The sequence below is a fragment of the Streptomyces sp. NPDC058671 genome (genome assembly GCF_042716475.1).
Taxonomy (GTDB): Bacteria; Actinomycetota; Actinomycetes; order Streptomycetales; family Streptomycetaceae; genus Streptomyces.
In genome coordinates, this window is record NZ_JBHXSA010000005.1 from 56,423 (window position 1) to 114,093 (window position 57,671).

General features: G+C 70.3%; 43 protein-coding genes (1 of these 43 cut by a window edge). 21 read left to right on the plus strand and 22 right to left on the minus strand.

Annotation, left to right across the window (positions count from 1 at the left end):
* The first annotated feature begins 206 nt into the window (after nucleotides 1-206).
* Both ACFWV2_RS08085 and ACFWV2_RS08090 read left to right on the plus strand, forming a co-directional pair.
* Nucleotides 207-1,466 carry a globin domain-containing protein gene (locus tag ACFWV2_RS08085; RefSeq protein WP_384403456.1) on the plus strand — a complete coding sequence of 420 codons (1,260 nt, stop codon included), beginning with the start codon at nucleotides 207-209 and terminating at the stop codon, nucleotides 1,464-1,466.
* Nucleotides 1,467-1,529: 63 nt separating this feature from the next.
* Entirely contained in the window at nucleotides 1,530-2,174 is a 645-nt protein-coding gene (locus ACFWV2_RS08090) for a pyridoxamine 5'-phosphate oxidase family protein (protein ID WP_384403459.1), read from the plus strand.
* Nucleotides 2,175-2,221: 47 nt separating this feature from the next.
* Here the strand turns inward: ACFWV2_RS08090 and ACFWV2_RS08095 are convergent, their stop codons facing one another.
* Complete coding sequence (locus ACFWV2_RS08095) at nucleotides 2,222-3,604, minus strand: GH1 family beta-glucosidase (protein ID WP_384403462.1); 1,383 nt, start codon at nucleotides 3,602-3,604, stop codon at nucleotides 2,222-2,224.
* Between the two features lie 250 nt (nucleotides 3,605-3,854).
* Here ACFWV2_RS08095 and ACFWV2_RS08100 point away from each other — a divergent pair, with 250 nt between their 5' ends.
* The 3 genes from ACFWV2_RS08100 to ACFWV2_RS08110 all read left to right on the plus strand — a co-directional run bounded on the left by ACFWV2_RS08100 (nucleotide 3,855) and on the right by ACFWV2_RS08110 (nucleotide 7,597).
* Entirely contained in the window at nucleotides 3,855-4,874 is a 1,020-nt protein-coding gene (locus tag ACFWV2_RS08100) for an ROK family protein (protein ID WP_384403465.1), read from the plus strand.
* Nucleotides 4,875-5,099: 225 nt separating this feature from the next.
* Nucleotides 5,100-6,479: a mannose-6-phosphate isomerase, class I gene (manA, locus tag ACFWV2_RS08105; RefSeq protein WP_384403468.1), complete on the plus strand. Its 1,380-nt coding sequence runs from the start codon at nucleotides 5,100-5,102 to the stop codon at nucleotides 6,477-6,479.
* Between the two features lie 137 nt (nucleotides 6,480-6,616).
* Entirely contained in the window at nucleotides 6,617-7,597 is a 981-nt protein-coding gene (locus ACFWV2_RS08110) for an acetylxylan esterase (protein ID WP_384403471.1), read from the plus strand.
* 118 nt (nucleotides 7,598-7,715) lie between these two features.
* On the opposite strand, the gene ACFWV2_RS08115 is transcribed toward ACFWV2_RS08110, so the two are convergent.
* Nucleotides 7,716-8,747 (minus strand): LacI family DNA-binding transcriptional regulator, encoded by a 1,032-nt coding sequence (locus ACFWV2_RS08115; RefSeq protein WP_384403474.1) that lies wholly within the window; start codon nucleotides 8,745-8,747, stop codon nucleotides 7,716-7,718.
* Nucleotides 8,744-11,161: a glycoside hydrolase family 2 protein gene (locus ACFWV2_RS08120; RefSeq protein ID WP_384403999.1), complete on the minus strand. Its 2,418-nt coding sequence runs from the start codon at nucleotides 11,159-11,161 to the stop codon at nucleotides 8,744-8,746. The genes ACFWV2_RS08115 and ACFWV2_RS08120 overlap by 4 nt, the downstream gene beginning before the upstream one ends.
* A 292-nt stretch (nucleotides 11,162-11,453) precedes the next feature.
* Here ACFWV2_RS08120 and ACFWV2_RS08125 point away from each other — a divergent pair, with 292 nt between their 5' ends.
* The 3 genes from ACFWV2_RS08125 to ACFWV2_RS08135 all read left to right on the plus strand — a co-directional run bounded on the left by ACFWV2_RS08125 (nucleotide 11,454) and on the right by ACFWV2_RS08135 (nucleotide 14,805).
* The gene (locus tag ACFWV2_RS08125) at nucleotides 11,454-12,779 is read left to right on the plus strand and encodes an ABC transporter substrate-binding protein (protein ID WP_384403477.1); all 1,326 of its coding nucleotides are present in this window, start codon (nucleotides 11,454-11,456) and stop codon (nucleotides 12,777-12,779) included.
* A gap of 83 nt (nucleotides 12,780-12,862) precedes the next feature.
* The gene (locus ACFWV2_RS08130; RefSeq protein ID WP_384403480.1) at nucleotides 12,863-13,894 is read left to right on the plus strand and encodes a carbohydrate ABC transporter permease; all 1,032 of its coding nucleotides are present in this window, start codon (nucleotides 12,863-12,865) and stop codon (nucleotides 13,892-13,894) included.
* On the plus strand, nucleotides 13,891-14,805 hold the full coding sequence (locus tag ACFWV2_RS08135) for a carbohydrate ABC transporter permease (RefSeq protein ID WP_384403483.1): 915 nt from the start codon (nucleotides 13,891-13,893) through the stop codon (nucleotides 14,803-14,805). The genes ACFWV2_RS08130 and ACFWV2_RS08135 overlap by 4 nt, the downstream gene beginning before the upstream one ends.
* Before the next feature lie 98 nt (nucleotides 14,806-14,903).
* On the opposite strand, the gene ACFWV2_RS08140 is transcribed toward ACFWV2_RS08135, so the two are convergent.
* Complete coding sequence (locus ACFWV2_RS08140; protein ID WP_384403486.1) at nucleotides 14,904-15,938, minus strand: LacI family DNA-binding transcriptional regulator; 1,035 nt, start codon at nucleotides 15,936-15,938, stop codon at nucleotides 14,904-14,906.
* A gap of 608 nt (nucleotides 15,939-16,546) precedes the next feature.
* On the opposite strand from ACFWV2_RS08140, the gene ACFWV2_RS08145 reads away from it, so the two are divergent.
* Entirely contained in the window at nucleotides 16,547-17,809 is a 1,263-nt protein-coding gene (locus ACFWV2_RS08145) for a cellulase family glycosylhydrolase (protein WP_384403489.1), read from the plus strand.
* A gap of 105 nt (nucleotides 17,810-17,914) precedes the next feature.
* Here the strand turns inward: ACFWV2_RS08145 and ACFWV2_RS08150 are convergent, their stop codons facing one another.
* Nucleotides 17,915-19,273 carry an FAD-dependent oxidoreductase gene (locus ACFWV2_RS08150; protein WP_384404001.1) on the minus strand — a complete coding sequence of 453 codons (1,359 nt, stop codon included), beginning with the start codon at nucleotides 19,271-19,273 and terminating at the stop codon, nucleotides 17,915-17,917.
* Between the two features lie 187 nt (nucleotides 19,274-19,460).
* Between ACFWV2_RS08150 and ACFWV2_RS08155 the strand changes: the two genes are divergently transcribed.
* Nucleotides 19,461-19,994, plus strand: coding sequence for a GNAT family N-acetyltransferase (locus ACFWV2_RS08155; RefSeq protein WP_384404004.1), 534 nt, complete (start codon nucleotides 19,461-19,463; stop codon nucleotides 19,992-19,994).
* A 78-nt stretch (nucleotides 19,995-20,072) separates the two neighbouring features.
* On the opposite strand, the gene ACFWV2_RS08160 is transcribed toward ACFWV2_RS08155, so the two are convergent.
* From ACFWV2_RS08160 to ACFWV2_RS08170, 3 genes are all read right to left on the minus strand, one after another.
* The gene (locus tag ACFWV2_RS08160) at nucleotides 20,073-21,134 is read right to left on the minus strand and encodes an ArsO family NAD(P)H-dependent flavin-containing monooxygenase (RefSeq protein WP_384403492.1); all 1,062 of its coding nucleotides are present in this window, start codon (nucleotides 21,132-21,134) and stop codon (nucleotides 20,073-20,075) included.
* Nucleotides 21,135-21,213: 79 nt separating this feature from the next.
* A complete protein-coding gene (gene arsB, locus ACFWV2_RS08165; protein ID WP_384403495.1) occupies nucleotides 21,214-22,299 on the minus strand; it encodes an ACR3 family arsenite efflux transporter in 1,086 nt (361 codons plus the stop codon).
* Nucleotides 22,296-22,604: an ArsR/SmtB family transcription factor gene (locus ACFWV2_RS08170; protein WP_384403498.1), complete on the minus strand. Its 309-nt coding sequence runs from the start codon at nucleotides 22,602-22,604 to the stop codon at nucleotides 22,296-22,298. Before ACFWV2_RS08170 ends, arsB begins: the two co-directional genes overlap by 4 nt.
* A gap of 91 nt (nucleotides 22,605-22,695) precedes the next feature.
* Here ACFWV2_RS08170 and ACFWV2_RS08175 point away from each other — a divergent pair, with 91 nt between their 5' ends.
* The gene (locus ACFWV2_RS08175) at nucleotides 22,696-23,109 is read left to right on the plus strand and encodes an arsenate reductase ArsC (RefSeq protein ID WP_384403501.1); all 414 of its coding nucleotides are present in this window, start codon (nucleotides 22,696-22,698) and stop codon (nucleotides 23,107-23,109) included.
* A gap of 408 nt (nucleotides 23,110-23,517) precedes the next feature.
* Here the strand turns inward: ACFWV2_RS08175 and ACFWV2_RS08180 are convergent, their stop codons facing one another.
* Nucleotides 23,518-24,345 carry a hemolysin III family protein gene (locus ACFWV2_RS08180; protein WP_384404007.1) on the minus strand — a complete coding sequence of 276 codons (828 nt, stop codon included), beginning with the start codon at nucleotides 24,343-24,345 and terminating at the stop codon, nucleotides 23,518-23,520.
* Between the two features lie 225 nt (nucleotides 24,346-24,570).
* On the opposite strand from ACFWV2_RS08180, the gene ACFWV2_RS08185 reads away from it, so the two are divergent.
* Complete coding sequence (locus ACFWV2_RS08185; protein ID WP_384403504.1) at nucleotides 24,571-25,131, plus strand: hypothetical protein; 561 nt, start codon at nucleotides 24,571-24,573, stop codon at nucleotides 25,129-25,131.
* Nucleotides 25,132-25,137: 6 nt separating this feature from the next.
* On the plus strand, nucleotides 25,138-25,356 hold the full coding sequence (locus ACFWV2_RS08190) for a hypothetical protein (RefSeq protein WP_384403507.1): 219 nt from the start codon (nucleotides 25,138-25,140) through the stop codon (nucleotides 25,354-25,356).
* Nucleotides 25,357-25,557: 201 nt separating this feature from the next.
* On the opposite strand, the gene ACFWV2_RS08195 is transcribed toward ACFWV2_RS08190, so the two are convergent.
* Nucleotides 25,558-25,761 carry a cold-shock protein gene (locus tag ACFWV2_RS08195; protein ID WP_004986771.1) on the minus strand — a complete coding sequence of 68 codons (204 nt, stop codon included), beginning with the start codon at nucleotides 25,759-25,761 and terminating at the stop codon, nucleotides 25,558-25,560.
* 489 nt (nucleotides 25,762-26,250) lie between these two features.
* On the opposite strand from ACFWV2_RS08195, the gene ACFWV2_RS08200 reads away from it, so the two are divergent.
* A complete protein-coding gene (locus ACFWV2_RS08200) occupies nucleotides 26,251-26,799 on the plus strand; it encodes a tellurite resistance TerB family protein (protein ID WP_384403510.1) in 549 nt (182 codons plus the stop codon).
* A gap of 381 nt (nucleotides 26,800-27,180) precedes the next feature.
* On the opposite strand, the gene ACFWV2_RS08205 is transcribed toward ACFWV2_RS08200, so the two are convergent.
* Nucleotides 27,181-28,416, minus strand: coding sequence for an amidohydrolase family protein (locus ACFWV2_RS08205; RefSeq protein ID WP_384404010.1), 1,236 nt, complete (start codon nucleotides 28,414-28,416; stop codon nucleotides 27,181-27,183).
* 93 nt (nucleotides 28,417-28,509) lie between these two features.
* Here ACFWV2_RS08205 and ACFWV2_RS08210 point away from each other — a divergent pair, with 93 nt between their 5' ends.
* Nucleotides 28,510-28,974, plus strand: coding sequence for a MarR family winged helix-turn-helix transcriptional regulator (locus ACFWV2_RS08210; RefSeq protein ID WP_384403513.1), 465 nt, complete (start codon nucleotides 28,510-28,512; stop codon nucleotides 28,972-28,974).
* Nucleotides 28,975-29,126: 152 nt separating this feature from the next.
* On the opposite strand, the gene ACFWV2_RS08215 is transcribed toward ACFWV2_RS08210, so the two are convergent.
* Nucleotides 29,127-29,468 (minus strand): beta/gamma crystallin domain-containing protein, encoded by a 342-nt coding sequence (locus tag ACFWV2_RS08215; RefSeq protein ID WP_384403516.1) that lies wholly within the window; start codon nucleotides 29,466-29,468, stop codon nucleotides 29,127-29,129.
* 310 nt (nucleotides 29,469-29,778) lie between these two features.
* Complete coding sequence (locus tag ACFWV2_RS08220) at nucleotides 29,779-30,930, minus strand: serine hydrolase domain-containing protein (RefSeq protein ID WP_384403519.1); 1,152 nt, start codon at nucleotides 30,928-30,930, stop codon at nucleotides 29,779-29,781.
* A 509-nt stretch (nucleotides 30,931-31,439) separates the two neighbouring features.
* On the opposite strand from ACFWV2_RS08220, the gene ACFWV2_RS08225 reads away from it, so the two are divergent.
* The gene (locus tag ACFWV2_RS08225; protein WP_384403522.1) at nucleotides 31,440-34,553 is read left to right on the plus strand and encodes a BTAD domain-containing putative transcriptional regulator; all 3,114 of its coding nucleotides are present in this window, start codon (nucleotides 31,440-31,442) and stop codon (nucleotides 34,551-34,553) included.
* A gap of 363 nt (nucleotides 34,554-34,916) precedes the next feature.
* Here ACFWV2_RS08225 and ACFWV2_RS08230 read toward each other — a convergent pair whose 3' ends face one another.
* From ACFWV2_RS08230 to ACFWV2_RS08240, 3 genes are all read right to left on the minus strand, one after another.
* Complete coding sequence (locus tag ACFWV2_RS08230) at nucleotides 34,917-35,750, minus strand: alpha/beta fold hydrolase (protein ID WP_384403525.1); 834 nt, start codon at nucleotides 35,748-35,750, stop codon at nucleotides 34,917-34,919.
* A 309-nt stretch (nucleotides 35,751-36,059) separates the two neighbouring features.
* Entirely contained in the window at nucleotides 36,060-36,896 is an 837-nt protein-coding gene (locus tag ACFWV2_RS08235; RefSeq protein ID WP_384403528.1) for an alpha/beta fold hydrolase, read from the minus strand.
* A gap of 587 nt (nucleotides 36,897-37,483) precedes the next feature.
* A complete protein-coding gene (locus ACFWV2_RS08240) occupies nucleotides 37,484-38,359 on the minus strand; it encodes an SGNH/GDSL hydrolase family protein (RefSeq protein ID WP_384403531.1) in 876 nt (291 codons plus the stop codon).
* Nucleotides 38,360-38,911: 552 nt separating this feature from the next.
* Between ACFWV2_RS08240 and ACFWV2_RS08245 the strand changes: the two genes are divergently transcribed.
* The gene (locus tag ACFWV2_RS08245) at nucleotides 38,912-42,064 is read left to right on the plus strand and encodes a BTAD domain-containing putative transcriptional regulator (protein ID WP_384403535.1); all 3,153 of its coding nucleotides are present in this window, start codon (nucleotides 38,912-38,914) and stop codon (nucleotides 42,062-42,064) included.
* A 422-nt stretch (nucleotides 42,065-42,486) separates the two neighbouring features.
* Nucleotides 42,487-43,056, plus strand: a complete 570-nt coding sequence (locus ACFWV2_RS08250; protein WP_384403538.1) for a sigma-70 family RNA polymerase sigma factor — start codon at nucleotides 42,487-42,489, stop codon at nucleotides 43,054-43,056.
* A 577-nt stretch (nucleotides 43,057-43,633) separates the two neighbouring features.
* Here ACFWV2_RS08250 and ACFWV2_RS08255 read toward each other — a convergent pair.
* From ACFWV2_RS08255 to ACFWV2_RS08270, 4 genes are all read right to left on the minus strand, one after another.
* Nucleotides 43,634-44,107, minus strand: a complete 474-nt coding sequence (locus ACFWV2_RS08255) for a Dps family protein (protein WP_384403542.1) — start codon at nucleotides 44,105-44,107, stop codon at nucleotides 43,634-43,636.
* A 1,098-nt stretch (nucleotides 44,108-45,205) separates the two neighbouring features.
* Nucleotides 45,206-45,580 (minus strand): hypothetical protein, encoded by a 375-nt coding sequence (locus ACFWV2_RS08260; RefSeq protein WP_384403545.1) that lies wholly within the window; start codon nucleotides 45,578-45,580, stop codon nucleotides 45,206-45,208.
* Nucleotides 45,529-46,818: a CHAT domain-containing protein gene (locus tag ACFWV2_RS08265; RefSeq protein WP_384403547.1), complete on the minus strand. Its 1,290-nt coding sequence runs from the start codon at nucleotides 46,816-46,818 to the stop codon at nucleotides 45,529-45,531. Before ACFWV2_RS08265 ends, ACFWV2_RS08260 begins: the two co-directional genes overlap by 52 nt.
* Nucleotides 46,815-49,448 carry a hypothetical protein gene (locus tag ACFWV2_RS08270; RefSeq protein ID WP_384403550.1) on the minus strand — a complete coding sequence of 878 codons (2,634 nt, stop codon included), beginning with the start codon at nucleotides 49,446-49,448 and terminating at the stop codon, nucleotides 46,815-46,817. Before ACFWV2_RS08270 ends, ACFWV2_RS08265 begins: the two co-directional genes overlap by 4 nt.
* A gap of 379 nt (nucleotides 49,449-49,827) precedes the next feature.
* Here ACFWV2_RS08270 and ACFWV2_RS08275 point away from each other — a divergent pair, with 379 nt between their 5' ends.
* The 3 genes from ACFWV2_RS08275 to ACFWV2_RS08285 all read left to right on the plus strand — a co-directional run bounded on the left by ACFWV2_RS08275 (nucleotide 49,828) and on the right by ACFWV2_RS08285 (nucleotide 53,919).
* Entirely contained in the window at nucleotides 49,828-50,319 is a 492-nt protein-coding gene (locus ACFWV2_RS08275) for a transposase family protein (RefSeq protein WP_384403553.1), read from the plus strand.
* A gap of 1,640 nt (nucleotides 50,320-51,959) precedes the next feature.
* On the plus strand, nucleotides 51,960-53,522 hold the full coding sequence (locus ACFWV2_RS08280; RefSeq protein ID WP_384403556.1) for a CBS domain-containing protein: 1,563 nt from the start codon (nucleotides 51,960-51,962) through the stop codon (nucleotides 53,520-53,522).
* A 199-nt stretch (nucleotides 53,523-53,721) separates the two neighbouring features.
* Nucleotides 53,722-53,919: a hypothetical protein gene (locus tag ACFWV2_RS08285; RefSeq protein WP_384403560.1), complete on the plus strand. Its 198-nt coding sequence runs from the start codon at nucleotides 53,722-53,724 to the stop codon at nucleotides 53,917-53,919.
* Nucleotides 53,920-53,979: 60 nt separating this feature from the next.
* On the opposite strand, the gene ACFWV2_RS08290 is transcribed toward ACFWV2_RS08285, so the two are convergent.
* On the minus strand, nucleotides 53,980-56,274 hold the full coding sequence (locus tag ACFWV2_RS08290) for a UvrD-helicase domain-containing protein (RefSeq protein ID WP_384403563.1): 2,295 nt from the start codon (nucleotides 56,272-56,274) through the stop codon (nucleotides 53,980-53,982).
* On the minus strand, nucleotides 56,271-57,671 hold the end of the coding sequence (locus ACFWV2_RS08295) for a DEAD/DEAH box helicase (RefSeq protein WP_384403566.1). Its footprint extends 5,391 nt past the window's final position; only the last 1,401 of its 6,792 coding nucleotides appear in the window; its start codon lies beyond the right edge, outside the window; its stop codon occupies nucleotides 56,271-56,273. The genes ACFWV2_RS08290 and ACFWV2_RS08295 overlap by 4 nt, the downstream gene beginning before the upstream one ends.

The window sequence follows — 57,671 nt, forward strand, 5'->3', positions numbered from 1 at the left end:
GCTACTTCTGAGTCACCCGGATGATCGGGTAGCGTCCGGAGCTGCTTAGTCCGCTTCGATGCTCCCGCCCGCCTTGAGGACCCCATGCCCGCCAGTGAGATCCCCGCCCGCAGTGCCCACCGGGGGCGCAGACCCATGAGCGCGTCCGGCTCGCGTCCCGCCCGGCTCGCGCCGTCTCGAATACCGACGGGCGGAGCTCTGGTCTCTTGAGGTTCCGGATCAGACGCCCCGGCAACACGCCCGTTCCGCCCTCCCCGGAGGACCAGGACCGGGAGCAGGAGCACGCACCCGCACCGGCCGAGTACCTCCTTGAGCCGGAGCCGGCCGAACCACCCCTCTCCCCCCACGAGATCGCGCTCATACGCGCCTCCGTGGCGGTGGTGGAGCCGCTGGCCGCCGACATGACCGTCTACTTCTACGCGATCCTCTTCGCCCGCCACCCCGAGGTGCGCCCCCTGTTCCCACCGGGGATGGACGCCCAGCGCGGCCGCCTCCTGCGCGCCCTGCTGCGGATCGTCGACCTCGTCGACGATCCGGAGAGCCTCGTCCGCTTCTGCGGCCACCTCGGACGTGACCACCGCAAGTTCGGCACGCTCCGGGACCACTTCCCCGCCGTCGGCGAATGCCTCCTCGCCTCGCTGGCCCGCTACGCAGGTCCCGCCTGGACCCAGGACATCGCCGACGCGTGGACCAAGGCGTACGGAGTGGTCGCCGACGTCATGATCGGCGCGGCCGAGGAGGACGCGAGGACCCGGCCCGCCGTCTGGCCCGCCACGGTCGTGCACCGCGTCCCCTGCGGGCCCGGCATCGCCGAGGTCACCGTGCGCCCCCACACGCCCTACGAGTACGCCGCCGGGCAGTACGTCAGCGTCGAGACCCCCTGGCACCCCAAGCAGTGGCGCTCCTACTCCCCCGCCAACGCGCCCCGCGAGGACGGCACCCTCACCTTCCACGTACGGGCCGTTCCCGGCGGCACGGTCAGCACCGCGCTGGTGCACCGGGCCGTCCCGGGCGACGTGGTCCGGCTGGGCGCGCCCATGGGCGACATGGTGCTGGACGCCGCCGTCCACAACGACCTGCTGTGCGTGGCGGGCGGCACCGGCCTCGCCCCGATCCGCGCGCTCGTCGAGGAGGTCGCCCGGCGCGGCGGCCGGCACCAGGTGAACCTCTTCCTCGGCGCCCGCACCGGCGCCGAGCTGTACGGGGTCGATGACATGCTGCGCATGGCCCAGCGCCACCACTGGCTGACGGTCAGGGGCGCGGTCTCCGACGAGTACATCCCCGGCATCCGGGGGTCCCTGCCGCAGGTCCTCGCCGAGTACGGGCCGTGGTACCAGCACGACGTCTTCCTCAGCGGTCCGGTCCCGATGGTGACGTCCGCGAGGCAGACGCTCACCCTCACCGGTACGTCACCGGACCGCATCCACCACGACCCGTTCGACGTCTCCGCCCTGGCCACCACCTGAGGCCCCCGTCCCCGTCCGTCCCTCCCCTCCCCTCCCCCCACCATCCCTGCCAGGAGCAACCCCGTGTCTTCGCACCCGACGCCCTTCGGTTCAGCAGGTGAACACCTCCTGCAGCAGCAGCTGGGCACCGCCGACCGCGCCCAGAGGTTCTACGACCAGCAGGTGCGTCCCTGCCTCACACCCCAGATGCGGGAGTTCATCGGCCGCCAGACGATGGTCTTCCTCGCGACGTCCGACGCACGGGGGGAATGCGACGCCAGCTTCCGGGCGGGCCCTCCGGGCTTCGTCCACGTCATCGACGACCACACCCTGGCGTACCCGGAGTTCCGGGGGAACGGGGTGCTCGCCAGCGCGGGCAACATGAGCGAGAACCCTCACCTCGGCATGCTCTTCGTGGACTTCACCCACGACCGCATCGGCCTCCACGTCAACGGGGTGTCCCGGCTGTACACCGACACGACCCTGCGCGCGCTCCACCCCGAACTGCCGTCGGACGTCGCACCCGGCCGGGGTCCCGAACTGTGGGTCCACCTCAGCATCGAGGAGGCCTACATCCACTGCTCCAAGTACATCCCCCAGCTCGCCCAGGTCCCCCAGCCCGCCCTCCACGACCCCGCCCGCCCCAAGGACGCCCACTACTTCACGGGCCCCCGCCACGCCGCGGACCCGGCCCCCCTCGAACCGGCCCCCTGGGTCCGGGCCCGCTAGGGGTCCAGGCCCACTAGGGGTCCAGGCCCGCTAGGGGTCCGGGCCTCCTAGCGGGCGGCGGCCGCCGCGATGACCGCGCGGTACCAGTGGTATGAGGCCTTGGGGGTGCGCGTCCCGGTCGGGAAGTCCACGTGCACGAGCCCGAAGCGCCTACTGTGGCCGAACGCCCACTCGAAGTTGTCCATGAGCGACCAGGCGGTGTAGCCGCGCAGGTCGACGCCGTCCGCGACGGCCTCGGAGGCCGCCCGGAGGTGGCTCTCCAGATAGGCGATCCGGTCGGCGTCGTGCACTGTGCCGTCCACGGCCGGGGGGTCGTGCTCTGCGGAACCGTTCTCCGTGATGTGGAGCGGCGGGAGGAGGGTGCCGTAGCGGTCGCGGAGGGACACGAGGAGGTCCCGAAGGGCCTCGGGGACGACGGCCCAGCCCATGGCGGTGCGGCGGACGCCGGGAAGGTCCACGCCTTCGAAGCGGTTGTCCATGGCGGTGCGCAGGGCCGGATCGGGCTCGCGCCAGGGCGCCGCCCGGACGGTGGACGGCGTGTAGTAGTTGAGGCCGAGGAAGTCCATCGGGGCGGAGACGAGGGCGAGGTCGCCCTCGCGGCGGAAGTCCTGACGCTCGATCAGTTCCCCGAAGGTGTCCGCTTCCGCGAGGGCGTAGCGGCCCGTGAGGAGCGGGTCGGTCCACATCAGGTTGCGCTGGGTCTCGGCGCGCAGGGCGGCCGCGACGTCGGCGGGGTCCTGCGTGGCCGGCGTGACGTGGTCGAGGTTGAGCGAGATCCCGGCCTCCTGGACCCCGGCGGCGCGCAGAGCGCCCAGGGCCAGGCCGTGGCCGACCAGGAGGTGGTGGGCCGCGGCGAGCGCGGGCGTCCCCTCGGAGGCTCCGGGGGCGTGCTCACCGTTGGCGTACCCCAGGAAGGCGCTGCACCAGGGCTCGTTCAGGGTGATCCACCGGGGGACGCGGTCCCCGAACCTCGCCGCGACCAGGGCCGTGTACGCCGCGAAGCGCTCGGCCGTGTCCCGGGACCGCCAGCCGCCCGCGTCCTCAAGGGGCTGGGGCAGGTCCCAGTGGTAGAGGGTGAGGACCGGTGCGATGCCGGCCTCCAGCAGGTCGTCGACCAGGCGGGCGTAGAAGTCGAGCCCCCGCGTGTTCGCCGGGCCCGAGCCCGACGGCTGGATCCGCGGCCAGGCGACGGAGAAGCGGTAGTGGGACACCCCGAGGTCCGCGAGCAGCGCCACGTCCTCCCGGTGCCGGTGGTAGTGGTCGCAGGCCGTCTCGCCGCTGCTGCCGTCCGATACGGCGCCGGCGCGCCGGGAGAAGGTGTCCCAGATCGACGGCCCTCGTCCGTCCTCCTGCGTGGCGCCCTCGATCTGGTAGGCCGACGTGGCGGCGCCGAACTCGAATCCGGGCGGAAAGGCCGGGAAATCGCTCACGGAAAGGAGAACCCTTCGTGCGGAATGGGAGAAGAGCCGGGACAAGGAGTGGGGGAGGGTGGGGAGAGAAGCGCGGTGAGCAGGTCGAGCATGAAGGAATTAAGCGGCCCGGTCCAGGGAGTTCGGATCACCGACGGGCGGTTTTACTAAACCCGGGCTTAACTGAACCCGTTTACTGGACAACGTTGTCAACCACTGGGCAGAGTGGCCCCAGCAGCCGCTACCGGGCTGGCACGAAAGGTGGAACGCGATGGTGTACGGAGCACTCGACATCGGGGGCACGAAGATCGCCGGGGCCCTCGTCGACGCCGACGGGCACCTCCTGGTGCGGGCGCAGCGGCCCACTCCGGCGCGGGGCAGCTCGGAGGAGCTGATGGGCGCCGTCTCCGCCGTCCTCGACGACCTGGCGGCACATCCGGAGTGGGCCGCGCTGTCGTGCGTCGGCATCGGCAGCGCGGGTCCCGTCGACACGGTCGCGGGCACGGTCAGCCCGGTCAACATCCCGGCCTGGCGCGCCTTCCCGCTGGTGGACCGGGTGCGCGCGCACGCGGCGGTGCCCGGAGGGATGCGGCCCGTCCTCGTCGGCGACGCGGTCGCGATGACCGCGGCCGAGCACTGGCTGGGCGCGGCCAGAGGCGTCGACAACGCGCTGTGCATGGTGGTCTCCACCGGCGTGGGCGGCGGACTGGTCCTGGGCGGGGCACTCCGCACGGGGACCTCGGGGAACGCCGGCCACATCGGTCACATCACCGTCGACCAGAACGGCCCCCTCTGCCCCTGCGGGGCACGCGGCTGCGTGGAGCGCTTCGCCAGCGGCACGGCCATCGCCGCCCACGCGCTGGAGTCCGGCTGGACCCCGGCCGCCGGGGCATCCGCGACGGCCAAGGAGGTCGAGGCGTCCGCCCGCGCGGGCGATCCCCGCGCCCTCGCCGCGTTCGACCGCGCCGGGCGCGCCCTGGCCGCGGCGATCGCGGCCACGGCGGCGCTCGTCGAACTGGACCTCGTGGTCGTCGGAGGCGGGGTCGCCCAGTCCGGGGAGACGCTCTTCGGCCCCCTCCGGCACCACCTGGCCTCGTACGCGGTACTGGACTTCACGCGCGGCGTACGCGTGGTGCCCGCCGCCCTCCGCCTCGACGCGGGCCTGATCGGAGCCGCCGCGGCGGGCGCCGCCACGGTGGGCGCAGGGCCTGCGGGCGCCGCCACGGTGGGCCCGACCCCGGCCGGCCCGTCGCGGGCGAGCACCGGGGCCGGGAGCCGGCCCACGGGCTGAGCGCTTCGGCCGGGCCGACTGGACCGGCTGGACCGGACCGACCAGGCCGACAGGACGGCTGGAGCGACCGGACCGACGAACACGCCGCACGCGTCCTACCCACCGCACGCGGCCCACCCGTCGCACGCGCCGACCCACCGCACACACCCCACCCACTGCACGCACCGCCCTCGCCCCTCCCCCCGGCCCCGTCGTCGCACCTCCTCCCGCCCTCAGGAAGAACCCGTGGACCTCCTCCTCAACACCGTCCAGTCCTACGACTGGGGCTCCGTCACCGCCCTGCCGCGCCTCCTGGGCACCGAGCCCAGCGGTGCTCCCCAGGCCGAGCTGTGGATGGGAGCCCATCCCGCCGCGCCGTCCCGGGTCCGGCGCGACCACCGCACGCTCCCCCTGGACCAGGTCATCGCGGCGGACCCGCTCGCGGAGCTGGGGGCGGCCACCCTGCGCCGGTTCGGCCCCCGGCTTCCGTTCCTGCTCAAACTGCTGGCCGCCGACGCCCCGCTCTCCGTCCAGGTGCACCCCGACCTCGCGCAGGCGCGGGCCGGTTTCGCGCGCGAAAACGCCCTCGGCATACCGACGGACGCCCCGCACCGCACCTACCGGGACGCCCACCACAAGCCCGAGATGATCGTCGCCCTCAGCCGCTTCCGGGGCCTGTGCGGCTTCCGGGCCCCCCGCGAGTGCGCCGACCTGCTCGACGCCCTCGCCGTCCCCGCCCTGCGCCCGTACGCCGAGTCGCTGCGCGCCCTCCCGGAGGAAAAGACGCTCGCGGAGGCGGGGCCCCTCCGCGAAACCGGGGCGCCCAGCGAGGCAGAGCCGCCCACCAGGACAGGAGCCCTCCCCGACACCGGAGCCCTCCCCGAGCCAAGGGCGCTCGCCGGGACCGGGGCGCTCCCCGAGACCGGAGCCCTCGCCGAGGTCTTCACCGCCTTCCTCCGACCGCCCGCGGGCCTCGTCACATCCGTCGCGGAGGCCGTCGAGGCGGCGGCCGTCCTGGCGGGCCCCCACCGGGAGGACTTCGCCGCCTACGCGACGGTCGCCCGCGCGCATCCGGGGGATCCGGGGCTGCTCGCCGCCCTGATGCTGCGCCGTGTCGAACTGGCGCCGGGTGAAGGGCTCTTCCTCGCGGCGGGGGTCCCGCACGCGTACCTCTCCGGTCTCGGGGTGGAGATCATGGCGAGCTCCGACAACGTCCTGCGGTGCGGCCTGACGTCCAAGCACGTCGACGTGGCCGAACTCCTGAAGGTGGTCCGCTTCACGGCGGCGCCGACGCGCGTCCTGACCCCCCGGGGGGAGGAAGGGGAGGAGGTGTATGCCGCTCCCGTCGACGACTTCCGGCTCTCGCGGTTCCGGCTGCGAGCGGACGGGCCGGCGAGACGCCTCGCACCCGGCCCTCCCCAGATCCTCCTGTGCGTCGACGGCGAGGCCGCCGTGACCTCGACGGCCGGCGCCGTACGCATCGGGCCCGGCCGTTCCGTGTACGTCCCCGCCGCCGCCGAGGTCGCGCTCACCGGCACGGGCACGGTCTTCCGGGGCACCGTGGGAACACCGGAAGTTCGTCGGCGGCAGCTCGACGCGGACACGAAGCCCCGGGCCCCTCACTGAACTTCACCGGTTCCGTCCGGCCTATCTCCTCGGCGCGTGGGAAAGAGTGCGCGCGACCGATGATGCCCGTGCCACCACGGCCCGCTGAGCCGGCCGTCGTACGACGGCCGGCCCCGTCCCCAGGAGAGACCCTTCCGATGCCGTACGCCGATCTGCCCCCCGACCACCCGGCCACGCGGGACGAGCCCCCGGTGGAGCCGGACGGCTTCGACGCCTTCTGGTCCGAGACCCTGCGGACGGCCCGCGCGGCCGGACGTGCCCCGGAACTCCAGCCCGTGCGGGACTCCCTCCTGACCACCGTCGACGCCTATGACGTGCGGCTCTCCGGCTGGGGCGGCCACCCGGTCGCCGCCTGGCTCGTCGTGCCGTCGGAGGCCGAGGAGCCGCTGCCGACGGTGATCACCTACCTCGGATACAGCGGCGGGCGCGGCCTGGTGACCGACCACCTCCTGTACGCGTCCGCCGGCTACGCCCACCTCGTCGTCGACAGCCGTGGCCAGGGCCATGACACCCCGGACCCCCACCCGGACACGGGCACCCACTGGGTGCACGGCTACATGACGCGGGGCATCGAGGACCCGCACGCCCACTACTACCGGCGCCTCGTCACCGACTGCGTCCTCGCCGTCGACGCCGCGCGCTCCGTCCCCCACGTGGACCCGGACCGGATCGTCGTCCAGGGCGCGAGCCAGGGCGGCGGTCTCGCCCTCGCCGTGGCAGGCCTGGCCGGTGACGACATCGCCGGCGCCCTCCCCGACGTGCCGTTCCTGTGCCACATCCGCCGGGGAGCCGAGACCGCGACCGAGGGGCCGTACACCGAGCTCGTCGACTATCTGCGCCGGCACGCCCCGCACGCGGCGGAGCGGGTCTTCACGACCCTCGCCCACTTCGACGGCGTGCACTTCGCGCGGCGGGCCACGGCTCCCGCCCTGTTCAGCGCCGGATTGATGGATCCCGTCTGCCCGCCGTCGACCGTCCTCGCCGCCTACCGGAACTACGCGGGCGAGAAGGACATCAGGGAATGGCACTTCGCCGATCACGCGGGCGGAAGGGGGGCGACGGCCGTCGAGCACCTGCGGTGGCTGCGCCGACGGGGACTCGCGCCCGCGGAGCGCTGAGAGGACCGGGACAGCGCCCGCCCGGCGGGCCGGTCGCGCATACTCCCCGTGGGCGGACGGACGAGGAGGGGCCGCACCTCCGTAGCGGTGCGGCCCCTCCTCGTCCGACCCACGGTGGCTACGTGCGCCGGGGCGGCCCGGTGGAACCGCGCGGCGTCAGCGCCGGCGTCGGGACCTGGTGGTCACCCCTGTACGTGCCCTCGATGACACCGAACAGGGAGCGCGCGACCTCCTCGCCGAACTGGTGCACGTCATGGCTCATGGCCGAGAGCGCCGGGTGGGTCAGTCGGCACAACTGGGAGTCGTCCCAGGCCAGCAGGGACACGTCGTCGGGCACGGAGAGCCCCATCTCGGCGGCCACGGCCGCCCCCGCCACGGCCATGATGTCGTTGTCGTACACGATCGCCGTCGGACGGTCGGGGCCGAGCAGCAGGCTCCTGGTCGCCCGCGCCCCCTCCTCCCCGACGAAGCCGGTCGACATCTGCAGGCGTCCGTCCAGGCCGAGTTCGGCCATCGTGGCCTCGAAGGCCGCGGCTCGGATCCCGCTGTGGCCGAGGCCCGCCGGGCCGCCGACGCGCGCGATGCGCCGGTGGCCGAGCGCGGCGAGGTAGCGCACGGCCTCCGCCGCCGCCGACGCGTCGTCCGTCCAGACCGAGGGGAACCCGCCGGTCAGCGACGGATGGCCGACGGCCACGGCGGGCATGCCCAGTGCCCGTAGCGGCCCCACCCGCGGGTCGTCGTGGTGGAAGTCGACCAGGATGGCCCCGCCGACGGTCCGGCTGCGCCACCACTCCTCGTACAGCGTGATCTCCTCCTCCAGGTCCCGCACCAGCCGCAGCAGCAGCGAGCACGAGCGTGCGGACAGGACGTCCTCGATGCCGGAGATGAACTCCATGTAGAACGGTTCGAGTCCGAGGACCCGCGCCGGGCGGCAGAGCGCGAGGCCCACGATGCCCGACCGCCGGCCGGAGAGGCTCCGCGCGGTCTGGTGCGGCGCCCAGCCGAGTTCCTCGGCGACCTCGAAGATCCGCTTGCGTGTCGCCTGGGACACTCCGGGACGGTTGTTGAAGGCCATGGAGACGGCGCCCTTGGACACCCCGGCCCGCGCGGCGACGTCGTTGATCGTGACGCGGGCGGCGGGGACGTTCACGCGGCTCCCACGCTGAACAGCGCGTCCCGTACGGCGGAGACGTCGACCTCGTCGACCTCACCGGCGACGGGCCATCCGGTGACCGTGATCCGTGCCTCCTCACCGGGGAGCAGCGTCAGCAGACCGCGGTCCGCGTGGGCCCGCGGCGAGAGCCGGTCGGGCTGCAGGAGCAGGTCCCGCACCAGGGTCCGGGCGGTGACCACCACCTGCGCCGCCCCGCCTCCGGCGTGCGCCTCGACGCGGACGTCGTACTCCGGGGACGGGTAGGCGAACTCCTTGTCGGGTACGGGGAAGTGGACCGCCCGCAGTCCGTCGGCGTCGGCGACGAGGAACTCCTTCACCGATCCGGGTGCGGGCAGGAGCCCGCCCGGCAGGACCGGCCGGGCGACCGAACGCGCGGCGGCCTCCACCTCGACGACGGCTTCGCGCAGGACGGTGCCGTCCGCGCCGATCCGGCGCAGCGTGACCGCCGTGCGCCACGGGGAGCCGGACTGGTTGTCGACCGCGAGCACCGGTCCGTCCTCGGTGGGCACGAGGGTGAGAAGCCGGTCCGCGTACACCCTCCGCAGCTCGTGGTAGAGCGGCTTCAGCCGGCCGTCACCGTCGATCGCGGCCCAGGAGCTGACCGGCCAGCAGTCGTTGATCTGCCACACCACCGTGCCCGCGCACACCGGCCAGTTGGCCCGCCAGTGCTCGATTCCGGCGGTCACGGCCCGTGCCTGCACGACCTGTGCCAGAAAGTGCCAGCGGTCGAAGTCCCCCTCCGGCAGGGCGAAGTGGCGTGCGATGCCCCGGTTCAGCTTGCCGTTGCCGTCCTCGGCCTTCTGGTGGTGCAGCATGCCGGGAGAGTCGGGGGCGAGTTCCTCGCCGGGCAGGGCGCGACGCAGGGTGGCGAGGGCGGGCGGGGCCTGCCAGCCGAACTCGGAGCAGAAGCGGGGCACGTCCGCCCGGTACTCGGCGTAGTCCTGGCGGTTCCACACCTCCCAGGAGTGGTGGGTGCCGTGGGCGGGGTCGTTGGGGTGGTGGTCCCAGGACCCGGACCAGGGGCTGCCCGCCGTGTACGGGCGGGTCGGGTCCAGTTCGGCGACGATCCGGGGCAGCACGCCGAGGTAGTACCCCTCGCCCCAGGAGTCTCCGGCCAGCGGCTGTTCCCACTCCCAGTCGCGGAATCCCCAGAGGTTCTCGTTGTTTCCGTTCCACAGCACCAGGCTCGGGTGGGGCATCAGGCGGACAACGTTGTCGCGCGCCTCGGCCTCCACCTCTCCGCGAAGGGGCTGCTCCTCGGGGTAGGCGGCGCAGGCGAAGAGGAAGTCCTGCCAGACCATGAGCCCGAGTTCGTCGCACACGTCGTAGAACGCGTCGTCCTCGTAGATCCCGCCGCCCCAGATCCGGACCAGGTCCACGTTCGCCCCGGCCGTCTGCGCGAGCCGGGTCCGGTACCGCTCCGGTGTCACGCGGGACGGCAGGACGTCGTCGGGGATCCAGTTGACCCCGCGCGCGAAGATCCGCACGCCGTTGACCACGAAGGTGAAACCGGTGCCGTGGCCGTCCGGGGAGCGGTCGACCTCGACGGTACGGAAGCCGATCCGCCGCCGCCAGGTGTCGAGCGGGTCGCCCTCCTCGTCCAGGAGCGCCACGTCCAGCCCGTACAGCGGCTGTTCGCCGTGGCCGCGCGGCCACCACAGCTCGGGCTCGGGGACCCGGAGGACCAGGACGGCCTCGTCGCCCTCGAAGACCGTCTCGGCGACGGCGTCCGCGACGGTGGCGCGCAGCCGCAGCGGGCGGCCCGCGCCGCTCCCGGCGCGCTCGGTCCGGACCCGTAGCTCGACCCGTCCGGCTGCGTCGTCGACCGTGACCAGGGGCCGGACCTCGGCGAGTCGGGCGGTCGACCAGTGCTCCAGGCGCACCGGCCGCCACATGCCGGCCGTGACGACCGTGGGGCCCCAGTCCCAGCCGAAGGAGCAGGCCATCTTGCGGATGTACTGGAAGGGCTCCGGGTAGACGTTCGGGCGGTCCCCGGTCAGGGCGCGGACGCGGTCGGCCTCCTCGTACGCGGAGGTGAAGCGCACCTCCAGCGGGCCGGTGCGGCCGGTGACGTCGAAGCGGTGGGCGCGGTGCATGTTGCGGGTCGTGCCGAGGGACCGGCCGGCGAGGAGGACCTCGGCGGCGGTGTCGAGCCCGTCGAAGACGAGGTCGGTGCGCTCGTGGCCGCTGTCATGGGCCAGTTCCGTGGCGTAGGACCAGGCCCGTCGGCCCACCCACGCGATCTCGGTCTCGTTCCGGCCGATGAACGGGTCGGGTATCACCCCGGCGTCGAGCAGATCGGTGTGGACGCAGCCGGGGACGGTGGCCGGAAGCAGTGCGTCCTCGTGGCGCAGCTTCCAGCCGTCGTGCAGCTGGGTGACGTCCTTCATGGTGTGCGGCTCCAATCGCCTGACGGTGTTCTCGTCGTGGGGTGGACGCGGGTGTGGGGCGACAAACTAACCGCCGTTCCCTGCGGCTGTCCATGAACCGGTGAAGTAGCTGGGCCCAGGGGAAGAGTGACTGCGAGTGAGGAGCCTGCCGGAGATACCGGCACCTACGCGTCACGGCGGTAACGATTGCGTATCACGCGGGAAATCAACACTTTACCGGTTCACGTTCGGCTGACATAGTGCCGACATCCCACCGGTAAGACCTGAGCCGTAACCCTGAAGGAGTTGGGCAATGGGCAAGAAGTCGATGGCGCTCACGGGCGTGCTGCTGACAGCCACGATGGTGACCGTGGCCGGGTGCGGCGGAGGAGGGAGCGCCGTCACCGGCGAGACGGCCGCCGCCCCGTCCGACCCGAAGGAGGTCTCGGGCGAGATCAAGGTCCTCACGCACCGGACCGACCTCGTCCAGAACGGGGTGATGAAGAAGTACGCGGCCGAGTTCAACAAGGTCTACCCCAAGGTCGAGGTGAGCTTCGACGGCATCACCGACTACGAGGGGGAGGTGAGGATCCGGCTGAACGCGAAGTCCTACGGTGACGTGCTGGGCATCCCGGGGGCCGTGGCGAAGAACGACTACCCGAAGTTCTTCGCCCCGCTCGGTTCCGCCAAGGAGCTGGGGGCGAAGTACCGCTTCGCCGACAAGACCGAGGTCGGGGGGAAGTCGTACGGCATCGCCCAGTTCGGCACCGCCAACGGCTTCGTCTACAACAAGGCCGTGTGGAGGAAGGCGGGGATAACCGCCTGGCCGAAGACCCCGCAGGAGTTCCTGGCCGGCCTGAAGGCGATCAAGGACAGGACGGGCGCCACCCCGTACTACACCAACTTCAAGGACGGCTGGCCGCTCGTCCAGTGGAGCGCCAACATCGGTGCCGTCAGCTGCGACTCGCAGGCGGGCAACGCGCTGGCGGGTCCGGTGTCCCCCTGGAAGGCGGGCGGCGAGCTGCGGACGATCGACACGCTGCTGCACGACATCGTCCGGCAGGGGCTCGCGGAGAAGGACCCCACCACCACCAACTGGGAGACGTCCAAGGCCCTGCTCGCCGAGGGCAGGATCGCGACGATGATGCTGGGCTCCTGGTCGATCACCCAGATGCAGGGCGCGGCGACCGACGCGGGCCTCAAGGCCGAGGACATCGGCTTCATGCCGTTCCCCACCCAGAAGAACGGCACCTTCTGCGCGACGGTGACGTCCGACTACCAGCAGGCCGTCAGCGTCCACTCCGAGAACAAGCCCGCCGCGCGCGCCTGGATCGACTGGTTCACCGAGAAGTCCGGCTACTCGGAGAGGGAGGGCGTCGTCTCCGCGGTCAAGGCCGCGCCCATGCCCGCGACCCTCAAGGACTTCGTTGACAACGATGTCACGTTCGTCGACCGCTCCGAGGCCAGGACCGCCGCGGTCAACGACATAGACGAGGCGGCCGAGATCGGCCTGACCAAGCAGGACTACCGCCAGAAGCTCGTGGACACCGCGCGGGGAGCCGCGAAGGGCAGCCTGGAGGACTTCTTCGCCGACCTCGACAAGAGGTGGAACGAGGCGGCGGAGATCGCCGGTTCCTGATCCGACGGCGGAGCGGGCCCCGGCCGGACCGACGCCGGCCGGGGCCCCTGGACCTTCCGCAGTCGCGGACACGAAAGGCCGACATGACCGAGACAACCCACACCGCTCCCGGGGGCGCCGCCGTGCCGCGGCGATCCGCCACGGACACGGACGACACGGGGCACGCGTCGCGCGGAGGGAAACCGGGGGGCCGGCCGGCTCCCCGGCGCCGCCCCACCGCCGGGAGCGGACAGCCCCGTTCCTGGCGGCGCTCGCCGCTCCGCCGGATCACGCCCTGGCTCTTCCTGGCGGTCCCGCTGGCGTTCCTGATCACGTTCACCTACGTCCCCGTGGCGAGCATGATCTCCTACAGCTTCACCGACTGGGACGGGGTGAGCCCCGACCGGGAGAACGTCGGCTTCGACAACTACGTACAGATATTCACCCGCCCCGAGCTCTTCAGGGTCTTCTTCGTCAGCGGCTACTACCTGGCCGCGTCCGTGGTCCAGATCGCCGTCGCCCTCTACTTCGCGGTGATCCTGAGCTTCGACCTCCGGTTCCGCAACTTCTTCAAGGGGATCCTCTTCTTCCCCTACCTCATCAACGGCGTCGCGATCGGCTTCGTCTTCCTGTACTTCTTCCAGGACGGCGGCACCCTCGACTCCGTGCTGGCGTGGCTCGGCGTGACCACCGACCACCCCTGGCTCGGCGACCCCACCTCCGCGAACATCTCCCTGGCCGGGGTGTCGGTCTGGCGCTTCACCGGACTGAACTTCGTCCTCTTCCTCGGCGCCATCCAGTCCATCCCCGGCGAGCTGTACGAGGCCGCCGAACTGGACGGCGCCGGCAGGTGGAAGCAGTTCCGCCACATCATCGCGCCCAGCATCAAGCCCGTCATCAGCCTCAGCGTCATCCTGGCGATCTCCGGCTCCTTGTCCGTCTTCGAGATCCCCTACATCATGACCGGCGGCGCGACCGGCACCCAGACCTTCGTCATCCAGACGATCAAGCTCGCGTTCCAGTTCAACAAGACCGGCCTCGCGTCGGCGGCGGCCGTGGTGCTGCTCCTGATCATCCTGCTGGTCACGTGGATCCAGCGCCGGCTCGTGCCCGACGACAAGGTGGACCTCGTATGACCTCCCCCGGCCCCCTCGCGGTCCCGCCCTCCGCCCGCGCCGACCGACGCCTCGCGGTCCCGCCTTCCGCCCGCACGTCCCGACGCCGCCGCCTCCCCATCGGGACCCTGCTGACCTATCTGTCGCTGATCGCCGCCACGGCGGTGGTCCTGCTGCCGCTCGCCGTCGTCTTCCTCACGTCGCTCAAGACCTCCCGGGAGGTCGGTGCGGGGGGCGCGCTCTCCCTGCCGGGGAACTGGCTGAACTTCGACAACTACGTGACGGCGTTCACCGACGGCAACATGCTCATGGCCTTCGGGAACACCGCGTTCATCCTCTTCTTCTCCATCAGCGGCACCGTGGTCATCGGCTCGATGACCGCCTACGCCGTGGACCGCTTCGACTTCCGGGCGAAGAAGCCGGTCATGGCGCTGTTCCTGATCGCCACCCTCGTGCCCAGCGTCACCACGCAGGTCGCGACCTTCCAGGTCATCAGCGGCTTCGGCCTCGTCGACACCCGCTGGGCCCCGATCCTGCTCTACATGGGCACCGACATCGTGTCCGTCTACATCTTCCTGCAGTTCATCCGAGGCATTCCCGTCTCACTCGACGAGGCGGCCCGGCTCGACGGCGCGAACGCCTTCACCATCTACCGCAAGATCATCTTCCCGCTCCTGAAGCCGGCCGTCGCCACCGTGGTCATCATCAAGGGGATCACCACCTACAACGACTTCTACATCCCCTTCCTCTACATGCACTCCGAGGACCTCGGGACGATCTCCACGGCGCTCTTCCGCTTCAAGGGCCCGTTCGGCGCGCACTGGGAGGCCATCTCGGCCGGGGCGATCCTCGTCATCGTGCCGACCCTGGTCATCTTCCTGCTGCTCCAGCGCTGGATCTACAACGGCTTCTCCCAGGGCGCCACCAAGTAGGGCGGAGGCGGAGCGTGGAGGCGGGCGGCCCCGGACGCGGCGGACGGCCGGGGGTCAGGAGGACTCCGGTCGCCCGCCCCATGGCGGCCGCCCTGCGATCAGGAGGATTCCGGTCGTCCGTCCGACGGCGGACAGGTACTGCCCCGGGGAACGAAGCGGGCGTACCCGTCGCGGATGTCGTGGACCGCCTCGCCCGCGATCAGCGCGAGCAGCGCGTTCGCCGCACGAGCCCCGTACGCCGGGATGTCCCGCGTCACCGCCGACAGCACGGGACGGACCACCTGGGTCAGGGGGGACTCGTCCCAGGCGACGATCGACAGGTCGCGCGGGATCGAGAGGTTCAGCTCCTGCGCCACGGAGAGCGCGGCCACGGCCATGATGTCGTTGTCGAAGACGATGGCCGTCGGCCGTTCCCGGGCGATCAGGAGCGAGCGGGCGGCCCGGGCCCCGGCGTCGCCGGTGTAGTCGGTGTGGACCACGGCGGCCTCGGGGATCCCGGCCTCCTGGCACGCGGCGCTCAGCGCCCGGTCACGGACCGCCGTGTGGGTCAGCTCCGCCGGGCCGGCCACCCGGGCGATGTGGCGGTGGCCGAGCACCGCGAGATAGCGCACGATCTCGTGGATGCTCTCGCCGTCGTCCGACCAGATCGCGGGCAGCGAACCGGAGGCGTCGGGCGGCCCGACGACCACCGCGGGAAGACCGAGGGCCTCGACGGCGGGCACCCGCGCGTCCGCGGCCTGGAGGTCCATGAGGAAGACCCCGTCGATCCGTCGCTCGCCCCACCAGCGCCGGCAGACCTCGATCTCCTGCTCCTGGTCCCCCACCATCTGCAGCATCAACGCGTACGAACGCTCCGAGAGGGCCGCCTCCACACCGCTGATGAACTCCATGAAGAACGGCTCCACGCCGAGCATCCGGGCGGGCCGGCACAGGGCGAGCCCCACCGCCTGCGCCCGCCCTCCGGTGAGCGCGCGGGCGGCGCTGCTGGGGCGCCACCCCAACTCCTCGGCGATGCTCTTGATCGACGCGCGGGTGGCGTCGGAGACCCCCGGCTGGTCGTTCAACGCGTACGAGACCGCCACCTTGGACACGCCTGCGCGGCGTGCGATGTCCGCCATGGTCGGCCGCTTCACGCGCCACCCCTGTCTGTGCTGGTCCGTCGCCGGTGGTCGACCCTACCCGCCCGCCCGCACCGCCGGGGGTACTCCGCCCGGGCGGCCCGGCGGGACGCGAGGGCCGGTGGGCGACACCCCGTCCGCCGTTCCGGCAGACCGCGCTCAACCAGCCGAGCGATGGTGGCGGTTCTCGGATTCCACCGCGCCACGAAGGGACAAGTCCCTCTGGTCGGCCGCGACATGAGCGAGCCTGATCCGGGAAGCCGCCGGAAATTCCCGAATGCCACCCGATTCACCGACGGGCTCTCGCTGTCGACGGGCGGAACACGAAGGACCGTAAAACCCGGGGAGCCGCGGAGCAACCCCCACGGACAAGAATCCCTTGTTCAGTGGGAATTTAGCTTTGTCGACGCCTCCTTTTGTCCACCGAAGCGAAGCGCCGCTTTCCCGCCTATTGACTTCGGGGGAACGGGGAGTGCCTCATGGTGAAGACCGCCGGCCCGATCTCGTCGGCCGGTCAAGAATCCCGAGCCATACGACCGAGCGGCCGACGCGCCACGGGATGACAACGTTGCCATAGCTCGGTGACGCGGTCCCGACGAAGAAGCATCCCCCTGAGGAGACACATGAAGAAGCCATCGCGCAGAACCTGGCTGACCGCTCTCGGCGCCGCGATCGCCGGAGCAGCCGGCCTGCTGCTGCCCGTTCTCGGACCCGTCGGTGAGGCCGAGGCAGCCCCCACCGGCCTCCGCGTCGACAACGGGCGTCTGTACGAGGCCAACGGGAACGAGTTCGTGATGCGTGGCGTCAACCACGCGCACGCCTGGTACCCGGAGCGGGCCGGCTCGATCGCCGACATCGCCGCCAAGGGCGCCAACACCGTCCGGATCGTCCTCAGCAGCGGCGACCGGTGGACCAGGACGACCACGGACCAGGTGTCCTCCCTGATCGACCGGTGCAGGACGAGCAAGCTGATCTGCGTGCTCGAGACGCACGACACGACCGGCTACGGCGAAGAGCCCGCCGCGGCCTCCCTGGACCGGGCCGCCGACTACTGGATCAGCCTCAAGAGCGCACTGGTGGGCCAGGAGGACTACGTCGTCGTCAACATCGGCAACGAGCCGTTCGGCAACAACGACCAGGGCGCGTGGACCAACGCGACGAAGAGCGCGATCGGCAAGCTGCGCGGCGCCGGCCTCCGCCACGCCCTCATGGTGGACGCCCCCGCCTGGGGCCAGGACTGGGCCCATGTCATGCGGGACAACGCCGCTTCGGTCTTCGCCGCCGACCCCGACCGCAACACGATCTTCTCGGTCCACATGTACGGCGTCTACGACACCGCCGCCGAGGTGCAGAGCTACCTGAACCACTTCGTCAGCAACCGACTCCCCCTCGTGATCGGCGAGTTCGGCGACGCACACAGTGACGGCAACCCCGACGAGAACGCCATCATGGCGACGGCCCAGTCCCTCCGGATCGGCTACCTCGGCTGGTCGTGGAGCGGCAACGGCGGCGGGGTCGAGTACCTCGACATGGTCAACGGCTTCGACCCCGCCTCCCTGACCCCGTGGGGCAACCGTCTCCTCCACGGCGCGAACGGCATCTCCGCCACCTCGAAGAAGGCCACCGTCTACGGCGGCGGACCGGTGGACGACATCGCCCGGAACGGCTACCCGTACTGCGCCCGGGGCACCACCACCGACCCCGACGGCGACGGCTGGGGCTGGGAGAACAACCGCTCCTGCGTCGTCCGCGGCGGCCCCGCCGACACGGCGCCCAACGGCTACCGGTACTGCGCCCAGGGCAGCGCCACCGACCCCGACGGCGACGGCTGGGGCTGGGAGAACAACCGCTCCTGCGTCGTCCGCCACGGCTCCGCCGACCGCTGACGCTTCCCCAGCTGGTGATCCGGCTGGCGCAGAGTGCGCCGCGTGGCCGCGACCGGTCCCCCGTTCCGGTCGCGGCCGCGTCGGCCCGGGTGTCGGGCACGGTGGTCAGCAGCCTCCGGAAGAGGCGGGGGCTCCGACACCGATGGTGAGAGTGGTGGGGGCGGCGCAGCAGCCGCCGCCGTCGGTCGGGGTCGCCTGGGGCTCGTCGAAGAGGCCCGCGCCGCCGCAGACGCCCGTCTCGGGAAGGGTGAGTTCGACGCGTTCGGCGGCCTCCCGGTCCCCGGCGAGGGCGGCGGCGATGGAGCGGACCTGCTCGTATCCGGTCATGGCCAGGAACGTGGGGGCGCGGCCGTAGGACTTCATGCCGACGAGGTAGACGTCCTTCTCCGGGTGGGAGAGCTCGTTGACCCCGTGGGGGTAGACGGTGCCGCAGGAGTGCTGGTTGGGGTCGATCAGCGGGGCCAGCTCGACCGGGGCCTGGAGGCGCTCGTCCAGGCCGAGGCGGAGTTCGGAGAGGAAGGACAGGTCGGGGCGCAGACCGGTGAGGACGATGACCTCGTCGACCGGGTCGAGGCGTCGGCCGTCGTCACCGACGAGGACGAGCTGCTCGCCGTCGCGCTCGATCGCGTCCGTACGGAAGCCGGTGACGGCGTCCGCGTGGCCGTTGTCGACGGCGGCCTTGGCGGCGAGACCGAGGGCGCCGCGGGCGGGGAGCTGGTCGGCGGTGCCGCCGCCGAAGGTGGAGCCGGAGATGCCCCGGCGCAGGACCCAGACGGCGTGGGTGCCGGCGCCGTCGTCGGACGTGGAGAGGGCGGCGAGCGTGGCGAGGGCGGTGAACGCGGAGGCACCGGAGCCGATGACGGCGGTGCGCTTGCCGGCGTAACGAGCGCGTGCGGCGGGGTTGTCGAGGTCGGGGATGCGGTACGAGATCCGGTCCGACGCCGCCTTCTCGCCGAGGGCGGGGAGGCCGTCGCCGCCGATCGGGCTCGGGGTGGCCCAGGTGCCGGAGGCGTCGATGACCGCGTGGGCGAGGACCCGCTGCTCGGAGGCGTCGGCGAGCTGGATCCGCACGGTGAAGGGCTGGGCCTCGCGGTCGGCGTCGACGATCCGGTCGCGGCCGACGCGGGAGACTCCGGTGACGGTGGCGCCGTAGCGGACCTTGTCGCCGAGGACGTCGGCGAGCGGCTGCAGGTACCGCTCCGCCCAGTCCGCGCCGGACGGGTAGGTGGCTGCGTCGGGCTTCACCCAGCCGGTGGGCGCGAGGAGCTTCTCGGCGGCCGGGTCGACGACCTCGGACCAGGTGGAGAAGAGCCGCACGTGCCCCCACTCGCGGACAGCGCTGCCGGCGGCGGAGCCCGCCTCCAGGACGAGCGGATCGAGGCCGCGCTCGACGAGGTGGGCGGCGGCGGCGAGACCGGCCGGGCCGGCACCGATGACGACGACGGGAAGCTGCTGCTCGGACATGGCGGGTGTTCTCCTCAACGCGGGGCGGTGGGCCTCGGCGCGGGGGGAGCGCATGTCGGTGATCACGGCGAGACCTCCTCTGTTTCGATACTTATCGATGTCCTCGATGTCTGGAGCTTGTCACCTGCATCGACAGATGTCAACATAGACATCTGTCGAACTCGCTGTCGTGGAGAGGATGGCCGTGATGTTCAGGGCCCTCGCCGACCCGGCAGCCGATCTTGGGACAACCGTGAACATCACACCGCTCACCACCGAGCACGCCGACGAGGTCGTCGCGATCTACCAGGCCGGAATCGACGAGGGCGACGCCACCTTCGAGACCACCGCCCCCACCTGGGAGCAGTTCGACGCCGCCAGGATGCGCGAGCACCGCTTCGTCGCCCTCGACGACGACGGGCGGGTGCTGGGCTGGGTGGCGACCGCCAAGGTGTCCGACCGCCGCGCGTACGCGGGCGTGGTCGAGCATTCGGTCTACGTCCACCCCGCCGCCCGGGGCCGGGGCATCGCCACCGCGCTCCTCAGGACTCTGGTCGAATCCACCGAGGCGGCCGGGATCTGGACCATCCAGGCGGGCATCTTCCCCGAGAACACCGCCAGCCTGGCCATCCACGGGCGCGCCGGTTTCCGGGTCATCGGCACCCGCGAACGCATCGGCCGCCACCACGGCCGCTGGAGGGACACCGTTCTCGTCGAGCGCCGCAGCCCCCTCGTCGGCTGACCGGGCCGGCTCCGCGGAGGCGATCGGCCTTCGCGGCCGACGCCGCTCCCCCGTCCCGCCGGCGGAGGCCACGGTGCGTCAGCGCGGGCCGAGGAGCTCCACGATGGCCCGGGCGGCGTCGCGGGCGGGGCGGCCGACCCCGATGAGGGTGGCCGAGGCGGGGCCGGTCCAGTCGCCGTAGCCGAGGAGGTGGAGCCGGGGTTCCCCGAGCGCCTGGGTGCCCGCGGTGGGGATGTGGCCGCGCGGGCCCCGCAGGCCGAGCGGCGCGAGGTGCGAGAGCGCGGGGCGGAAGCCTGTGCACCAGACGATCGCGTCCGCGTCGGCGCGGGTGCCGTCGGCCCACTCGACGCCGGTACGGGTGAGGCGGCGGAACATCGGCTGCGCCTTGAGGAGTCCGGCGTCGCGGGCTTCGCGCACGGGGGGCACGGCGACGATGTCACCGAGCGAGGCGACGCCCCCGGTGTCGGTACGGCCCTCGTCGAGGGCGCGGCGGCGGGCCGTGGCGTGGTCGAAGAGGGCGCGCCCGTCGATGTCGTCGGCGAGGAAGCGGGCCGGGCGCCGGGTGACCCAGGTGAGGTCGGTGGCGTGGGCGAGGTCGGCGGCGATCTGCGCGCCGGAGTTCCCGCCGCCGACGACCAGGACCTTCCGTCCGGCGACGTCGGCGGGGCTGCGGTACTGCACCGTGTGGAGCTGAGCGCCCTCGAACTCCGTACGGCCGGGGACGGCGGGCACGAACGGACGCCACCAGGTGCCGGTCGCGCTGATGACCGTACGACCCCGCCACGTACCGGCGTCCCCCTCCACCCGCAGGAACTCGCCGTCGGGGCGGACCGCCTCGACCCGTACGGGGCGGATGACGGGGAGTTCGTACCGCTGCTCGTAGGCGGCGAGGTAGGCGACGACGTGCGCCGCGTCCGGGTACGTCTGCCCCGGCTGCGGCGGCATCAGCCGGCCCGGCAGCGAGGAGTACGCGGCCGGGGAGAAGAGGTGCAGGGAGTCCCAGGCGTGCTGCCAGGCCCCGCCGGGCACGGCCTGGGCGTCGAGGACGACGAACTCCAGGCCGAGGCGGCGCAGGTGGTAGGCGGCCGCGAGTCCGGCCTGGCCGCCGCCGATGACGACGACGTCGAGTGGCCTGTGCATGGCCCGGCTCTCCCTTCTCTTCTCGGAACGGCGGCCCCGCCCCGTCGGGGGGCTGGGCCGCCGTGCGTCACGTGCTGGTTTACTGCCTGGCCGCGGCGAACTTCTTGCGCCAGGCCAGCGACACGTAGACCAGCGCGACGAGGACCGGTACCTCGATCAGCGGGCCGACGACACCGGAGAGCGCCTGGCCGGAGGTCACGCCGAAGGTGGCGATGGCGACGGCGATGGCGAGCTCGAAGTTGTTGCCGGCGGCCGTGAAGGCGAGGGTGGCCGTGCGGTCGTAGTTCAGGCCGATCGCCTTGCCGAGCAGGAAGGTGCCGAACCACATCACCGCGAAGTACACGAGCAGCGGGAGCGCGATCCGCACGACGTCCAGCGGTTGCGAGGTGATGGTCCTCCCCTGGAGGGCGAAGAGAATGACGATCGTGAAGAGCAGGCCGTAGAGGGCCCAGGGGCCGATCTTCGGCAGGAACGTCGCCTCGTACGACTCGCGGCCCATCTTCTTCTCGCCGATACGGCGGGTGAGGAAGCCGGCTACCAGCGGGACACCGAGGAAGATGACGACGTTCAGCGCGATCTTCCCCATCGAGATGTCGAGGTGCTCACCCTCGCCGAGGCCCAGCCAGCCGGGCAGCAGGTCGAGGTAGAACCAGCCGAGCACGCCGAAGGCGATGACCTGGAAGACCGAGTTCAGGGCGACCAGGACGGCGGCGGCTTCGCGGTCGCCGCAGGCGAGGTCGTTCCAGATGATCACCATGGCGATGCAGCGGGCGAGGCCGACGATGATCAGGCCGGTGCGGTACTCGGGCAGGTCGGGGAGGAAGATCCAGGCCAGGGCGAACATGAGCGCCGGACCGAGGATCCAGTTGATGACCAGGGAGGAGATCATCAGCCTGCGGTCGCCGGTGACGGCGTCCAGCTTGTCGTACCGGACCTTGGCCAGCACCGGATACATCATGATCAGCAGGCCGACGGCGATCGGGAGCGAGATGCCGCCGATCTCGACCTTGGCGAGCGTGTCGTTCAGCCCGGGGATCAGCCGGCCCAGACCCAGGCCGAGACCCATGGCCAGGAGGATCCAGACGGCGAGAAATCGGTCAAGCGTCGACAGCTTCGCGACGACCGAGGGCTCCTCGGCCGGGGCGGGCGCTTGGGTGGGGGTCACGGACAGGCCCTCTTGTTCTCGGCAGCGGTACGGGCGGACTCGGCCAGATCGGCGAACTGGCCGGCAAGCGCGGCGATGACGTCCGGGCGGAGCTTGTAGTACGTGAAGCGCCCGCACGGTTCGGTCTCGACGACCCCGGCCTCGCGCAGCACTCTCAGGTGGTTGGAGAGGTTGGTCTGCTTGGCACCGGTCTCCTCGACGAGGTGGGTGGTGCAGAGCGTCTCGCGGGCGAGCAGGGTCACGATCCGCAGGCGCAGGGGATCGCCCAGCACTCGCATCAACTCAGTGTCGACTGACGTCATCATGTACTGATACTGTCACATCAGTGGTGGATGACACCACCGGGTGCTGATTTCACTCGTGCCTGATGTCGTCGTGAGACAAGAGAGACCTGTCGTGCCCGAGAAGCCCTCCGTCCTGTTCGTCTGCGTCCACAACGCCGGCCGTTCGCAGATGGCCGCCGCGTGGCTGTCGCACCTGGCCGGGGACCGCGTCGAGGTCCGTTCCGCCGGTTCCGCCCCCGCCGACCGGGTCAACCCCGCAGCCGTCGAGGCGATGCGCGAGGTCGGCATCGACATCACCGCCGAGAGCCCGAAGATCCTCACCGTCGACGCGGTCAAGGCGTCCGACGTCTGCATCACCATGGGCTGCGGTGACACCTGCCCCGTCTTCCCGGGCAAGCGGTACCTCGACTGGACACTGGAGGACCCGGCGGGCCAGGGTGTCGAGGCCGTACGCCCGATCCGCGACGAGATCAAGAAGCTCGTGGAGGGCCTGATCGAGGAGATCGCCCCGGAGAAGACCCTCTGAGCTGGGCGTGCAGGCGCGGAAGCCCGGTGCCGAACCGGCGCGCGTCCGGGCCGGCCGTGCGGTCGGCGGGATCCGCGAGGTGGTCATGACCGGCTGGTGGCCCGCGCGCACGTGGCGGATGCCCCGTCGGATCCCGCCCGCCGGTCACCCCGCCACCCTCACACGGCCCGCGCGCCACTCGACCCGCTGCTCTCGGGCAGCTCGCCCGGCACCCACCCGCCCAGGGGGATGAACGCCGGCCTGCGGCGGGGCGGCGGGCCGGCCTCGACCGTCACGAACGCGGGCTGGTCGTGGCCCTTGGCCGCCCGCCGAGCCGAGACGGGTCGGGCGACCGCGGAGGCATCGCGCCACGCACGGAAGGTGCTGGAGGCGGTCTCCGTCGATCCGGGAGGGCGAGCGCCGTCGCGTTCAGTACGCGGCCAGGGAGATGGCGATGTAGTGCGCGGTGAAGGCCGCCACGGTCAGGGCGTGGAACACCTCGTGGAAGCCGAACCAGCGGGGCGAGGGGTCGGGGCGCTGGAGGGCGTAGACGACCGCGCCCGCGCTGTAGAGGAGACCGCCGGCCACGATCAGGACGAGTACGGCCGCTCCGCCGGCGTGCAGGAAGTCCGGCAGATAGCGCGCCGGCGCCCACCCCAGGGCCAGGTAGCACGGGGTGTACAGCCAGCGGGGAGCTGTGACCCAGAGGACCCGGAACGCGACGCCCGCCAACGCCCCCGTCCACACGATCCACAGCAGCATGGACCGCTGCCCCGGCGGGAGGAGGAGTACGGCAAGGGGCGTGCAGGTACCGGCGATGATGAGGAAGATGTTGGCGTGGTCGAGGCGCCGCAGCAGAGCCTCACCGAGCGTCCCCCAGGTGCCGCGGTGGTAGATGGCGCTCGTGGTGAACAGCAGCCCGGCGGTGACCGCGTACACGGCGCAGGCCAGGGCCGCCTGCGGGGTGCGCGCCAGGCAGACGAGCACGATGCCCGCGATGAGCACGGCGGGGACCATGCCGGCGTGGAGCCAGCCACGCAACCTGGGCTTGATCGGTTCGGCCAGGTCGGCCGCCCGCTCCAGCAGAGCGGCGACCGGGTGCGCGTTCTCCTCCGCGTCGTCACCTTGCGGTCCGGGGGGCAGCCGGTCTTCACGACCCTCTCCACGCGCCGACGTGACGTGGACGCGTGGGGCATCGGCGACGTCGCGGGACGCGGCCTCTCGCCCGCCCTGGGGCTCCTGGGCCTCACCAGTCATCATGCGATCATGCTAGGAGACCTCACCCGGGCAGCATCCAGGGGACCGGGAGTCGAGAACCAGGCGCATGTCGCCGGGACGGGCAGGTCCGCCGCCGTGTGAACTCCGGCCCCGCGTGATCCCCCACCGATTCGAGGCGGCCGGAGCCGAGTAGATCGGCCGGTCATGGGAACGATCAGGGCTTACGAACGGGCATTCCCGCTCGCCTACGCGCAAGGATCGCCGATGCTCCCTGAGGTCCGCCCCCATGTGTCCGCCACGCTCGCGCACCAGCTGGAACGCCAATGGGGCCTGGCCCCGCAGCTCGAAGCCGGTCAACTCGACGTGGAGCGCGTCGGCGGCATCGCCGTCGTCGCAGCCGCCCACTCCGAAGGCTATGCGGCCACCGGCCACATCCTCGGGCTGCTGGCCGCGCTGCCTGCCCCCACCAAAGCGGGAGAACGTTTCTGGTCGGACCTGTGGAGGTCTTCGGGCACCGCGTACCTGCTTCCCGGCAACATCAAGGCACTGGTGCTGCGCTCCTTGGCGGGAGAAGGAACGCCCTTGGCCCGCCAGATCCTCTCCGCCGTCGACGAGATGACCCCGCCCCAACGGGTCGCAGCCGGAGAGGTGATCGGTCAGGCCCTCGCCGAGTCCGACCATTTCCCCGACCTCAAGGAACAGGTCATCGGAGAGCTGTGGCTCCGAGATCTCGAACTCACCGCCTGGCGCGTCCTGCACGCGGACCGCGGGTCGGACGATCCCGCTGCGCGGAAGGCCTTCCTCGACGCGTGGTCGAGCGTCTGAACGTGCATGACCCCGTCGAGCCTCTGGCGGGGAAGCCAGTGGGTGCACGCGGTCCGTACGGACGACCAGGACGTCCACGTCGCGCGGCGACCCCGCCTGCCGAGTTCGGCCGACAGCTGCTCGGACCATGTCGAGATCGACGAAGCCCTCGACGGCGGGCAGCGCAGGGTGATCGTCCCGGGGAGCGCGAACTCCTCGCCCATCGAGGAATTCCCGCAACGTTGAGCAGCTCGGAGAATGAAAAGTACGGACCGACGACGAACAGGCATATCCGGCCGGACCGAAATCAACGCGGACCCATGTACCGGAACAGGTAACGCGGGAGATACGTAGAAGCCGGCCGTCGAACCGCACCCGGAAATGCCCAAGCAGCTGGGGCCCGCACCCCGAAGGATGCGAGCCCCAGCTACAGAGTGCGCGTCAGCGTCAGGCCGGAACGATGTTCTCGGCCGTCGGGCCCTTCTGGCCCTGCGCGATGTCGAACGAGACCTTCTGGCCTTCGAGCAGCTCACGGAAGCCCTGAGCGGCAATGTTCGAGTAGTGGGCGAACACGTCAGCGCCGCCACCGTCCTGCTCGATGAAGCCGAAGCCCTTTTCCGCGTTGAACCACTTCACGGTACCAGTAGCCATGTCAATTCTCCTTTGGGGCAGTACATCGGAATCCGCACTGCGCGGACACCGTGTCGCCGCGATGATCACCCCGCCGGAAAAGACCGGACATACGAAAGTGCTCCCACCGGCAGAAACCGAGTGGGGGCACCTGAAGTTTCGGGAACCACAACTGCAACTGAGATCGACAGTAGCACGTCGGGACGGGATGCGTATGTCGGACAATTCAACTCCGACCGTTGCTGTAATAACTCTCACCGCACGGGCCGCTGAACTCTCCCCTCGCGAACGCAATTATTGCCACACCGCAGCGCGACGTTCGGGAGGAATGTCAGGCGCGGTACCGATGGGGGCCAGGATCCCGCCGACCCGCCGAGGGAGCGGCAGGATCAACCACTCCCGCAGCAGAGGGTCGCATTTTGCGGAACCTTTGCCTGGGAGCGGCCGTTGGTCAGGTGAACGCGCGAGCGGAATCGCGACCGACTCAGTGGAATGCCGAGGTTGACGTCGATGGCAATGTGGGACCGGCTCAAGGAACAGGCTCAGACTCTGCAGCAGGGCCAGCGCGGGCACGGCGCGACCCCCGGACCGAGCCGCGGCGCACGGTCGGGCGGTGGTCCCCGCGCCCAGCTGGTGAGTGCGTTGAAGACGCAGCTCGGCTCCCTCAAGACCGAGCTGAAGAGCGGCGCGTACCGGGACGCGAGCATGGCGATGTGCGCCCTGGTCGCGGCTGCGGACGGTCATGTGGACCCCGCCGAGCGGCAGCATGTGGAGTCGATGATCCTCAGCAACGAGGTGCTGCAGAACTTCCCGCCGGAGCAGTTGCGCCAGCGCTTCAACAAGCACGTGGACCAGCTGACGCACAACTTCCAGCAGGGCAAGGCCGAGGCACTGCAGGACATCGCCAAGACCGCCAAGAAGCCGACGGAGGCGAGGGCGGTGATCCAGACCGGCATCGTCGTCGCCGGGGCCGACGGCGATGTCTCCCAGCCCGAGCAGATGATCATCCGCGAAGCCTGCGCGGTGCTGGGATTGTCTCCCGCCGAGTTCCAGCTCTGACCAGTCCGCGGCCCGGACCCGAGGAGACTGACGCCGGGTCACACCGGACGAGCCGGACGGCAGTCCGGTGACCCGAAGGAAAGCCAGGAGGGGCTCCTGAGTCAGGAGCCCCTCAAGTACGGCTCGCGGAGATCACGCGAGAACGAGCGTCATCGACTACCCGAGTTCACCGCGACGGAAGGCGTCCCCTGCCAGAGGGGGCGGCGTCTTCGCCGCCCTGCGATTGCGGGATGAAGGGGACCGACAGGATCTGGACGGCGGTGCCGGTGCACTCCATGGCCTCCGGCGTGATTTCGGCGCTCCACGGCGCGTCGGCGCCGGGGGCGGGCTGTTCCCGGCCGGGGGGCCCTTCGGGGCCCGGCCCTGGATCTGACGGGGGGATCAGGCGGCCAGGCGGGTGCCGCGGCGCCACACCGCGCGGGTGTTGAGGGTGTCGGTGATGGTGGTCGTGGGGTCGCCGTCGACCAGGAGCAGGTCGGCGCGCAGGCCATCGGCGATCCGGCCGCGGTCGGAGAGGTGGAAGCGGCGGGCGGTCGTGGCGGTGGCGGCGCGCAAGGCGGCTGCGGGGGTCAGACCGGCTTCGACGAGGTGCTGCAGTTCCTGGTGGACACTGGCGCCGGGGGCGAGGCCGCCGAGGAACGGCATGGGCTGGGAAACGTCGGTGCCCACCAACAGGTCCACCCCGGCGTCGGCGAGGGCCTTGACGCTGTCCAGGACATCCTGGAGCTTGCCCTGGGGATAGTGGCCGAAGCAGGAGCGCAAGGTGGCGTCCCACGCGGCGTCCAGGCGGGAGGCCACCCGCGGGTCGTCGGCCAGTTCACTGCCGGTGACGCCCATCATGGAGGCGTTCAGCACGGTGCACGGCACGACGAACATGCCCGCGTCCTTGATCAGTGTGACGATCTCGTCGGTGGGAGGTTCGACGAACAGGTGGGCAAGACCGTCGATACCCGCCTCGATCGCCATGCGGGTGGCGTCGATGGTCAGTGCGTGGGCGACGGTCAGCGCGCCGTGCTTCTTCGCCGCGGCGACGCCGGCGTTCAAGGTGGCCTGGTCGAGCATGGGCAGGCCTGGGCGCCCCTCGACGCTGCCGTCGTCGATCATGAACTTGATGTAGTCCGAGCCGTGGGCAATCAGCTGCGGAATCGAGGCCGCCGCGGCCTCGGGGCTGGTGGCGTCGGGGTGGTAGGGCGGCTCGCCCCGGTCCTCGCCACCCGGGCCGCCTCCGGCGAGCCTGCCCGGGTGGAAGCCCTTCGGGAACAGTTCACTGGGGTGCCCGCCGGGCGGGGTCAGGGCGAAGCCCGAGGAGCGCACGTCGGCGACAGAGTCGTCCTCGCTGATCGCGCCGCGCCGGTTGCGGGTGTTGGCGCCCTGCATCTCCAGTTCGGTGGTGACGCCGAACTGAAGGGCCAGTGCGAGGGAGTCGCGGTCGGTGTGGACGTGCGCGTCGATCAGGCCGGGCAGCAGTGTCGCCCCGGCCCCGTCGACGACCTCGGCCTCGGCCGGGGCCTGGCCGCCGACCTGGACGATCCTGCCCCCTTGAATGACAACGGTGGTGACGCCGAGCGGCTTCTCCCCGTCGAAGACCTGCGCGCCGGTGATGGCGGTGGTGCTCATGGCCATGCCTCGCTTCTACTGGACTACAGATCCATACCTTAAGTCATATGAATGCAGTAAGCATATCGATCGTGTGTGTCGTAGATTTGAGGCGTGAAGAGCCAAGAACAACCTGTCCCCGCCGACGACGACTCGCTCCTCGACAACGTGGGGCCGGCGCTGTCCCGGCTGCGTAGGCAGGTCGGGTCAGGACGTGGGGACCTGACCCGCAACATCGTCCTGAACGTGGTCGGCGACGCAGCGGGCCGGATCACAGTGGGCGGCGTCGCCGACAAGATGGGCGTCGCCCAGCCCGTCGCCAGCCGCGCCATCGCCGCATGCATAGCGGAGGGCCTGCTTCGCCGCGTCGCCTCCCAGCAGGACGGCCGCAGCAGCCGGCTCGAACTCACCGCCGAGGGAGAATCGGCACGCAGGGCCTACGCCAGTGAGCAGCGTCTCGCCTTCGAGGAGATCACCGCTCACTGGAGCAGTGCGGACCGCTTGCAGTTCGCGCGCTTCCTCACCAGATACGGCCAGGACGCAAGCGCCTGGACAGCCCGCGGCAAGCCGGAAGGCTGATCCGACCGCTCAACGACGGCTGTCGACGCTCGAAGCGACCTCGTCGCGGTCCGCCACTCCTCCAGCTGGTTCCTCTTCCCCACCGCACCGGCGTTTCTGACTGCCCTGTCAACAACGCTGGTGCCCATACATCTGATTCGCGGCTGCGGGCGCTACCAGATCCTGATCTTCGTGATCTTGTGGATGGGCTCACCGGGGACGTTGCCGAAATGCCACTTTTCCAGGGTCGCGCTGGTTGCCGGCGCGCCCAGCCTCGGCACGTACTCCAACGTGACCCTGTTGTCTCCGGTCCAGATCTGATCCACGCCGTAGATCGCCACGCTCTGCACGCCCGCGTTGGCGAAGCAGAGGGAGCCGCCTGCGTTGTGAAGGGACAGCAGACCCAATCCATTGCAGTCGGTGCGGTTGATGGCGTACGCCGACGAAGCGGGCAGCACAACGGCCATGGCTCCGGCCGCCGCGACTACCCCGAGGCGTGCGATGAAGCGTTTCACTGGTTAGTCGTTCCTTCCATGAGGGTGCGGTGCCGCCGGGGGCCACGGCGCACGGCGGCATCGCAGGGACGCACACGCGTCCAATCAGCGCAACGTAGGGAAAGGCGGTCCGGTTCACCACTTGAGCACCCTTCTTCGGACCTGGTCGCGGTCTCCCTCCGCGTCTGTCGGCCCCTCACCCGAGGGCGCGTCTCCACGCTCCCCGCGGAGCGCCGGAACCAGTCGCGCCCCGCCGGCCGGATGCCGCCTGCCCACTCCACCCCGAGGGTCCTGAGCGTCTCGGGAACCGCCGCCTCACCTGTTCCTGAAGTCAGCAGGCGGTGGAGTCCAGGACTTCGTAGACATGCCTGATGTAGTCGTGGGTGCGCTCCGAGCCGAGGATTCCGTCGCCCAGCCGGTTCATCGTGTACGAGAACGTGACGCGCCGGTCGAGATCCATCATGACGATCGAACCGCCCCGGCCGACCCAGAAGCAGACCCTTCCGGTGGGCATGTGCGGCATCGTCCTCGCATCGGCGAGCGCGAAGCCGATGCCCCAGCGCACGGGAACACCCAGGAACAGGTCGACCCCGTCCGCCTGTACGTCGAGGACCTTCTCCACCGTCTCCTCTGAAATGAGCCGGAGGCCGTTCACCTGGCCTCGTCGGGAGATCACGGAGAGGGCACGGGCCATGCCTCGTGCGTTGCCGTGGCCGTTGACCGCGCCGAGTTCGGCACGGCGCCACTGCGGCGTGTCGACATGCTCGTCCCTGGCGGGACTTCCGAGCAAGGTCTTGATGAAGATTCCCTCTGGATCGAGACCGGCGGGCATCCCGGAGAGCTGCGCCGGGGCCACCAGCTCGGCGATGCGCGGCCAGTCGGCCTGCCGCGCACCGATCTGGACGTCGGCCAGCGACGGCCTGGCGATCTCCGTGTCGACGAAATCGGTCAGGGTACGGCCGCTGACCCGCCGGACGAGCTCTCCCACGAGCTGCCCCTGGGTCTGCACGTGATAGCCCGAGGCACTGCCCGGCTCCCACCAGGGCGCCTGCGCGGCCAGCCGGGCGCTGGCGGTAGGCCAGTCGTACAGATCGTCCATGGTGAACGGCTGCTGCCATCCGGACAGCCCCGAGGTGTGCGCCAGGACGTGCCGCACCTCGATGTCCTGCTTGCCCTGAGCAGCGAATTCGGGCCAGTAGTGCGCGACCGGGCGGTAGAGATCCAGTGCCCCCCTGTCGACGAGGACGAGGGCCGCCAGACTGCTCAGGGTCTTGGTGGTCGACCAGAGGTTGACCAGCGTGTCCTGGTGCCACGGGACGGTTCGCGCTTCGTCGGCGTGCCCGCCCCACAGATCGACTTCCATGACGCCGTCGACATCCACGGCGATCGACGCCCCCAGTTCCTCGCCTGCCTCCAGGTGCGCTGCCAGTGCCGCTCGGACCGGTTCGAACCGGGCGGTACTCGTTCCTTCGACATGGACCATGTTCTCTCTCCACTCCTGATGCCGGCCGTTCGATCACTCAAACGGAGCGGATGTCAGGCTGGTTCACGCGTCGTCGCAGGTGAGGGACGTCTGTCTGGAAGCACCTGTGGCAGGACGGCGCCTGCGGAGAGGTGGTGATTCCGGCGCTCGCCTCAGGATGGACCTGTCGCGGACCGCCTCACGCACATCGTGTGCAGCACTCCACGGTCGGGGCTCCACCTCGACGAGGAAGCCGTCCAGCGCATGGCCGCCTCCGAAGGGATCACGCCGATCGGCGTCCTGCTAATGTCCCGTGTGGTATGCGGGAGGGGACGACGGGGTCCCCACCGCCCCGATCACCTGAGCAGCGCTCATCTCGGCGGCTGGGTCACCGCGACGAGGATCGCGTCGCGGGTCCGGTTTTCGTCACAGCGGGAGCGGGTCGCCCTCATGTCGGCTGGTCATGGTCATGCATGTGCTTCCGATGGTGGCGTCGGCAAGCGGGATTCCGGATGAGTACGGTGGCAGGCGTGGGACAGGATCTCGACTTCGGACTGCTGGGTCCGCTGGTGGTACGGCGGGCGGGGGCGATACTCGATCCGGGCCGGCGTCGACAGCGGCTGCTGCTGATCCGCCTGCTGCTCGCCGACGGTCGGGCGGTCGCTCCGCAGACGCTGTGCGAGGAACTGTGGCCGCCACAGCCGGGCCGGACACCGGACGGAGCGATGGGCTCCCTGCACGCCCATGTCAGCAAGGTACGTGCGGTCCTGGAACCCCGGCACCTGCGCCGGAAGGGCACCTGCGAGGTGCTGGTCACCGAGCCCTTGGGCTATGCCCTGCGGGTGCCGCCCGAGAGCCGTGACACCGTGCGCTTCGAGCGGGCCCTTGCCCGGGCGCGCCGGTTCATGGACCAGGGCCGGCCCGAACACGTTGCGGAAGAGGCGCGAACAGCCTTGGAGATGTGGCGCGGCCCCGTGTTCGCCGACGCCGCGCACCACCTGTTCGCCGTCAACGAGGCGGCACGTCTAGAAGAATTGCGCCAGGCCGCCCGTGAGATCCGTGCCACTGCCCTGCTCCTGCAAGGGCGGATCGTCGAGGCCCTGGACGCGGCGCAGGAGATGACCGCGGAGCATCCTCTGCGGGAACCCGGCTGGGTCCTGCTGCTGCGCGCCTTGTACCTGGCAGGCCGGCACCCCGAAGCGCTTCAGCGCTACACCGACCTGCGCCGGCACCTCGCCGAGGAGCTCGGTCTCGAACCTGGCCCGACTCTGCGCGCCCTGCACCACGGCATCCTCCACCACGACCTGCCGCCCTTTCGCCCAGCCGATGAGCTGAGCAGGTTCGGCGTGGCATCCGTATCCGGAGGGAGGACCGGACACGGGCGCGATCCGCTTGGGCCGAGCGCGTCCGGAACGCCGGAGGTGGACGCGTCCGTGGGTCCGGCCGAGGACGAACCGTCCGACGCCGCCGATCGGTCCGATGCGAGTCGCGACCCGGCGGCGGATGTCGAGGGAACCACGCCGCCGCCCCGAACCCGTCCGGCACAACTGCCACGCAGCTTGACGGTTTTCGCGGGGCGGGAGGCCGAGGGTGCATGGCTGTCGGCCGTGAGCGGTGTGCCGACCCGGTCCGGAAAGACCGCTGCCTCTGCCGTCGTCATCAGCGGGGCTCCCGGGGTCGGCAAGACCACCTTCGCCGTCCACCACGCCCATCGCGTAGCCTCCTCTTTCCCCGACGGGCAGCTTTTCGTCGACCTGTGCGGTTTCCACCCCCACGCACCCGCCGTCGAACCCGGCAACGCTCTGCACGGCTTCCTGACCGCCCTCGGCGTTCCCGCCCAGCGCATCCCGGAGGACACCCCGGGCCGCAGCACGCTCTTCCGCAGCCTCCTCGCCGACCGGCAGGTCCTCGTCGTCCTGGACAACGCCCGCGACGAGCAACAAGTGCGCTCTCTGCTCCCCGGGGGAGCGGGCTGCTTCACGCTGATCACCAGCCGCAACCAGCTTCCCGGGCTGATCACCACAGATGGCGCCCGGCCCCTCGCCCTCCCTCTGCCCTCACAGGCGGAGGCCCACCAAGCCCTCGAACGACGCCTGGGCACCGACCGAGTGGCCGCCGAGCCCGCCGCCACGGCCGACATCATCCGCCTGTGCGGACGGCTTCCCCTGGCCATGGCGGTGGTCGCCGCCCGCGCCGAACTCGATCCGTCCTTCCCCCTTCACGCCATCGTCGAGGACCTGCGGGACACCGAGGGCCTGGACGCGTTCACCGGCCCCGACTCCACCACCGACGTACGCGCCGTCTTCTCCTGGTCCTACCGATCCCTGGACGAGCCCACCGCCCGGCTCCTGCGCCTCCTGGCCCTGCACCCCGGCCCCCACATCACCGCCCCCGCCGCCGCGAGCCTCGCCGATCTGCCCCTCGTCCGAACCCGCCGCGCGCTCGCCGGCCTGGTCAGCTCATGCCTCGTGGAGCAACCGCTGCCCGGCCGCTACGGCCTGCACGACCTGCTGCGCGGCTACGCCACCGAACTCGTCCACGCCCACGACACCGTCCAGGAACGCCACCAGGCCACCCTCCGGATCCTGGACCACTACATGTTCACCGCCCACGAGGCGAACCAGCTCCTCAAGCAGGACACGCCGCCCGACCTCGACCTCGGTGCACCCGGCCCGGGCGTCACCCCGGAGAGCCTCACCACCGTCGGGCAGGCGACCCGATGGCTCACCACCGAACACCGGGTGCTGACCGGCCTCCTCCACACCGCCGTCGGCCAGGGGCTGGACCACCACACCACCGGCTTGGCCTGGTCGCTCAAGGAACATCTCAACCGCCAGGAATTCTGGCCCGAAGCCATCACCGCGCTGACCCCCGCCCTCGAAGTGGCCCGACGCCAGAACAACCGCCTCGAAGAAGGCCGTTGCCTGCGCCACCTCGGCCACATCCACGGCTATCTCGGCCACCAGGAGCAAGCCCTTCACCACCTGCGACGTGCCGTCACGATCTTCGAAGAGCTCGACGCGACCGGTGAACAGGCCCGAGCCCACTACGTCATGGCGTGTGTGCTGTTCCTGTTCGGCCGGATCCAGGAGGCCGTGGCGTTCTCCGAACGGGGGCTGGAGCTGTCCCGGGAGACAGGTGAGGAGTTGTGGCTGGCCGAGTGCCTCATGGAGCTCGCCTGGTTCCACTCCAACCTCGGGCAGCTTGAGAAGAGCCTTCTGTACAGCGAGGAGGGCATCGCCTTGTTCCAGCGCCTGGGCGCGCCGTGGCAACTGGCCCAGGCCTGGGACATCCTGGGCCACACCCTCCGCATGCTCGGCCGTTACGAGGAATCGGTGGCCACCTACCAGCGGGCGACACGGGCGTTCGAGGAGCTGGGCGACCACAGGAACGCCATCGGCTCACTGATGCGGCTGGGTGACACCCGGCTGGCGCTGGGCGACCGGGAAGGCGCGCGGGCGAACTGGGTTCAGGCCCTCGAAAGCGCCGACGAGCGTGCCATGTCCCACAGCGCCCAGCAGGTCCGTGACCGGCTCACCGCCCTGGACATGGACGCGGACCCCGCACCCGCCGTGCCGGAGAGAGCGGCCGCCCGTCACGGTCACAAGCTTCCGACTCCGAGAAGTGGGCATCCTGCGGCTTAGAACTCCGGCAAGGGTGGTTCAGCGAATGGCCGCCCTTTCCTCCGACGGCGCGGGGGCGGTGGACCTCCCCGTCGGGACGTTCGGGAGTGATCGCACGTCGTGGCGTGAGGCTTCTTCCGTCGCCCCGGACGGTTGCGGCTGCCGAGCGGCCCGTCCGGGGCGCCGTCTGGTTTCACACCGGAGTCCGTCCCGGGACGCCTTCGGGGGGAGCCTGTATGCGGCTCCATCGGCGCGGTGTTCACCGTGGTGTGTCCTTCTTCTCCGGATGCGGCGGGCGTTCAAGACGGCGCCCGGTCACCGCTCGACGGTGACGGGGCGCGTGAGGGGCGCCGTCCGGCCGGTGAGGGGCCGGCCTCTCCGCCCCTACTTGGCGAGGAAGGCGAGGAGGGCGTCGGTGACCTCCTGGGCGTGGGTCCACAGCAGGCCGTGCGGGGCACCCTCGACGACGACGTAGTCGGCCTGCGGGAGCGCCTTGTGGAAGAGCTCGCCGGTGGCTTCGATGGGCAGGATGCGGTCGGCGGTGCCGTGCAGGATCAGTGCCGGCACGTCGATCTTCCTTATGTCGGCACGGAAGTCGGTGGTCCACGTGGAGACGCAGGCCAGCGAGGCGTACCAGGAGGCGCCGGCTGCCACGTTCCAGCTGTTGCGGACGGCCTCCTCGCTGATCCGGGTGCCGAGGTTCTCGTCCAGGTTGTAGAAGTCCTGGTAGAACGCGCTGAAGTAGGCGTACCGGTCGGCGGTGACGTCCTGCTCGATGCCCTCGAAGACGCTCCCGTCGACACCCTCGGGGTTGTCGTCGGTCTTGAGGAGGAACGGCTCCAGCGAGGCGAGGAAGGCGGCCTTGGCGACCCGGGCGGAGCCGTAGGTGCCGAGGTAGCGGCCGACTTCGCCAGTGCCCATGGAGAACCCGACGAGGACGGCGTCGTGGAGGTCGAGGGTCTCCATGACGGTGTTCAGGTCGGCGGCGAAGGTGTCGTAGTCGTAGCCGGTGGTGGGCTGGCTGGAGCGGCCGAATCCGCGCCGGTCGTAGGTGATGACCCGGTGACCGGCCTCCAGCAGGGCCGCGGCCTGCTTCTCCCAGGAGTGGCCGTCGAGCGGGTAGCCGTGGATCAGCACGACCGGCTGCCCGGTGCCGTGGTCCTCGTAGTAGAGGTCGATGGTGGTGGAGTTCTCCTGGCCGACGGTGATGAACGGCATGGTTGTTGCTGCCTCTCGTTGTGTGTTGTGGTGCGGGATGGTGGTTCGGGTACGGACGGAGGTCGGTGCGGGCCGCGACTTCGGGTGACCGGCGTCGCAGCCGCCAGCCTGGAAACGGTGACGGGGTGGGCGCGGTTCACGGTCTGGCCGAGAAGGGATTACTGACGCGGCCGGAAGGCAAGGCGCATCAGTGACCTCTTGGGGGGACAGATCCGCAACGGACGCCGGCGGAACGCGCACCCGACCGCGTATTCCGCTTGCGGAAGCACCTGCCGGAACGACTCCTCTGCCCGGATCGGCAGGTACCGGTCAGCGGACCGTACGAGCTGCCTTCTCCACGATGCGGGCGACGGCGTCGGGACGGGAGACAGACACCGCGTGCGAGGCGTCGATCTCAGTCGTACGGGCGTGCGCCCGGGCCGACATGAAGCGCTGGGCCGCCACGGGGATGTTCCGGTCCTCGGTGGTGACCAGCGACCAGGAGGGAATCGTCTTCCAGGCGGCACGGGTGGAGTTCTCCTCCAGCGCGGCGGCGGCGATCGGACGCTGCCCGGTCGCCATGAGCCTCGCCCTGTCCGCGGGGACGTCCGCGGCGAACTGCTGGTGGAACTTGTCCGGCTTGATGAAGACATCAGCTCCCGAAGCCCCGTCGGGGAGCGCGTAGTTCACCGGAGCGATGACCTGGCCGAGGGTGCTGCCGGGAAACTTGTTCGTCAGCCCCAGCGAGTTCTCGCCCGCGTCGGGCAGGAACGCGGCGATGTAGACGAGAGCCTTGACCTTTCCCTCCAGGCCCGTGGCGGCCTGGCTGATGACGGTGCCTCCGTAGGAATGCCCGACCAGGACCACCGGGCCGTCGATGTGCTCGACGACGCTGCGCAGGTAGGCGGCGTCGGTGGCCGGCCCGCGCAGCGGGTTGGCGGCGGCCACCACCGGGTAGCCGGCCCGCTGCAGCCGCTCGACGACCCCGTCCCAGCTGGAGGCGTCGGCGAACGCCCCGTGCTCCAGCACGATCGTCGGCCGGACCGGCTGGCGGGGCGTCGCGTCGGCCGTGCCGGGCAGGGTCACGGCCGTGACGGAAAGGCCCACGGCCGCGACGCCGAGCAGGGCGACCGGACGGGCGGGCCTGGTCGGTCGGGTGATGCGCATCTTCGATGTCCTTCTGTGTGAGGGCTGTCGCCCTGATGGAGCGGGGCCGGCAGGGCGAACCCGGCCGCGACGGGAAACACGGCACATCATTGAGCTTCAGCCAACTGCGTTGCGTACAAATAAAATTGGCGTGGAACCCCGTCCGGGCTGATCGGACGGTGGCGGCCCCGGGGGCTGAACGGCCCTGCCGCCCTGCCGGCTGCCGCCACAACAGCCGACAGGGCCGACGTCCGGTCAGGGCTCTCATGTGCCCGGACGTCACTGCTTCCTACGAGCAACCCCGTACCGCGGTTCACCGACGACGGTGACTTCGGCACCCGTTCCGGTCCGGGCGGTCACGGGGGAGAACTCCGCGGAGCAAGGGGCGCCCCTGCCCGGGCGGCACGGGCAGGGGACAGAGACATCAGGCGCCGGAGGTCGACGGGTGACGTCGAGTGTGGCCGCGCGGGGTACGGAGGCCGTCCGTCACCAGCACCCCGCCACCGCCTGCGGGACGGCCGTCACGGCCGCTCCTCAGGTACGGGCTCGGCGCCCATGTCCCGGTCTCCGGGGGCCGGAGTGTCGCTCCGGCCCCCGGAGGGCGGTGGCTACTTCTTGAGCCTCTCGTGCACCTCGACGGCTGTCATCAGGTGACCTATGGCGTTGGGGTGGGCGGAGCCGGACGTCCGCGGCAGCAGCGGGTTGATCCACTGTCCCGACGGGGGCCGGCACATGTCGTGGCCCCGGAACACCGAAGAGGTGTCGACGAACTCGGCCTGCCTCAGGAGGGCCGACATCTCCAGCATGAGGTTCAGCCGGTTCGTGGTCTGGTGGAGCCAGATGACGTCACCCTTGGCCAGCGGCACCGAGGAACCGCAGGCGCTCCCGTCGAGGGGGAACGGATTGGGGTAGCCGACCACGACGACACGCGCTCGGGGGCTGCGCCGCTTGATGTCGGTGAGCATGTCGGGCAGACGCGTGCTCAGCCTCGCGAAACCCGCGTCCACCTCCTTGGCCGCCACGTCCCGGCAGGGAGTTCCCTCCCGAGTGGTGAGACCGGCCAGGACGCACCTGGTGAGCACGTCGGAGAAGCCGAGGTCGTTGCCGCCGAGCGTGACGGTCACCAGGTCGGTGTCCTGGGTGAGGGCGTTGACCTGGGGTGCGGCCGCCCCCTCCTGGTTCCACAACGAGCGCGTGGTCGCTCCGCCGCACGTGACGTCCTTGAAGACGGAGGGCTTGTACGTCTCGGCGATCCACGCCGGGTAGCTTCCCGTGGAGCGCATGCACTTCGTGTCGGTCTGCTGGGGCAGACCCGTTCCTGCGGCGTAGGAGTCGCCGAGGGCCACGTAGTGCTTGACGGATCCCTGCCCGGAGAAACCGGACGCGGTGGCCGGAGCGGCCCCGGAGGCCAGCAGCGAGGCGGCGAGGGCGGCGGTCGCGGCCACCCCTCTGCGGAACTTCGAGTACGGGTGAGAACGGGTCATGAAGTCCCCTTGTGATGGAAAGAGGTCGCACGAGCCGACGGCCCGTCCTTGGGCACGCGACCCGCACGGACGTGTCTTTCGCCTCTACGTTCGCGGCACGCGCCGGGTTCAGGTCCGGCGAGCTCCCTCCGCCCGTACGCCCTTCTCCGCCAACAGCCACCCCTGGTAACGGTGGGCCCGGTGCCGTAGGCGCCACGGCCGGAGAGGGCGCCCGTCGCGGCGTTGGACCGTCCCGCCTCCACGCGGTCCCTGGAACCGGTCGACGCCCTGCTAATGTCCCATTTGGTAGGCGGGAGGTGGACGAGGGGGTCCTCCGTTCCGGTCACCCGCACCGCTCCTCCTTCCCCGTTCCGGTGGACTGCGCGTAAGCGGCAGCGGCCCTACGGGGCGTGGACGGGGAGGCGTTCGGCGCCGGTCGTCGCGCCCACGGCGCGTCTGTCCGCGCGAGCGGACCGGTGGCCCTCGCGGGAGCGGACCGATCATGCGCCTACGGACATGCGCGTGTGAGCAGTGCCGCCGTCGGGCGGCTCTTCCGGGGGTACGGTGACAGCTGTGGGGGAGTCGCTCGACTTCGCGGTGCTGGGTCCGCTGGTGGTGCGGCGGGCGGGCGCGGTGCTGGACACGGGGCGGCGCAGGCAGCGACTGCTGCTGATCCGGCTCCTGCTCGCCGAGGGCCATGCGGTCGCTCCCGAGACGCTGTGCGAGGAATTGTGGCCACAGCGGCCGGGACGGGCACCGGACGGAGCGATGGCGTCCCTGCACGCCCACGTCAGCAAGGTCCGCGCGATTCTGGAACCCCGGCATCTGCGCGGGCGGCGCTCGTTCGAAGTGCTGGTCACCGAGCCCCTGGGCTACGCCCTGCACATCCCGCCGGACAGCCGGGACACCGTACGCTTCGAGCGAGCCCTGGCCCAGGCGCGCCGGTCGATGGACCGGGGCCGGTCCTCGCGCGTCGTGGAGGAGACCGAAAGGGCTCTGGAGATGTGGCGCGGTGCCGCGCTCGCCGACGCCGCCCCCTATCTGTTCGCCACTCCTGAGGCCGCCCGCTTGGAGGAACTGCGACAGACCGCCCGGGAGCTCCGCACCACCGCCCTGCTCCTGGACGGACAGACGCAGAAGGCCGTGGACGCCGCGCGGGAACTGACGTCGCAGCACCCGTTGCGAGAGACCGGCTGGGATCTGCTGTTGCGTGCTCTGTACCTGGCCGGCAGGCACCCCGAGGCGCTACAGCGTTACACGGACCTGTGCAGACACCTCTCGGACGAACTCGGCCTCGAACCTGGGCCCTCACTGCGCGCCCTACACCACGGCATCCTCCGCCACGACCTGCCACCTCTGCGATCGACCGACGCGGCGAACACGACGGGCACGGCGACCGCCCTCGCGGGCAGCCGTAATTCGGGTCGTCCGGCCGGGGTCGAGGCCGTGGACGACCAGGACGAGACGGCATCCGCCGACGCCCTGCCGGCAGGCGCGGTCCACGATGTCACGCGGTCCGGGCCGACCACCGGTGTGACACCGTCCGGTACGAGGAGAGAACCGGTCGCGGGCGACGGCAGGAGCAGATCTCCACGGGCTGTCCGTCCGGCGCAGTTGCCCGGTGATCTGGCGGTGTTCGCGGGGCGGGAGACGGAAGGCGCCTGGCTGTCCGCCGTGAGCGGAGACCCAGGCCCGGCCGGTGCTCCCGTCGTCGTCATAGGCGGTGCTCCCGGTGTCGGCAAGACCACCTTCGCTGTCCACCATGCCCACCAGATCGCCTCCTCCTTCCCCGACGGACAGCTCTTCGTCAACCTGTGCGGGTTCCACCCCCACGCACCCGCCGTCGAACCCGGTGACGCCCTGCACGGCTTCCTCACCGCCCTCGGCGTCCCCGCCCAGGACATCCCCGAGGACACCCCCGGCCGCAGCACACTCTTCCGCAGCCTCCTCGCCGACCGACGGATCCTCCTCGTCCTGGACAACGCCCGCGACGAGCAACAAGTGCGCCCCCTGCTCCCCGGCGGAGCGGGCTGCCTCACACTGATCACCAGCCGCAACCGACTCACCGGCCTCATCGCGTCGGAAGGCGCCAAACCCCTCACCCTCGCACTGCCCTCACAGTCCGAGGCCCACGAGACGCTGGCACGCCGGCTGGGGACGGAACGGCTCGCCGCCGAACCCGCCGCCGTGGCCGACATCATCCGCCTGTGCGGACGACTGCCCCTGGCGCTGGCCGTGGCCGCCGCCCACGCCGAGTACGAACCCGCCTTCCCCCTCCGCACCATCGCCGACGACCTGCGGGCACACAGCGGCCTGGACGCGTTCGCCGCCTCCGACGCCACCACCGACGTCCGCACCGTGTTCTCCTGGTCCTACCGGTCCCTGGACGGATCCGCCGCACGCCTCTTCCGGCTCCTCGCCCTCCACCCCGGCCCCCACATCACCGCCCCGGCCGCCGCAGGCCTCACCGCACTCCCCCTCCACCGGACACGCCGTCTCCTCGCCGACCTGACCCGGTCCTGCCTCGTCGAACAGCCGCTGCCCGGCCGCTACACCCTCCACGACCTGCTGCGCGGCTACGCCACCGAACTCACCCACACCCACGACGACACCGACGAACGCCACGCAGCCACCCTCCGGGTCCTGGACCACCACATGTTCACGGCCTACGAAGCCAACCTGCTGTTCAAGCAGGACTCACTGCCCGGACTCGACCTCGGCTCCCCCGGCACGGGCGTCGTCCCTGAGACGTTCGCCACCATCGAACAGGCACGCCGATGGTTCACCGCCGAACACCGGGTACTGGCCGGCTTGCTGCAGACTGCCGTCAGCCAGAAGCTGGACCGCCGGGTCACCGGCCTCGCGTGGACGCTGAAGGAGCACCTGTGCCGCCAGGAGTACTGGCCCGAGGCGATCACCGCACTGACCCCCGCCCTGGAAGTGGCACAGCGCCAGGGCGACCGTTTGAAGGAGGCGCGCTGCCTGCGCGGCCTCGGCAGCATCCACATCGGTCTGGACCACCGGAGGCGGGCTCTGGATCACCTGGAACGCGCCTCCGCCCTCTTCGAGGAACTCGGCGTGGCCGGCGAACAGGTTCGCGCCCTGTTCGTGACGGCGATGGCACTGTTCCGGTTCGGCCGGCACCGGGAGGCGTTGGCTCCCGCCGAGCGAGGACTCGCGCTGGCCCGATCCACGGGGAACCGGCTGTGGACGGCCGAGTGCCTCAACGGGCTCTCCTGGCTGCACTCCAACCTGGGGCGGCCCGGGAGAGGCCTCGTGTACGGCGAGGAGGCCATCGCCCTCTACCAGCGCCTGGACGCCCCGTGGCAGGAGGCCCAGTGCTGGGACAGCGTGGGCTACGCCCTCCATCGGCTCGGCCGGTACGAGGAAGCGGCGGCCACCTACCGGCGGGCGCTGGACGCGTTCGAGGAACTGGAGGACCACAGGAACGTGGTCGGCTCGCTGATGCGACGGGGCGACACCCGTCTGGCCATGGGCGACCAGGAGGCCGCGCGCACGGACTGGGTCAGCGCGCTCGCCGACGCCGAACGGCAGGATCTGTCCCACAGCGCCCAGGAGATCCGGGACCGGCTCACCGCCCTGGACATGGCTGCGGGCTCCGTAACCGTCCCGCCGCAGAAGGGTGCCGGCAACCACAGGGCTTCGGCTCCGGCAGGCGCTGATCCTGCGCGCCGGTCGTCCGGGGCGGAGGATCAGCGGCGGTAGGAACTGCTTCCGTCCGAGCGCGGCGAGCCGTCGCTCCACCGGGTTCGGCCGGGAGGAGCCCGCCGGCGCGAAGTCCCGAGGGAAACCGGAAGACCGGTGTGTCCTCGCACGACCACCGGCCCTGGGCGGACGCACGGGACGCCATCGACGCCGAACTCGTCGGCTCGCGCCGTGAACGCCCTGCCCCGGTCCTTCTCGTCGGGTCCGGGAGCCCTGAGCGCCGTAGGCGCCGCAGAGCGCCCCCATCGGCGGACGCGACGGCGTGCCGAGAGCCGGCGGCATGGTCCGGCAAGCGGCGCGACAAGGAGACGACAAGGTTTGGCGAAGGGGTCCCGCCGAGTGTTGAGCCACTCCCCCGCGCAAGTGGGAGAGCACGCCACGGAACACTCGAACAGAATTGGGCACCACCCATGAACGGGACCATGGAGACGGGGACTGCCACCCTCGCTCCGACTCGGGCACACGCCCGGCACGTCGCTTCGGACACCGACTGCGACGCCTTCGTACGAGACATCTACGAGCAGTACGGCCCTCTGCTCGTCCGGTACGCCGCGCGGCTGCTGGACGGTGACTGGCACAGGGCGGAGGACGTCCTCCAGGAAACCGCGGCGCGCGCCTGGAAGCACGCCCGGTTCTTGAGCGCCCGCGGCGAACACATCCGGCCGTGGCTGTTCACCGTGGCCAGGAATCTGGTCATCGACCACCACCGGGCCCGGCAGGTACGGCCACTGGATCTGATGGCGGTCGAGGACCTGGACACCTCCTGGGACGGCACGGAGTCCACGATCACCTCCCACGCGGTGCTGGAGGCGATGCGGGAGCTGAAGGAGCAGCACCGGACCGTCATCCGCCTCATGTACTACCTGGAATGCAGCGTGGCCCAGGCGGCCGAGCACCTCGGCATCCCGCCCGGCACCGTCAAGAGCCGCGCCTTCTACGCCGTGCGGGCACTGCGCAAGGCCTTGGAGAGGCAAGGCGTGCTCGGCATGTAGTCACGGCACGGACGGATGGTGCCGGCGCGTTCCCGGTCCCCTCGCACATCGGTTCGCTCGCGTTCGAGGGGGCTTCGACAGCGACGGGAGAAGACGCGCAAGCAGGTTAAGGAGGGCACTGCCGACCGCAGCCTCGACGGTCGCTTCGCGCAGGACGATCCGTCCGTCGGTAACCATCTCGTCCACCGGACACAGCTGTCGTCGCACCGTTACCGTCCCCGACAGGCAGGCATGCCGGGGACGGATCGTGGAACCGGAGAGCTCGGAGCGACCTCCGAGCTCGTCGTCGAGAAGGCCCGCTGCGGCGGGAACGGGACCGGACCGAGCTCGTGTTCCCGCCGCGGCAAAGGGCTTCGGTACCCGTGCGACGTACTGGCCGGTGGTTGCCGACCGGGTTCCGACCATGCTCCTCCAGCTCCACCACCGGGCCGGGCACGGCATTCCGTCCGCCGGTCGGCGTGGACCGCTCACCCTCACCCGGGCTGCCCACGAGGCGCGCCCCCTCCGGAGACCGCACGCCTCCGGGGGCGCAGTCGGCGACCGGCGGTCACCCCGTCCGACAGCACGCGCGACCTTGTCAGACGCGGTTCTCCGCCTGGAACATCCAGGATTGCTTCTCCAGTTCGGCCGTCAGCCCGATGAGGAGATCCTGACTCACGGCGTCCACCGAACCAGTCGCCTCGATTCGTTCCCGCACCCTCCCGATGACCGCGGAGAACGTGTGCACCAGAGCGTCGACGGCGTCGCCGTCCTTCGTCCAGCCTGACGGGAAGGCAGGCAAGCCGCTGGTACCCGCGATGGTGCCCGCCCGCCCGTCCGGACTCACTCCCAGCGCGGCCGCGCGTTCGGCCACCATGTCCGCGTGGTCGCGGGCGATCGCGGCGACCTCGTCGAGCTGGACGTGGACTGGTCGAAAGCGGGGACCGTACAGGTTCCAGTGGGCCTGCTTGGCCACCAGAGACAGATCGAGCAGGTCGACCAAGGTCGCCTGGAGGGCCGCGCCGGCGATCTCGCGGTCGCCCTCCGGCAGTGGGCTGTTGATCATCGTCATAGGTCTACGGTCCTTAGAGAATGGCGTCGGCATCATGACAAGGAGGCCGACAGACTGCCGTCTGGATGAAAACCGGCCATCACACGCACCCGCTTGGAGCGCCGACGACCTCGGCGCTATGTACGGCCGCAGACCCCGAGGGGTTCAGCTTCTCCGGCATACGACTGTGCACGCCGCACGACGCCGGGCCATCTCCGATGACTCCGGACCGAGGCCATACCTACAGGTCAGGCCAGGAGCGAAGCCGAAACATGGATCGACTGGGCGACAGTCCGCGTGGAGCGCCTCAATCCGCTGAACACACCGCCCCGACTGCCCGACAGCCCCGCACCACGAGCCGACGATCTGAGGCCTTCTCGGGCACTGGAGCCCCTACGACCCCTGACACAACACTCATTGGACACCCCACCTGGCATCACGGAACGTCACTACCGAGAAGTAGATGGGGCAGTGGCAGCCAACAGCTCGGCAGCCAGCGCCCCAGCCACCTCAAGATGCCTACGACCACTCAGCTGAGGGCTCCACTCGGCGGTCGCCAAACACCCATGACGGCCCATCAGGAACCGGGCCGTCCGTGCGTCAAACGTGCGTCACGTGCGTCAGACATGCGTCAAGATATCGCACCTAACACACGTAACGCCCATAACGCACACTCGGAGAAACGGCAGGTCAGGAGCCCTTTGAGGCGGGCTCAAGGATCGCCACGCACTCCACGTGGTGCGTCATCGGAAGCAGGTCTATCCGAAACAGGTTGAACAAAACCGCAGGTCAGAGCCTTGTGTGGCCTTCTCCGTGACACGATTAGTGTGCGTCATGGGCGCTACGTGCGGAATGCTGACACAAATTTTCCGCGTTCCCCGCCCCAATGGCCATGAGGGCCGCCTCCGCGCGACCGGCTTTACCAAGGCCGCCCGGCACCGCCGCGCCCGGCACCGCCGCGCCCGGCACCGCCGCGCCGGGCCCCTCCGAGACCCTCAGCGCGTCCGCCGCCACGGGCACGTGAGTGGTGGTCAGCCCACGGCGCTCCCGCAACGACAGCATCCGGCGCACCGCGGGACCTCGCAGCCCCGCACGAGACACCGCAGGCAGGCCAGGCCGCTACTCGGGGGGCTCGCGGGTGAACGTGAAGGTCAGGCTCGACGACCCCGCCAGCTCCCCGCCAGAGCCCAGCAGGGAGATCTGCCCCTTGGCGCTGACCTCGGCGCTGATCGTGACCTCATTGAGGTAAAAATCGCCGCAGTTCACCGGAAGCCCGGCGATGACCGAGCGCATCGAATCAAGGAACCCGGTCACCCGATGCTGGAAGACGTCGACGGGAATCTCGGCTCGGCCGATACGCCATTCCTGGGGACGCCTGAACAGGGAGCGGTCGTCGCCACTGTCCTCTAGCCCAATCACCCGTACGACGCCGGTGCTCTTCGCTACGTCGGTGTGCTGGTCGGCGGGCTTTGGCTCGTCATTTTGCTGAGACATGGACATCCTCCGTCAGCTCGGCACAGACATACATGGAGTTGTGGGTCCGCATAGGCGGCGTATGCGATGCCGAACGGATTCCCGTACGTGTGCAACAGGCTTCTACGGGCTTCGAACACCGACCGACCGAGCGGCAGTCGGCGTAGCAGAAACGGTTCGTACAGGGCCTTGGAGAATTCCGCTGCCACCCCGTCCGGCACTTCGATCTCGCTGCCGATGAAGCCGCGGTTTCCGTTTATCAGGAAGAGGTAGGGGAAGGAGAGGGCGCTGGTCGCGTGCATGCGTGCCGCACCACAGGCGTTCATGACGACGAGCGGCATCTCGCAGGTGTCCTGGCCGGTGCGGGACTTCATCCCAATCAGGTCCTCCATGATTGCGCCGAGCTGCACTCGCAGCTCTTGACCACCGCCGTTCAGCTCGATCTCGTTGTCGAGCGGTGTGTCGAGGTTCGCGTAGCAGTGGCAGGCGAAGTGCAGAATCTGGTCGGGCATGTCCCGGAGTTCACCGGCGAGCGACCGCCGAGGATCGAAGATCTGCTCTGCCAAGGTGGCCGCCGCCGTGTCGCCATAGGGGTACGGCCCGTCGACCTCCACCTGGTGCGCTGCCGTGGAGGTGAACCAGCCGAGCTCCTTCCGGGCGCCCTCGAGCTGCTCATGCTGGAGAAATCGCAGGGGCAGCCGACCGTCGGGGGTGACTTCCAGGTGCAGGCCTGAGGGGGGAGCGGTCAGCAGCATCGTGCGCTTGACCATGCAGGAGAAGCCGACCAGCGTGCGGCATTCGGTGATGAGTTCCTCACGGTTTCTGGGGACGTTCGGATGCATCCGGTAGAGCGGAAGTATTTCGAGGGGGAGGAAGGTGTCCTTGTCGCCAATGCACTCCACGAGCGGTGGCGGCAGGTCTGGATTGCGGCCGTAGGGCAGCGCGCTGTTCCAGAAGGTCTGGAGTCCCTGGATGACGTCGGCCTGAAGACCGAAGAGGAGGCCGGCAAGCCGCCGGCCGATCCGGTGCAGGGCGTCGAAGACCTCGGGAATGTCCCGTTCTTCCACCTCCAGAGCCGGTAGCACGTCCTTGAGCCGAAGCAGGCCGGCATCGAGCGCACGCCGCGCCTCGTCCAGGACCCCCTGCTGGGCCAAGGTCATGTTGAGGGTCGGAGTGCCGTTGAGGGCTCGGAAGGCGATATGTGTGTTCTCGGCACGGTGCACATGCACGGTGACGTCAGCGTCCAGGCTTCCGGTCATCCTGAGGCCTCCCCTATGTCGGCTGGGGCGGCGGTCCGTACCGCGATAGAGACAGCGATCACCTGGATGAGCCGGCCGCTCTGATACAGCTGGAACCAAACCTCGTGACTGCCCTCTTCGTCCGGCATCTGGAAGCGGAAGACCGTCTGTGCCTCCGTCTGGGTCCGCAGGGTCTGTCGCTGAGGACTTGGAGTGAGCGTCGGACTGTCGACCATGGCTTCGAAGTCGACGGTCGGCACATCTCTGCCTCCTTCGACATTCACGGGTTCAAGGGCGAAGAACTGCCGGTCGGGGGCGGTCTGCTGGGTGGAAGCCGCACCCCGCGCACGGGGGTCACGTACCACGAAAAGGACCAGGCCGAGGCGCTGCCCAGGAGACGCGACGACGGTCGTGCCATAGGCCGCTCCGCCAGTCGGCCGGATATCCGCCGCTCCGTCCGCCGCAGGTTTGTGACCGTCGGCGAGCTGGAGAGCGAAATAGCCGGTGAAGTTCGCCAACGGCGGCCCGATGACGGATTCCTCGATGCCCTCGCGCAGCACCTGCCGCAGCCCTTGGGCCGATCTTTCCTGCAGGTCCGCCACCTGGCGTCCGAGACGCTCACCGACCGACTTCGACGTGTGCTGAGCGACCTCCTGTGCGAGCCTGCCCAGATCCTTCTTGCCGAGGCGCCCGGGCGTGAGCCGCTGGGCCAGGGCCTCGTGCTCGTCCCGCAGCACTTCGCAGACCTCCCGAAGTACCCGTTGGGATACCTCGGACCCCAGGCTCTCGCGGCTGACGGCGGACACCTCGACGGCAGCAGCGGTCTCGGCGCCGGACCAGACGAGCGGCCGGTCGTATCCCCCATGGCCCTCCAGTACGTCGCTGAGAGCGATCAGCTCGGCATTGCTGCCCGGCGGGGGCAGGCGCACCGCTTCGGCGAGATCGAAGCGGTACACCTCCACGGCGCTCACGCGGTGCTCGTAGGCCTCCACGATCCGCCGCCGGCCCAGCGCCAGCGCGGCCAGAGCGATCAGGAACGGCCCGATGAACAGCATCGCCAAGCCGCCGCCGCCAGGTTGGGACCGGGCGACGACACCGGCCGCGAACGGCCAACTCAGCCCGGCACAGACGGCGCTGGCAGCCGTGACGCGCAGCAGCGCGACGTCCCTGCCCCTACGGTGCGCCTCACGCTTCACCTCGAGCGAGGCGACCAGTTCGATCCGCGGCCACACCCTATCGACGACCAGGCCGGTGCTAAGTGCCGCCGCGACAGCGGCGGCACTGCCACCTGCGGGAGAAAGCGGACGGACCAAACGGCTGAGAAGCCCGGTGGGCCGAGGGGCAAGGCCGTACCGGTAGAACTCCTCCCTGATTCGTTCCTGGTCACGCGACGCCCGCTCCCGTTCGGACCGTGCCCGCTCCCATTCGGACCGCGCCCGCTCCTGGTGCAGGTCATCGCTCTCCCACCCGTGCGGGGGCCGGGCGTACATCTCGCGCTCCCGCAAGTGGGGCTCGTGCTCCCGCATGTACGGCTCGTACCCCCGCAAGTGCCGCTCGCGATCCGACCACTCTCTGTCACGGTTCGGGTAGTACCGCGACGGTTCCCTCTGCCGCACGTATTTAGCAGCCGCCTCCACAAGGAGCGGCACACATCCTGGGCGCAGCCAGCCGAGGACCAGCCCTTGAAGCATCAACAACACTGCGGCCGCGATCGCCACTTCGGCCACGCCGACCAGCACATCGGCCAAGCCGGTGCCTGGACGTCCGGCATTGTCGAGTTCGGCCCACACGACAGCGCCCAGTGGCACGATCAAGCCCACGGCGCGCGCCCACAGCGGCACCATGCCTCCGGGAGGAGGTCCGATGGGTTCCGGACCACTCCTGCGCAGGCCTCTGGACGAGGTCAGGTCGGACCAGGACCAGAAATCCAGCAAACGCAAGCCAACGAGTATCCCGATCAGCCAGAGCCCGCAGACAAGCCCTGCGGCGACGGAATGACCGTCGACAGCGAGCTTTGCCGCGACCGCGCCCAGACCTGCCGTGAAGAGCAAGATCAGCCCCCAACCGGGCCAACCGTCCAGGTCGTCCGCATCGCGCAAGCGGTAGATGAGCGTGATCAGGCCGAGGGCTGGCACGGCCATGAGCCACGCGACCAGTGGGCGGTCATCCGCCGCCAGACGGACTACCAGCCAGCCAAAGGCGGCGCCGGACAGAGCGACGCCGCCCACGACGACGGCTAGCTCGTGACCTCCCATCCCGCTGTCTCGGATGACCAGGCCTGTCCAGAACAGCAGGACCGCAAGTGCGACTCCGCCCGCGAGCCACGCTGGTCCTGGTCGGCCATCGACGGCGAAGACGACTGCGAGCCAGACGAGGCCGACCTCCGAGAACCCCGCCAGTACGCCGAAGATCACACCCTTCCGGAGGCCCGAATCGCGTGGGCCGGTCAACGCCAGCCCCACGCGAAACACCGCATAACCGCCGGCCGCGGCCCCTGCGGCGGCGGCCATCAGTCCGAGGGCAAGGAGACCGGCACCGCCCTCCTGCAGACTCCGCCCAAGAAGCTGAACCGCTACCAGGCCAAGGCCCGCGGCAACGACGAGGAGCGCGAGAGCGAGAGCGGCATTCCGCAACTTCGATTCCGAGGTCATCCCAACCCCCGTCAGGGGTCGCCCATCTCCCATCCCATGGGGCGGGCGGACAGACTAACCATGGCGCCGGCGGCATGCCGGACGTCGGCGACGACGCGGCAGTCGATCGACAGACGCCTACCGGCGCTACAACCCACACTTACAACTCTGCGCCCCTACGCCCACACGAGCAACGCGGAGGGATCCCTCGACCCACGTCTCACGCGCCGCTGATGCACTGGGCCCTCGCCCCGGTTCGCTTGCCCGAAGGGTATTGATTGTTAACGCAGTCCCTTCCTAGTCTAGACGCTTGCGCAATTCGGCCCTGTCGGGGATCTTGTGATGTCGCAGGGCTGATCTGGGCAGTCTCCGGGCGTGCAGTTCAGGGGTGTTGGGGCGATTGTTGCCGCATCTGTCCGGTGTTGTCATCGAGTCGATCAAGCGAACGGCCGGGGTCATCACGCTCCGCTCGGGGTGTCAGACGTTGCCAGTGAGTTGCCCGGGATGCGGCATGCCATCGTGGCGGGTGCACGGCCGGTACGTCCGCCGGCTCGGCGACGCGCCCGCGCCCGTGGCCGGCAGCCCGGTAGTCATCGAGCTGACCGTGCGCCGCTTCAAGTGCCTAAGCAGCCGGTGCCCGGCCGTGACGTTCACCGAGCAGATCGAGGGGCTGGCCGGGCCGCATGCCCGGCAGACGCAGGTACTGCGGTCGATGCTCACCTCGATCGCTCTGTGCCTGGCGGGCCGTCCCGGCGCCCGCCTGGCCGCGGCCCTCGGGATACGTATCGCCAAGGATGCGCTGCTGGACCTCCTCTGCTCAGTTCCCCAGCCGTCATTCGGCACGGTCAGATTCCTGGGAGTTCCTCGGACACTGAGCCCCTATGACCCATGACACGCCGCCCGACTGAGGCCCCACCCGGCGTCACGGAACGTCAGCATCGAGAGGCGCAAGGGCGGGGTCAGCCGACGGCTCGACAGCCGGTCTCCCCGCCCCTTCGAGGGGCCCACGGGCCACCCGACTGAGGGCTCCGCCGGCGGCCACCAAACCACGCATGACGGCATGTCGGAAACTACGCCGTTCGTGCGTCAAACGTGCGTCACGTACGTCAGATATGCGTCAAGATATCGCCCATAACGCGCGTAGCGCCCATAATGCACACCTGCCGAACTCGCAGGTCAGCGGCCCTTTTCGGCGGGCTCCAGGATGGCGACACACTCCACGTGGTGGGTCCCAAGAAACAGATCTACACAAACAAGTCGAAGAAAACCGCAGGTCAGCGCCACGTGCGGCGCGTATCGGACGTAAGAGCAGTGTGCACTACGGGCACTACGCGCGACCTTTCGATGCATACCTACAGCTCGAACGGGCTGATCGCCGACTTCCAGAGACCCACGGCCTCGTCGAGCCAGAGGCCGTAGCCGCCAAGCGGGCCGAACATGCCCGGCGCACCCATTGGTGACCGGCCGACGATGTGGACGACATCCCACCCGCGCCGGCCCGAGAACCGACGTGTTTAGGTAGCGGCAAGACGCCTGATCAAGTAGTCAAATCTCATGACGCCTGAGGAAAGACCGGCTATGCGCTGGCTGGATCGCCGAAGCGGTCGAGGACGTTGAGATACGCCGGACCATGAGCCGACGATCTGAGGCCCTCCCGCGGAGGCTGAAGCCCTGCAGCGGCACATGCCTAACACCCCACGAGCGCTACGGAGAGTCAGCGCCGAGAGGCGCGATGACAGGGTAGGCGACGGCTCGGCGGCCAGCCTCCCTGCCCGTTCGGGGGACCATCGGCCCCCGCCCGTGGATTTCGCCGACAGCCGCCAAACCGCGCATGACGGCCCATCAGACAGCACGCCATTCATGCGTCAAACGTGCGTCACGTGCGTCGAATATGCGTCAAGATATCGCACCTAACACACGTAACGCCCATAACGCACACTCGGAGAAACGGCAGGTCAGCGGCCCTTTTCGGCAGGCTCAAGGATCGCGACGCACTCCACGTGGTGGGTCATCGGGAACAGGTCAACGGAAAACACATGGAAGAAAATCGCAGGTCAGAGACTCACGCGACGTAAATCGGACTCAAGGTCAATGTGCATTACGGGCGCTACGGGCGACTCTCGACGCACGCCGCAGCATCCGCTGGGGTCTCCCAGACCGGCCGCCGGCCACAGGCACACCATCGACGTCATGCTCGCCGCCACGGCCCTGGCCGCCCCAGGGCCGGTCACTATCCTCACCTCCACCTCAGAGGACCTCGTCACCCTCCGTGGCGGTAGCGTCATCGTCACCAAGGTCTAATGCGGCTGTAGCCGTCCGGCCAAAGTGCCGATGAGGGCTCGGAGCGGGACACACGTACGGAGCCCGCGTCCCTCGCGGAATCTCGCAGTGCGCCTCGTGTGTCGAGCTCCCCTGGGGGCATCGCCCGTCGGCGATGCCCCGGCCGGCTTGGAAGCCTCTCGGTAAGGCTCATGTGGGGACGTCTGGACTGTGATCTCGCTTGTACCGAGTCCGCTGACCCGGAACACTCGGGTGCGCATCTGGACGGTTGACGAGGGGGCGGGCATGGTGCGGGCCTGGACGGTACGGGGCGGACAGTCAGGGGAACGGGAGCAGGCCGCGCTCTCCGAGGGACTGGCGATCGTGGGCTGGGAGGAGCTCGGCGACCTCAGCGACTGCTCTTCATCCGACGACATCGGTGATTTGCTGGCCAAGGCGTACCCGGGGGAGTCGGTTGGCACCATCGACAACTGGAAGCGCCAGCTCTGGCGCTTCATCGCGATGGAGACCGGCGACTACGTCGTCATGCCGCGCAAGCATCTGTCGGTCGTGGCCCTGGGCCTGCTGACCGGACCGTACGAATACCGGGCCGCGGCGCCGCCGGGCTTCCGACACGTGCGGAAAATGGACTGGGTCCGCCCGGTCCTGGAGCGAGCTGCCGTTCGGGGTGATCTGCGGGACAGCATGGGGGCATTCCTCACGGTCAGCGAGTTGAGTCGGCGCGACGCCGCGGTACGCGTGCAGGCTCTTGCAGAGACGGGTACGGACCCGGGCTACGTGGGTGACGGCGAGCCGCCCAACAGCCCGGAGGACTTGGTGAGCGATGTCCGGGACAGCGGCACCAGGCAGTTGACCGCCCGTGACCTGATCGGCTTGTGGGGGTGGAAGCGGCGAACCTCCGACGTCATCGACTTGGTGGACCAGAACCTCGCGGAGCTCGGCCTCCGGGTGGATCCTCACTTCAACGACGTGCAGTTGGACGGCCTCGTCACCGTGTCCGCGGCAGGGTCCACCGGCCTTGGGGAAGGCATCCATGATCAGGTCCGAGGGGACGAGCAGCAGGCGCATTCGAAAGCCGATGGCCCGCGTGACCGTGACCTGACCTGGCGGATCGGCAACCTTCCGTTCGTTCGGGAGGTTGTGACGGTCCGGATGGGCGATGCGCTGAGCCAGGCGATCACCCCGATGATCGAGAGCGACTTCTCCCAGCTTCCGGTCGTGGACCACAACAACGTGCTGCGTGGGGTCATCACCTGGGAGGGAATCGCAAGGACGCAGCTGGGCGGCAGGACTGCCACGGTGGCCAACGCCCTGGATCCGCATCCCGAGACCGCTCGGGTGGAACATGCTCTTTTCGACCGGATGGACCGCATCCAGCAGAGTGGCTTCACAATCATCGTGGATGGCGAGAACGCGGTGATCGGGATTCTGACCTCGACCGACCTCGCAGGGCAGCTGAAGCAGCGCATCGAGCCGTTCATTCTCTTGGAGGAGCTGGAACGGCGGCTGCGCCGCCTGATCAGGCACTTTTCCACCGACGAGCTGCCGAGGGAGATCCGCAGGACGATGGAGCGCGGTCAGCATCTCAGCCTCGGCCAGTACGTCTTCCTGGTAGAGGACGCCCACTGCTGGAACAAGCTGCGGTGGCCCTTCGAGCAGCAGGACATCAGTCGGCGGCTGGCCACCGTGCGGGACTACCGCAACGACCTTGCCCACTGGGCGGTGGACGCGCCTGCTGAGGATGCCGCGGCTCTGGCCGCTACGGGCGGGTTGCTCAAGCTCCTGAAGCTCGTGGATCACGACCCAGCCGTCTGACGCCTTTCCCGGCAGGCTCGGGCGGCCCCACGGTGAACGCGTGGGGCCGTCAGTCCGCTCCTCGTCAGGCGAGTGGCGGCGGGGTACTTACCGGAATCCGCGTCGGTGGCCCGCACCGAGTCATCTCACACCCGGGGGTCACGGCCGGCGCCGCGTAGTGGGGACCGGTGGCCTGCCGTCAGGGCCCCTCTTCGACTCGGTGGCGAGCTCGCGCAGCACGTCGAGCGGCACAGCAGGACGTCGACCGGCGATCGTAGAGAAGAAGGCCGACCCAGACGCCATCGCGATCGCCCTGCTCACCGGCCTGCGCGAGATCCACTCCCGCGAGGGAACCAGCGGTGCCTTCGAGGACCGGGCGGCGCCCCGTGCGCGAACCACCGCGGTCAGCCGTCCCTGATGCGCCGCTTCGACGCCGCCGCCCTGCCCAACCCCTGCAGCAGGGAAGTGGGGCTTCCGCTCACCTCGGTGGGAGAAGAGGTGCGAGGAAGCGACTCGGCTCGCCGTGCCAGGTGATGGCGAGCGCGTCGCGGGCGCGGGTCGCCGCGACGAAGAGCAGCGACCGGGCGCGGTGCAGTTCTCGCCGGTGGCGGCTCGGATCCGTGTGCTCCCACGCGTCGACAGAGGCCCGGGGTACAAGCCCCTCGGCCGCTCCAGCGATGATCAGGCAGCGGTACTCCAGTCCCTTGAAGCGGTACATGGTGCCGATGTGGACACCCTGGTCGCCCCGCGGCCCGTCCTGGGTGATCTCCGAAGGTGTGATCCCGCTTCGCGCGAGGCGGTCGGCGAGCTGGGTGACCATGTCGTTGGTCGGGACGCAGATCGCCATGGCCTCCCGGGGCACGTCGTGCCAGGCCCGCAACTGCTCGACGACGAGGTCCATCTCCTCGTCCCAGCTCCGTGCACCGCGGAGCGAGGGTTCCGTGCCGTGGAGGACAGAGCGGTAGCCAGCGAGCGTGTCGGTGTCACCGTCGAGGTCGTCGTAGTCGGCGTCGCCCAGGACCCGGATGGCGTCACGCAGGATCTCCCGGGTCGTGCGGTAGCTGAGGGTCAGCCGGGAGGACCTGCCGCGGATGTGGACGCCGAGGCTGCCGAGGGTGACCTGGTTGTCGTAGATCCGCTGGTGCGTGTCTCCGACGAGGAAGATGTCGTCGGGCTCGGACGGCACCATGGCGCGCAGCATCTTCCAGTGGGCGGCACTGAGATCCTGCGCCTCGTCGACCACGATGTGCCGGTATCGGTAGCGCAGCCAGGCCCCGGAGCCGGCCTCGAAATGGAGGTTGTGCAGGCCGCCCCGCTCGTCGCGTTCCTCCGCACGCCGGTCGATGCGGGACTTGCGCGCCATCTCCAGTCGTGCGGCCCGCTCGGCGACCTGGCGGTGGGTCTCCAGGCCCTTGGTCTCCAGTCGTTGGGTGAAGCGCTCGGCCAGCTGCCAGATGCCGGCGCGTTCGGCGCGGGTGACACTGCGGCCCCGCCCCGCTCGGCGAGCGGTGAAGTAGTCGCTCCGGGAGGTCACGGCCTGGCCGAGGATGACCTGGTTCCACTCGTCGCTGAGGAACTCGGCGTTCCAGCGGGTCTCCCCGGTCTCCACCAGCAGTTCCCGCCACTCGCGTAGGGCCGACGTGTCGTCGATCCGCCGTTTCGCGTTGCCCGGGTCGGCTTCGCTGACGATGCGGGTGGCGAGCTGGTCGACATGGGCGATGTCGACGCGCGCCAGGACGTCGGGTCCGCCGAGGGAGAGCAGCCGGGCCCGCAGGTCCGCGGCGAGGTTCCGGTTGAAGGTGGTGAGGAGAACGGGCTTGGTGTGGCCGGGGGGAAGCTGGCCCACCAGATGGCAGACGCGGTGGAGGGCGACGATCGTCTTGCCGGTTCCCGGCCCGCCGCCGACCCGGGCCGGGCCGGAGTACCGCCGTCGGACCAGTTTCTCCTGGGTGGGGTGGAGGAAGATCTTCCAGCGGCCGAAGTCGCCCTCCTCCAGGATGCTCTGGAGGGATTCGTCATCGGTGATCACCACGGTCTGGGAGCGGTCGACGGCCGCCTGCCAGTCGTCGGCGTCGAGGTTCCGTTCGGGCTCGGCCACCGCGACGGGGGCGGTCACCTGCTCCATGACCTCTTCGTAGGGGACGCCGTCACGCAGCCGGAGGAGGACCTCCCCGGTGTGGCGGGGCGCGTACTCGGCGAGGCCGAGCAGTTCGTCGTCCGTCGTGAGCTTCCGGACGATGGGGATGAGGGGCTCGGTGACACCGAGGTCCGCGAGCTGTCGGTCGGTGTAGGCGCCGAAGAGCGGCTCCTCCGGCGGCTGCGATCCGACCGGTTCGGGGGCGGGAGCGGAGGGTGGCGCGGACACGGGCGCGGGCGCCGCGGGCGGTGTGAGGCCGCGGCGCAGCAGGCTCTCCTCGACGACCTGGAGGTCGACGTACTCGATGGCGCCGGTGATGTGGTTGATGCCGTAGTTAAACCGGTCCAGGTTCTTGTGGACATGCCCACGATGTTTGACCGAGACGAGCAGCCAGTCGTCACCGCCGAGGCGGATCATCAGCGCCCGCCACTCCCGGTTGACGCGCGCCGACCAGAGGCGGTCGTGGCCCTCCAACTGCTTGAGGTGGAACCCGCCGGCGTCGGGATTGCGGCGGAAGTCGTGCTGGAACTTGTAGAACGCCCCGAGGACCGCGCGGTCCAGCTTGACGATCTCCTTGTCCGCCTTGTCGAGCAGGCGCAGGGTCACGCCTGTCCGCGGCGTGCTGGTGACCGTCATCGCTCGTTCTCCCCGTGGTCGTTCGTGGTTCCGTCCGCGTCGCCTCGCGCCAGCGTGGCGAGTTCGTCGGCGTCCCATTCCGTCGCGGTGCGAACCTTCCAGCCCGCGTCGTGGTAGGCCGCGTCCCGTTGTTCCGCGTCGATGTCCCGGCTGCTCCCGGGGTCCGGGCGGTGGGCGAGGACGACGCCCACGCGCCGGGCGGGCCAGGCGAGTTCGGCGGGCCAGGCGGCCGCTCCCAGCTCGTAGCCAGCCTCGGGAGCGGGAACGCCCCGGTCGGCGAGCGCGCCGGCGAGCGCGTCGAGCCCCGGATCCTCGACGAGGAACTCGATGACCTCGTCCCAGCCGGGATCACGGACGAGCGCGGCGGCCGCAGGCCCCTGCCGGTCCACCGACGGCTCGGGGGCCTCCGGTGCCGGCGTGTGCGCGCGCCGCTGGGAGGTGAGCCATCCGGCTCCGCCGGTGACCGCCAGTTCGGCCGGGTCGAATCCGGGCAGCATGCCGGTCGTGAGCTGGACCCCGTCCCCCTCCCCCGCGTCGAGGAACTGGATCAGGTTGCTCCAGTAGAGCCACGCCTGCCAGCGCCTGCGATGGGCGGTCTCGTCGGACGCGACCGTGTCGGGGCTGTCGTCGAGGACGGTCAGCGCCGTCCAGACCGCTCCGCTCTGCCCCCTGCGCAGATCGAGCGCGATGGTGAGCGGGCATCCCGAGGCGTCCCGGGTCGCCATGACCTGGACGGCTCCCTGCCCTCCCGCCAGCCGTCGCCCGTGCAGCGCCTCGCTGATCCTGCGCCCGGTCTCCGCGCCGTCGGCCAGCGCCCGGCTGGTCGCCGAGACGGCCGCGAAGCCGGCGAGGGCGCTCTGGACGCGGCGCCGCCAGGCCTCCGGGTCCGGGTCGGTGAGGTATCCGATGAGCGTCTCGACCGGGTTGGCCCACACCAGGCGCGTCAGGTCGCGGGTGTCGCCCGCGTGCATGCGCCGGTGGACGTCCATGGCCGTCTTCTGCGCGGTGTTCGGGTAGGGCTTCCACACCGGGTCGGCCTGCGGCACGGAGCGTCCTGTCCAGGCCTGTACGTCGTCCCAGGTGAGCTGGAAGACCTGCCACCCGTCGGCGCGCAGCCGCGTGCGCTTCGCCGCGTCCTCCTCGGCGGTGAGGTGACCGGGGCTCGCGTGGTAGCGGTAGCCGTCGAGGTAGACGGCCACCCTGCGGTCGTCGTCGGTGCTACGGAAGACCACGTCCGGCCGGGTGAAGCCGAGCGGCGTCTGGGTCTCCATCTCCCAGCCGCGGACGGTCCCGTCGGGCGCGGTGAAGCGCAGGTTGGTGTCCCTGGTGCCGTCGGCGGTGAACGCGGTGCGGACGCTGACGTCGTCCATGCGGTCGGCCCATTCCAGCAGCCCGCG

What these genes read in the sequence shown, in the direction of transcription:
- ACFWV2_RS08100 (WP_384403465.1), top strand. Translation starts at nt 3,855, where the DNA reads ATGGTGTACGGAGCACTCGACATCGGGGGCACGAAGATCGCCGGGGCC.
- ACFWV2_RS08110 (WP_384403471.1), top strand. Translation starts at nt 6,617, where the DNA reads ATGCCGTACGCCGATCTGCCCCCCGACCACCCGGCCACGCGGGACGAG.
- ACFWV2_RS08120 (WP_384403999.1), bottom strand. Translation starts at nt 11,161, where the DNA reads ATGAAGGACGTCACCCAGCTGCACGACGGCTGGAAGCTGCGCCACGAG.
- ACFWV2_RS08125 (WP_384403477.1), top strand. Translation starts at nt 11,454, where the DNA reads ATGGGCAAGAAGTCGATGGCGCTCACGGGCGTGCTGCTGACAGCCACG.
- ACFWV2_RS08130 (WP_384403480.1), top strand. Translation starts at nt 12,863, where the DNA reads ATGACCGAGACAACCCACACCGCTCCCGGGGGCGCCGCCGTGCCGCGG.
- ACFWV2_RS08135 (WP_384403483.1), top strand. Translation starts at nt 13,891, where the DNA reads ATGACCTCCCCCGGCCCCCTCGCGGTCCCGCCCTCCGCCCGCGCCGAC.
- ACFWV2_RS08145 (WP_384403489.1), top strand. Translation starts at nt 16,547, where the DNA reads ATGAAGAAGCCATCGCGCAGAACCTGGCTGACCGCTCTCGGCGCCGCG.
- ACFWV2_RS08150 (WP_384404001.1), bottom strand. Translation starts at nt 19,273, where the DNA reads ATGTCCGAGCAGCAGCTTCCCGTCGTCGTCATCGGTGCCGGCCCGGCC.
- ACFWV2_RS08155 (WP_384404004.1), top strand. Translation starts at nt 19,461, where the DNA reads ATGTTCAGGGCCCTCGCCGACCCGGCAGCCGATCTTGGGACAACCGTG.
- ACFWV2_RS08160 (WP_384403492.1), bottom strand. Translation starts at nt 21,134, where the DNA reads ATGCACAGGCCACTCGACGTCGTCGTCATCGGCGGCGGCCAGGCCGGA.
- ACFWV2_RS08170 (WP_384403498.1), bottom strand. Translation starts at nt 22,604, where the DNA reads ATGATGACGTCAGTCGACACTGAGTTGATGCGAGTGCTGGGCGATCCC.
- ACFWV2_RS08180 (WP_384404007.1), bottom strand. Translation starts at nt 24,345, where the DNA reads ATGACTGGTGAGGCCCAGGAGCCCCAGGGCGGGCGAGAGGCCGCGTCC.
- ACFWV2_RS08185 (WP_384403504.1), top strand. Translation starts at nt 24,571, where the DNA reads ATGCTCCCTGAGGTCCGCCCCCATGTGTCCGCCACGCTCGCGCACCAG.
- ACFWV2_RS08190 (WP_384403507.1), top strand. Translation starts at nt 25,138, where the DNA reads ATGACCCCGTCGAGCCTCTGGCGGGGAAGCCAGTGGGTGCACGCGGTC.
- ACFWV2_RS08195 (WP_004986771.1), bottom strand. Translation starts at nt 25,761, where the DNA reads ATGGCTACTGGTACCGTGAAGTGGTTCAACGCGGAAAAGGGCTTCGGC.
- ACFWV2_RS08200 (WP_384403510.1), top strand. Translation starts at nt 26,251, where the DNA reads ATGGCAATGTGGGACCGGCTCAAGGAACAGGCTCAGACTCTGCAGCAG.
- ACFWV2_RS08205 (WP_384404010.1), bottom strand. Translation starts at nt 28,416, where the DNA reads ATGAGCACCACCGCCATCACCGGCGCGCAGGTCTTCGACGGGGAGAAG.
- ACFWV2_RS08220 (WP_384403519.1), bottom strand. Translation starts at nt 30,930, where the DNA reads ATGGTCCATGTCGAAGGAACGAGTACCGCCCGGTTCGAACCGGTCCGA.
- ACFWV2_RS08230 (WP_384403525.1), bottom strand. Translation starts at nt 35,750, where the DNA reads ATGCCGTTCATCACCGTCGGCCAGGAGAACTCCACCACCATCGACCTC.
- ACFWV2_RS08235 (WP_384403528.1), bottom strand. Translation starts at nt 36,896, where the DNA reads ATGCGCATCACCCGACCGACCAGGCCCGCCCGTCCGGTCGCCCTGCTC.
- ACFWV2_RS08240 (WP_384403531.1), bottom strand. Translation starts at nt 38,359, where the DNA reads ATGACCCGTTCTCACCCGTACTCGAAGTTCCGCAGAGGGGTGGCCGCG.
- ACFWV2_RS08250 (WP_384403538.1), top strand. Translation starts at nt 42,487, where the DNA reads ATGGAGACGGGGACTGCCACCCTCGCTCCGACTCGGGCACACGCCCGG.
- ACFWV2_RS08255 (WP_384403542.1), bottom strand. Translation starts at nt 44,107, where the DNA reads ATGACGATGATCAACAGCCCACTGCCGGAGGGCGACCGCGAGATCGCC.
- ACFWV2_RS08260 (WP_384403545.1), bottom strand. Translation starts at nt 45,580, where the DNA reads ATGTCTCAGCAAAATGACGAGCCAAAGCCCGCCGACCAGCACACCGAC.
- ACFWV2_RS08265 (WP_384403547.1), bottom strand. Translation starts at nt 46,818, where the DNA reads ATGACCGGAAGCCTGGACGCTGACGTCACCGTGCATGTGCACCGTGCC.
- ACFWV2_RS08270 (WP_384403550.1), bottom strand. Translation starts at nt 49,448, where the DNA reads ATGACCTCGGAATCGAAGTTGCGGAATGCCGCTCTCGCTCTCGCGCTC.
- ACFWV2_RS08290 (WP_384403563.1), bottom strand. Translation starts at nt 56,274, where the DNA reads ATGACGGTCACCAGCACGCCGCGGACAGGCGTGACCCTGCGCCTGCTC.